Origin of the sequence: Hymenobacter sp., assembly GCF_036387835.1 — a bacterium.
GTDB lineage: Bacteria > Bacteroidota > Bacteroidia > Cytophagales > Hymenobacteraceae > Hymenobacter.
Genome location: NZ_DASVSY010000073.1, coordinates 57,672 through 110,914, shown reverse-complemented (window position 1 = coordinate 110,914; position 53,243 = coordinate 57,672). Strand labels below are relative to the sequence as shown.

Below are 53,243 nucleotides of genomic sequence, written 5' to 3'. Positions count from 1 at the left end.
CCCGCCACTTCGTGTTTCGGGCGGTTCTTTGTTAGCGGTCGATGGAGATTTTAGAGACTAGCCAAGTGCATCGATAGGCTTCTCAACCAGTCATCTTTCATAGACTTAGCAAGCGTCTAACTGCTCTGTTTTGTTGCGCCTAAAGGCTTCTTAGTTGGCTCTCTTTGCTTCTTACTGGAGCAGTACTTGTTACGCATGAAGGCCCTCTTCTGAACATGGTAGTCGGTAAAGTGTCCGACGAGGCAACAACAAATATGTTTCACGTGGAACATTTTTGTTACCGCGGACCATACACCTTCAAGAGTAACTCATTGTAAGCTTCAAGGAGCGAGATATACTTGGTTTGAAGGGTCATGAGCTGCTTAATACAATCTGGCTCAGGCTGCTGTAACGATACATTTTTCTGTGTTACACCCTGTAACGGTGTAACAGATACAGAGGATGATACAAAGGGTAAAGCCGTTTGCTGTAACGTTGTAAAGTCCTTTGAAAAATCGTGGCCGATAATGTCACCGACGCGAGTTACAAATGCGTAATCAAGTGTCTCTTCTTTGAATTTACGATATATCGTCGGACGGGTAATACCCAACTCGTCTACTATACGGGTAATGGAAATACCGCTGTTTTTGATGAATTCCTGCAGTATTTGACCCTGATGCGGCATAGTTTGAGCTGATGTAAAACGTAAGTGTAAATATGACACTTATGTCCAGAACAACAAAACAAGTTATGTAAATAGTGACATGATACGTAACGCGCAATATTGTATACTGGTTACACACGTTACGCATGTTACAGGGATACAGTTTGTAATGTGTAACAGCTTTACGTATCATTGACTGGAACGTTGCAGTGTAACAATCACCTTGAGAATGCCTTTTAAGGCAAACTGAGCATGTTTTTAAAGAATGTTACGCTTTCTGGTCATCAAGCACAGGTTGTTCCGCGTAGCCCGCACAACCCCATAAAGCCAGAATGCGTGGTTTCTGAAATAACAGCTTGCGCCGCACGCAGCAGAGGACTTGCTACACAGCAAGCAGAGGCGCTTTGTTACGCTTGGCTAGAGCTTGACAATAGCCCAAGAAGCCGATCGGGATAATCGGTGGTGAGGCCCGTAACCCCGAGCTGCAACAGGCGGTGCATGTGCGCTACTTCGTTGACTGTCCAGGGCACTAGCGCTACGTTTAGCTGGCGGGTTTGTACTACCAATTCTTCGGTTACTAGCCCGTGGTATGGACCATATACGGCGGGTACAAATCCTAGCTCGGCTATGTGCTGTTGGAACGGAACTATGTCTTCTACCAACAGGCATAAAGGCAGGCTCGGCAGGTGGCGGTAAGTCTGCTGCAGAATGCGCTTATCAAACGACAGCAAGGTAGCCCGCGACGTAAGGCCAAGCTGCGTTAACTGCGCCAACACAACCTCCATGAATACCTCCGGAACAGGGTGCCAGATACCATCGCCAGCAGGGGTGCTTTTGACCTCAATACTGAAGCGCAGTAAGCTCCGTCCTAACTGCTCCGATAACGCATCGACCTGCTCCGCTACTTCACGGAGCAGCGGCTTGTAGGCCGGCACAGACTGCTGCTCCGGGTAAGACGGATGGCGAAGCTGGCCACAGTCGTAGCGCCTGATATGGTCGTAGGAAAGCTGGTAGAGATTATGGTGGTGCTCGTCGGCGGGTGCTATGCGCTGGCCTTGCGGATCAAGACAAATCAAGGAATTCATCCAAGGCTCGTGCGACACTACCACTTGCCCATCAGCCGACAGTACTACATCGAGTTCTAGCACATCAACGCCTAATGCTACGGCGTGCAGAAAGGCCGGCAAGGTGTTTTCGGGCCGTAAGCCGCGGCAGCCCCGATGCCCATGCACTTCAGGGCGTGTAGCAAAAGGGGCTGATGAGGTACCGCGCATGCGTTGTCATACGTAGCAGAACCTTATATGGTAGATCAGGCGCTGGTGCAGAGCCATCAGGGATAAGGTCGCGAAGCAGGAAACCGGTATTTTAGAGGCTCGGAGTTCTACCTTATCACTGCTTTTAAATGAAACGAATCATTCTATTGCTCTTATTAGTGCTGGTGGTTGTAGGAGGCTACTTCTATTATCAGAGCCTTAAGGCCGGGCCCAAATACGCGCTGGTGCAGGTGGCCAACGCGGCCCGCACGCACGACATGGCCACCTTCGAGCGCTATGTTGATGTAAACAGCGTCACGGGCAGCCTCGTAGATCAGGTAGCTAATCAAAGCTCGTCGCTCGGACTGCTGAATCCCGGAGGCATAGCCTTTAAAAGTGCGCTGCGGTTGCTGAAGCCACAGCTGACGCAGGTGGTTCGCAAGGAAGTGCAGCAGTTCGTGGAGACGGGGTCGTTGCAGGGAGGTGCCGACGCTCTGGCTTCGAAGGGCATGATGAATATCTCACTAGCCGGCTTGGCCGGTAAAGTAGCCAGCCCCGACAGCAAGTTCAAGGATGTGAAATACGTGAAGGAGGAAGGCGAGCAAGCCCTAGTAGGTATTGAGTTCACCCAACCCAAATACGACACAACTATGGTAGTGGAGTTGAAGATGCTCAACCGTGGTGACCATTGGCAGGTAACGGAAATCACCAACACCGGCGACCTGCTGAAGCACGTGGCCCGTCTGGAAAAGCAGCGGCTGCTGAAGTAGCAAGCAAGTAGCAGACCAAGGTTGGAAGCTAGCAGTCATGAAGGCTTCAACAAGAAAACGCCCCTCACCGCTGATGCAGTGAGGGGCGTTAAACTTATTATCAGGAAGCTGGCTGAGCTACACAACTCCTGTATTGGAGTTGCCACGGCCGGCTATCAAATAATATAGAATCAGGCCTAATATTGGGAGGAACCAAATGATGGCAACCCAAAGGATTTTCTTGCCGGTGGTCCAAGGCTGTTTGAATACATCAATCAAGGCCAGTACGTCAAGAGCCAGGATGATGAAGCCGAAAATACTGAGGCCCCCGCTGCTGCTGTAGCGGCTGCAGGCGGTGGTAGTAAGCGTGAGCGCCAACATGGGCGCCATGACGGCAAGCCGATTCAGGTGAGGTGCTAGTTTGTTCATGGGAGTCGGGAGTATGTTAGTTTGCGGTTTTCTACGCACAACTTCCGGAATAGATATAAAGCGCCCACTATAAACTATTTAACTTGCTGTATTACAGTAAGTTACCTAAATAAAGACGCACTTGCTGTATGAATGCAAGCCCTGACTGCGGTATGAGTATCAGCCCAAGGATAACCCCGAACAAGGCCCCGTAAAAGTGAGCATCGTGGTTGATGTTGTCGCCGCGGCGACGGCCCTGGTAGTAGGAATATGCTAGGTATAGGAAGCCGAACACGAAAGGTTGAATAGGAATAGGCAGCGGGAAAATAATGATGCCCCCTCCGCCTGCCGCCACCGGATGGAACAGGATACTGGCAAACAGCACCGACGACACCCCACCCGACGCGCCGAGGCTACGGTAAGCAGGGTCGTGGCGGTGCCGAAAATAGGTGGGAATATCTGACAGGATGATACCGCCAATGTAAAGCAGCAGGAAGCAGGCAATGCCCGTATTCAAGCCATAGGCGCTAGCAAATTCCGCCAGTACGGCCGGGCTAAACGAGTAGAAGGCAAACAGGTTGAAGCCTAAATGCACGAAATCGGCGTGGAGGAAGCCGGAGGTTAGGAACCGGTACCACTCGCCGCGTTGCGACACGAGATAGGGACTGAAAATCCACTTTGCCATCAGTTCCCGATTAGACCAAGCGTACATGGAGATACCAGCCGTCAGGGCTATCAGGATAAGGGCAGGATTGATGAAGGGCATTAGGTAGAGAGAATAAGGTGTATTGGGTGTAGCGCAGAAGCCACAGGAAATCTGTTCCGCGACGAGCAAAGCGAGTTCCTACGCGTTAGGACCACGAGGTGCGGTTCAGCATACTCGCGGTGCTCGTCGCGGAACGGATTTCCTGTGGCTTCCGCGTTACTGCTCCCGGTCCATGAGTTGTAAGGCAAGTTGCAGGAGCGGCTCTTTGCGCGTTGCGGAGGCTTGTACGCGCTTTAAATGCTGCAAGGCATCCTGGAAGTAATCGTTGATGAGAACTTCGGTCTGAGGGCGAATTTCGAGCTCATCGTAGAGGGTCCTGACGGCGTGTACCTTTACTTCGGCACTAAGTACGGGCTGACCGATGTGCCGCGCCAGTACCGCCTGCTGCCGAGCATCGGCCTGCGCTTGGGCTGTGAGCAGCAAAAAGGTCTTCTTATCGGAGACAATATCGCCGCCGACCCGCTTGCCGAAGGTGGCAGCATCGCCATAGACGTCGAGCAGGTCGTCGCGGAGCTGGAAGGCCAGGCCGATACCGACGCCGAACTGGCGCAGGTGGTCGGCATCGACGACGCTGGCGCCGCCGAGGAGGGCGCCTAGCTCCAGCGCGAAGCCGAGAAGCACGGCCGTTTTCAACCGAATCATATCCAGGTATTGCGCGATGCTGACTTCGGTTTCGGTTTCGAAGTTCATGTCCCACTGCTGACCCTCGCAGACCTCGGCAGCCGTCTCACTGAAGCGGCGGAGGACGGTGGGGAGCAGGTGGGCGGGCACGTCGAAGAACAGCTCGTAGGCGCGCACCAACATCACGTCGCCGCTCAGGATGGCCACGTTGGCGTTCCACTTTTCGTGCACCGTGGGCTGGCCGCGGCGTAGCGGGGCCTGGTCCATGATGTCGTCGTGGAGCAGCGTGAAGTTGTGGAATACCTCTACGCCTAGCGCAGGCTTGAGCACCGGGTCGAGGTCGTCGGTGAAGACGTGGGCACCGAGCAGCGCAAGCAGCGGCCGGATGCGCTTACCGCCGAGGGCCATGATGTAGCGGATAGGCTCGTAGAGCGCCGTGGGCTGGTCGCCGTAGTGCAGACTATCGAGGCCAGTGGTGAGCTTGTTGCTGAAGAAAGAAAGGTCCACGGAAAAGCGGGTACGGTTCAGTTGGAAAGGTACGGAGGAATCAGCAGGCCGTTTGCTGTGCCCCCTCATGACGGTAGAGTAGCCTCGTGATACTTTAGCAACTAACGTAATCGTTGGGATGCAAGCTGCTTTCTAACTGCCTTTCTATGCTAACAGGAATACGTTGGTGGACGACCGGATGCTCTGTCCTCTATTGTCGGGAGTTGTCTCGGCTCAAACTTCCTACAACCGGTGGGATGCAAGGCCGCCCGCCCCAACAGCTAAACCGGCTCTGCGCACAACTTCTGCGCCAACTAAAAAGGATACCGCTACTAGTGTAGTGATAACCACATCGGAAGGCAAAACGATGACAGTAGCCTGTAGGCCAGTCTTTGCTGGCGGACAATCAGCATTTCTTGCTTACGTGAGCAAAAGGTTGAAAAAGCCGAAAGGCCCCCGGCAACGCGGCACCGTACAGGTCACCTTTACTGTGCTTACATCTGGCGCAGTTAGCGGAGTTCATGTGAAGCCCGGCAATGGCCTTAGTCCAGCCTACGATGCAGCCTTGGTTGAGGTCATCAGCAATATGCCTCCGCTGTTTCATCCCGGCGGCTGCAATGGCAACAGCAAGGCAATGGAAGTAACCGAGAGTTACGTGTTCGATTGAAATTGTAAGGCTCTAATTCTCGCCACCAAAAAGCCCTGGCCGTCTCTATAGACAACCAGGGCTTTTGATACTTACTCCAATCTTTTAGGCAGCACAGTGCTTACCGCCGGCGCTTTCCTTTGTCGCCACCGGGGCGGCCGCCGCTGCGCTCGGGGCGGTAGCCGCGGGGGCGGCTGCTGTTTTCGCGGCGCTCCTGTTGCTCGCGCTGCTTCACCGAATCGGGGCGGTTATCAACCAGCTCGAAGTCGATGGTGCGGTCGAGCAGATTGGCGGCTTTCACCACCACTTGCAGCTCGTCGCCGAACTGAATGATGCGCTTGCTGCCCCGGCCTACAATGCGGTAGTTGTCTTTGTCGAGCTCGAACGTGTCGCCGGGAATTTCGCTCAGGCGCACCATGCCTTCGCACTTGTTCTCCTCGATTTCCACGTACATGCCGCGCTCGGTGAGGCCCGATACCACGCCGGTGAAGGTCTCGCCGATAACCTTCGACATGAATTCCACTTGCTTGTACTTGATGCTGGCCCGCTCGGCGGAAGCGGCTAGTTTCTCGCGCTCCGACGAGTGCTTGCACTCTTCTTCCACGGGGGCTACCTCCACGTTCTTGCCCCCTTCGAGGTAGTGCTCGAGTAGGCGGTGCGCCATCATGTCGGGGTAACGACGGATGGGCGACGTGAAGTGCGAATAGTGCTCGAAAGCCAACCCGAAGTGACCGAGCGGCTCAGTGGTGTAAATGGCCTTGCTCATGGTGCGCACCGCCAGCGTCTGGATGACGTTTTGCTCGGGGCGGCCCATCACTTCCGTCGAAAGGTCGTTGAGCTCGGTGCTGAGCTTCTTGGGGTTGCTCAGGTCGAGGTCGTGGCCGAATTTCTTGGCGAAGAGAGCGAAGGTTTGCAGGCGGTCCGGGTCGGGGGCTTCGTGCACGCGGTACACCATGGTAAAGCGCGGCTTGCGGTTTTTGAGCTTGAACACAAACTCGGCCACCTTGCGGTTGGCCAGCAGCATGAACTCCTCGATCATCTTGTGGGCGTCTTTGCGCTCCTTCACGTACACGCCGAGCGGCTTACCGTTCTCATCGAGCTTGAACTTCACCTCCTGCGTTTCGAAGCTAATGGCGCCCTGCTTGAAGCGTTGCGCGCATAGCTTCTTGGCAATGCTGTTCATGAGCTGGATTTCGGTGGTGTAGTCTGCCTCAAGGCCTTCAATCCGCTCCTGCGCTTCTTCGTAGGCGAAGCGTCGGTCGGAGTGGATGATGGTCTTGCCGAACCACGAATCATAGAGCTTGCCATTCTCGTCGAGCTCGAACACGGCCGAGAAAGTGAGCTTGTCTTCGTTGGGCCGCAGCGAGCAGAGGCCGTTCGATAGGCGCTCGGGCAGCATCGGTATCACGCGGTCAACTAAGTATACCGACGTGGCGCGGTGCTTGGCTTCGCGCTCCAGCTCAGTGCCGGGCTTCACGTAGTGCGTTACGTCGGCAATGTGCACGCCAATTTCCCAATGGCCGTTTTCCAGCTTCTCGATGCTTAGGGCATCGTCGAAATCCTTGGCATCGGCGGGGTCGATGGTGAAGGTGGTGATGTTGCGGAAGTCACGACGACGGCTGATTTCGTCTTCACTGATTTGGTCGGATATGGCCTCCGATTCCACTTCCACTTCGTGCGGAAACTCGAACGGCAAACCAAACTCGGCCATAATGGCGTTGATTTCGGCTTCGTTGCCGCCGGCCTGTCCGAAGCTGCGCACTATCTCACCTACCGGCGAGCGGCCCGCGTCATTTTCCGGAAACTCGGTGATGCGCACCAGCACTTTTTCGCCGTGGTTGGCACCGTGCAAATTCTCGAACGGCACAAACACATCGAAGTACATCTTGCGGTTGTCGGGCTTCACGAAGCCAATACCGCCTTGCAGTTGCAGCCGGCCCACCACCTCGGGCCGTACCCGGTTAACTACCTCTACCACGTCGCCGACGGGGCGGCCGTCGCGGGAGCCGCGCAGGCGCAGGCGCACTGTGTCGCCGTGCATGGCAAACTTCAGCCGGTCGGTGAATACGCGCACGTCGCTTTCACTTTCCTCACTAATCACGAAAGCAAACTTGTCGGTAGCCAGGGCCACGGTACCCGTGATGGTATCACCACCACTGTCTTGCCGGCGGCGGGTTTCAGGACGCAGCTCATCGGAGGGGAAGTCGAAGCCGGCCTCGCGGCGCCGGTGCACTACCGGGTCGTTGCCGAACTCGGCCTGCACCGAGCGAGTGGGCTTGGCGGGCACCGGCGTGTTGTCGTCTTTGCGGCGTTTTTTGCTGCTGGCAGGCACCGTGGCACGCGAGGCGGCCTCCGGGTCGGTTAGGCGGTATTCGTCGTTGGAAACGAGCGTAAGCAGGCCTGCGCCTTTCAGCTCCCGTAAGTGGGCAAATACCACTTCACGCTGCTCTTTGGTGGTGACGCCGAGGCGGCGGGAAAGTTGGCGGTAAGCCACCACATCCGTAGGCCGGTCGAGGAAAATGCGGTAGACCTGGTCTTTGGTTACCGTGGTGGGGGCGACAGATTCGTCGCGGGGGGCCTTCGCGCGAGGGGCGCGGGGGGCGGCAGATTCTTCTTTTCTTTTCATCAGAAAATAAAGGCCGCCGGGGGTTGTCGTTTTCTCAGGCGGCGGGGTTGATAGAAAGGAAAACCGGCTTTGTGAGCGGTTTTCCAGGGTGAATGTAATAGGCCCGATACGAGCGGTGCCGGCCGTTTGGCCAGGCTTCAAGCAGATAATACGAAATATATCCGCGAATATCTATTTCTAGCAGCAAATGCTGGATTACGGATTTGCTACGGCCAACTGCTTTAACACCGTTTCGCTGAAATCAGTTACATCCCACTCTTTTAAATCGGAGAGGCAAGCTGACAATTGTAGCTGGCTGTCATGCAGAGCCGCAGCCGAAGCATCTCGCATGCTTCATTGGACGGTGTAGAGACGCGACACTTCGCGTCTCGTCGTTGCTGAGGTTGTTCACTCCGGCTTGTTCTTGAGCAGTCGTTCAACGACGAGACGCGAAGTGTCGCGTCTCTACACCGTTCAACGTTCACAACCTCAACACGCGAGATGCTTCCTTCGTCAGCATGGCAGTTGCCACTCCAACGTCAGCAATGCCTCACCAAGCGGGAGCTTGGTGTTACAGCCTACTAGCCACGGCGGCGCGGATGTCGGCGGGCTCGTCTTTGGGGATGGCGGCCAGGAGCTGTTGGGTGTATTCGTGCTGCGGGTTGGCGTAGAGTTCGGCGGCCGGGCCGCTTTCTACGATTTGCCCCTGGCGCATCACTAGCAAGCGGTCCGACATGAAGCGGGCCACGGACAGGTCGTGAGTGATGAAGAGGTAGGTGATGTTGAACTCGCGCTTGAGGTCGTTGAGCAGGTTGAGCACTTGGGCCTGCACCGATACGTCGAGGGCAGAAACCGATTCGTCGCAGATGATGCACTTAGGTTGCAGGGCCAGGGCGCGGGCTATGCAAATGCGCTGGCGCTGGCCGCCGCTGAACTCGTGCGGGTAGCGCTGGTACTGTGCTTCGGTGAGGCCTACGGTACGCAGCAGCTCCAGTACGCGGGCCTTTTGCTGGTCTTTGGTGCCGCCTACGTTGTGTACGCGCATAGGCTCCAGAATGGCTTCGCCCACGGTCATCATCGGGTTGAGGGCAGCGTACGGGTCCTGGAACACCATCTGAAACTCCCGGCGGCGGCGGCGCAACTCCCCGGCCGGCAGTTTGGCCAAATCCACTCCCTCAAACAAGATGCTGCCCGACGTCGGCTCCACCAACCGGAGCAGGGCCCGGCCGAGCGTGGTCTTGCCACAGCCCGACTCTCCTACCAGCCCCACCGTCTCGCCTGGATAGATGTCGAAGCTCACCCCGTCCACGGCCCGCACCACTTCCGGTTTGCGGTTAAAGAAGCCCTTACGAATAGGGAAATGCACGTTCAGCTTTTCCACTTGCAGCAGCGGCGCTGTGCTGCTCGCCACTGTGGCGCCACGACTCTTTTCAGTGGTGGTAACACTATCGTTGAACGAGGCCGGATGGAATGGCACACCAGCAGAATCATTTTCAACATCAGCAACGATAGTGATACCGCTTGCGCCGTCTGTAACTGGCAATGGCTGGCCCGACTCTAGGGTTGGCGCCGATTCAACTCCTAAAATACTATTGCTAAGGTGTGGAACATCGGAATGTTCCACGGGGAACGTTTTGGTGGTGTCAGTTCCGTTTTTAGAGGGCTCCGCTATCAATTCACTGGTTTCACTAACAGAGAGTTGCGTAGACGCTTCTCCAGTAGCAATAAAGCCTCCATCGGCTGTCTCACGCATGAAATCGGCTACTACTGGCAGTTTTTTTCGGCCTACTGATAATTTTGGCCGACAGGCAAGCAAGCCTTTCGTGTAGGGGTGTTGGGGATTGGTGAAAATGTCGAGGACGGGGCCCTGCTCCACCACCCGGCCTCGGTACATGACCAGGATGCGGTCGGCTATTTCAGCTACTACGCCGAGGTCGTGGGTGATGAAGAGGACGGCCGTGTTGTGTTGGCGGCGAAGCTGGTCGATGAGCTGGAGCATGCGGGCCTGCACCGTTACGTCGAGGGCAGTGGTGGGCTCGTCGGCAATGAGGATGGCGGGGTTGCAGGCCATGGCCATGGCTATCATCACGCGCTGCTTCTGGCCGCCGCTGATTTCGTGCGGGTAGGACTTGAAGATCTTCTCGGGCCGCGGCAGCTGCGCCATCGTGAACAGCTCCACAGTGCGGGCTTCGGCCTGCTTGGCGTCTAGTTTGGTGTGCAGGCGCAGGGCTTCCACCACCTGGCTGCCGCAGGTGTAGACCGGGTTCAAGGAGGTCATGGGCTCCTGAAAAATCATGCTGATGTCGTTGCCGCGCACCTGTTGCAGTTGCTCTTCATCGAGCTTCAGCAAGTCTACTTCGCCAAGTGCCTCGGAGTGGAAGCGGGCCTGCCCCGTCGTGATGCGGCCCGGCGGCAGCGGAATCAGCCCCATCAAGGCCAATGACGTCACCGACTTTCCCGAACCCGATTCGCCCACAATGGCCAGCGTTTCGCCGCGGTGCAGGTCGAATGATATGTCCGACACAGCCCGCGTGTTGCCGCGGTGGCTGGCGAAGTCGATGGTGAGGTTGCGGACGGAGAGAATGGGTTCGGACATATGTAATGCAAAGGCCCACTTAATAAATCAGTAAGCAGTACCGGTAAAGATAAGGCAAGCAACAGCACGATGTAGAGACGCGACACTTCGCGTCTCGGCGTTGCTGATGTTGTTTATTCGAACTGACCAAACGGTGCGGACGCCGAGACGCGAACCGAAGGTCGGCAAAGCCAAGTGTCGCGTCTCTACATCGTGCTACCCCAATAAAAATCGGCCGGTTGGAAGAGTTCCAACCGGCCGTTTAAGGAGTTAAGTGGTCATTATTACGAGGCAGCCGTAGCTTCCGCGTCGTGGCGGGCTTGGGCGGCTTCCGGGTCGTCGGCAGCTAGGGGTTTGGTTTCCTCGTACTGGTGGCCGTAGAAGCGGGTTTGGTTGAGCAGGATGAGGGCTACGCCAATGAAGATAGAAGAGTCGGCGATGTTGAAGATAGGAAAGTCAGGGATGATTTTGCCGCCTACCAAGGGCCAGGAAATCGGGAAAAAGCCATCCGGGAAATCAACAAACAGCATGTCTATCACCTGGCCGTGCAGCCAGGGTGTGGGCACGCCAAAAGGTGCGTTGTTGTAGATGATGCCGTAGAAAATCGAATCAATCAGGTTGCCGATGGCGCCGCCCAAAATCAGGGCAATACACACAAGCAGGCCGCTTGGAGCTCGGTGCTTCCACAGCCGGTAGATGTAGTAGCTGATGCCGGTTACGGCCACTATCCGGAAGATGGTGAGCACAATCTTGCCGTACGGCGGCGGCAACTCAAACCCGAAGGCCATGCCCGGATTGAGCGTGTAATGCAGCTTAAACCAGTCGCCGAAAATGGGGACTTCACCGGGCATGCCGGGCTGCATATAGGTGTGCACGGCCCACTTCGAGAGCTGATCAACAAAAATGATTAGCAGCGCCACCAAGTAGTATTTCCAGTATTTCATAAGGTACGGGTGAGAAGCAAGAGGTTAGAAGTGGGTTGAAAGACTGACAGAAAAGCAGTGTTCTAACCTCCCTCCCATCCTAGCACAAAGTGACACAGAATTTTGGACTTCGCTGCCCCAAGCCGGGTCCTATCTTCTGTGCCGTTGGTATATATTTCGAGGGGCTGTTTGTGCCGTTTTAAGCCTGTCTTTATGAATCTTGTGCTTTGTTTTGCTCACGAAGCGTTTCATTGGGTTTGACGCGTGGAATATCTCCCACGGCTGTTCTATCAGGACTAACAAGCGGAAAATCGCTCAACTGGCTGTTCTTAATCACAGTTAGTCGAACGAAGACTTTATAATCATCAAACTCCAGTTCCTGACCGTTCATCATATTATCCATGAAATCTAGGCTCAGCGCCTGAATTTCGCCCTGGATATAATCACCGAACGACTGCACGGCAGCTTCCAGGCCCGCCTGACCAGAGGCCAGCGTGACGCGGATTTTGTCTTGCACTTCCAGGCCGCTGTCTTTGCGTAGGTTCTGGAGACGGTTTACTAGCTCGCGGGCTACTCCTTCGTGGCGCAGCTCGTCGGTCAGGGTCACGTCGAGGGCTACGGTGAGCGGGCCATCGGTGGCTACCAACCAGCCGGGGATGTCCTCGGAGCGGATTTCCACGTCGTCGGGAGCCAGCGTGATGGGTTGGCCATCGACTTCCACGGCTAGCTGGCCGGTCTTTTCGAGGGTGCTGATTTCCTCGGCGGTCATCTGCTGGATGCGGGCACCCACGGCTTTCAACCGGGCGCCGTATTGCTGACCAAGGCGCTTGAAGTTGGGCTTCACCGACTTCACCAACACGCCGCTGGTATCGTCGAGGAACTCCACGTGCTTCACGTTCACCTCGGCGCAAATCAGGTCTTCCACCTTGGCTACCTGCTCGCGCGTCGAATCATTCAGTACCGGCACCAAGATGCGCTGCAATGGCTGGCGCACCTTCAGCACCGACTTCTTGCGGAGGGAGTGGGTGAGCGAAGAAATGCGCTGCGCCAATTCCATCCGCTCCTCCAGCGCCTTATCGATACGCGTCTCATCAGCCTGCACAAGCAGCGTGAGGTGCACCGATTCGGGTGCCAGCGGCGTGTTCTTGGCTACGGCTTCTTCGCGCATGCCGTCGGTCATGTTCTTGTAGAGCCACTCCGCGAAGAAGGGCGCAATCGGAGCCATGAGCTGCGAAACCACTACTAAACACTCCTGGAGCGTCTCGTAAGCAGCGCGCTTGTCGGTGGTCAGTTCGCCTTTCCAGAAGCGACGGCGCGAGAGGCGCACGTGCCAGTTGGAGAGCTGGTCGGTCACGAAATCCTGGATGGCGCGGGCGGCCTTGGTGGGGTCGTACCCATCATAATAGCCGCGCACTTCCAGGATAAGCGACTGAAGCTTGCTCAGAATCCAGCGGTCCAGCTCGCTTAGCTCGGCGTGCGGCACCCGGTCGAATTCGCGCGCCTGGAAGTTGTCGAGGTTGGCGTAGAGGGCGTAGAACGAGTAGGTGTTGAAGAGCGTGCCGAAGAAGCGGCGCTGCACCTCCGTAATGCCGGCGAGGTCGAACTTAAGGTTGTCCCAGGGCTGCGCGTTGGCAATCATGTACCAGCGCGTGGCATCCGGACCGAACTGCTGGATGGTAGCAAACGGGTCCACGGCGTTGCCGAGGCGCTTGCTCATCTTGTTGCCGTTCTTGTCGAGCACGAGGCCGTTGGCCATCACGTTCTTGAAGGCCACTGAGTCTTCCAGCATCACGCCTAGCGCGTGCAGCGTGAAGAACCAGCCCCGGGTCTGGTCCACCCCTTCGGCAATGAAATCAGCGGGGAAATTCTTCTCGAACTTCTCTTTGTTTTCGAGCGGATAGTGCCACTGTGCATAGGGCATAGCGCCGGAATCAAACCACACGTCGATGAGGTCAGGCTCCCGATACATGGGCTGGCCGCTGGGCGATACTAGGAAGATATCGTCCACGTAAGGGCGGTGCAGGTCGATTTTTGCCTCACCCCCTAGCCCCCTCTCCTTCAGAGAGGAGGAACTAGTTTTAGAACTAGAGCTAGAATCTAGCTCCTCCTTCTCTGAAGGAGAAGGGGGTTGGGGGGATGAGGCATACGGGTTGTGGGTCATCACCTCGGCGGCTACGGCCTTGTCGATTTCCTGGCGCAGCTCCGCAATGCTGCCAATGCAGATTTCCTCGGTGCCATCCTGCGTGCGCCAGATGGGCAGCGGCGTACCCCAATAACGGGAACGGCTCAGGTTCCAGTCTACCAGGTTTTCCAGCCAGTTGCCGAAGCGGCCGGTCCCGGTGCTAGCAGGCTGCCAGTTGATGGTTTTGTTGAGTTCGATGAGCCGGTCTTTCACCGCTGTAGTCTTGATAAACCACGAGTCGAGCGGGTAGTAAAGCACGGGCTTGTCGGTGCGCCAGCAGTGCGGGTAGGTGTGCTCGTACTTCTCCACTTTGAAGGCTGTGCCGTCGCCTTTCATGCGGATGGCAATGCTTTCGTCGAGGGTTTTGTAGTCGGAGCCGGTTTCGTCGTGCCCGTCGTAGTTCTTCACCCAACGGCCACCGAACTCACCCATTTGCGGCACGTAACGGCCCGTCCGGTCCACGATGGGCGTTGGCTTGCCCTCCGCATCCATCACAATCAGCGCGGGAATGTCGTTGAGCTGCGCGACCTTGAAGTCGTCGGCACCGAATGTGGGTGAGATATGCACGATACCCGTACCGTCCTCGGTGGTCACGAAGTCGCCGGCAATGACACGGAACGCCCGCTCATCGCCTTCGAAAGACGGGAAGCCAGCACCCGTACCGAACAGTCGCTCGTAGTGGATGCCGACCAGGTCGGAGCCTTTAAAGCTGCCTTCGGTGCGCCACGGCAGCACCTTGTCACCCGCTTTGAAGTCTTTTAGCGAAGCATCTTTGCCTTTCTCCGAGAAGTAGCGGCCCACCAACGCCTCCGCCAGCACCACGCGAATAGGCGCGAAGGTGTAGGGATTGAAGGTGCGCACCAGCACGTACGGAATGTTCTTGCCCACTGCCAAACCGGTGTTGCCAGGCAAGGTCCAAGGTGTGGTCGTCCAAGCCAGGATAAACGTTTCGGAGGCGTCGTCGGCACCTGCAAACAGCTTCTCCGACTTTTCGTCGCGCTTCACCTTGAACTGCGCCACGATGGTCGTGTCTTTCACGTCGCGGTAGGTGCCGGGCTGGTTCAGCTCGTGCGAGGACAGGCCCGTGCCGGCCGCCGGCGAGTACGGCTGAATGGTGTAGCCTTTGTAGAGCAAACCCTTGTTGTAGAGCTTTTTGAGCAGCGCCCAGCAACTCTCGATGTACTCGGGCTCGAAGGTGATGTACGGGTCGTCGAGGTCCACCCAATAACCCATCTTCTCGGTGAGGTCGTCCCACTGCGCCTTGAAGCGCATCACGGTTTCGCGGCAGCGCTGGTTATATTCCTCGATGCTGATTTTCTTGCCGATATCCTCTTTCGTGATACCTAGCTCCTTCTCGACTTGCAGCTCGATGGGCAGGCCGTGGGTGTCCCAGCCGCCTTTGCGGTTTACCTGTTTGCCGAGCAGGGTCTGGTAGCGGCAGAAGATGTCCTTCACCGTCCGGGCCATGACGTGGTGGATACCAGGGGCGCCGTTGGCCGACGGCGGGCCTTCGTAAAACACGAACGTCGGCTGCCCTTCGCGGGAACTCACGCTCTTCTCAAAAATGCCGTTCTGCTTCCACCAAGCCAGGATATCGGTACCAACTTGGCCGTAGTTGAGCGGCTGCTTGTATTCGGGGTAGTTCATTTCTTTGGTAGGTCTTGTCTTCTAGCCTTAGTCGCCTCACCCCCTAGTTCCCTTCGCCGCTTGATGCGCGGAATGAAAAGAGAGGGGGAACTAGAGCTAGAAGCTAATGGGCTAGTAATAGAGCTATGATTTTAAATTTTTAAGCTAGCCCCCTCTCTTTTCATTCCGCGCATCAAGCGGCGAAGGGGGTGAGGCGACTAGGCTACCGGGTTGCGGGGCTGCACCTGCATCCGGTTCAGGTTCAACTCGAAATCATCATCTTCCTCGTGGTATTCGTCGTCGTAGTGGCGAATAGAAGACTGGTCGATGGTTTCGTCTTTGCCGTGTTCGAAGGTAACAAGCAAGGCAGGCAACAGGATCAGGTTAGAGAAGTTGGTAATCAGCAGAGAAGCCGACATCAACAAGCCCAAGGCCTTGGTGCCGCCAAACTCCGAGAAGGCAAACACCGAAAAGCCCAGAAACAATACAATGCTGGTGTAAATCATGCTGGTACCCGCCTCGCTGAGCGTGGTGCTGATAGCGGCCTGCACCCGCTGCCCGTTAATGGCCATTTCCTGCCGGAACTTGGCTAACAGGTGGATGCTGTTGTCGCCATCGATACCTAGCGCTATACTGAAAATGAGGGCTGTACTTGGCTTGAGCGGGATACCGAAGTAGCCCATAATGCCTCCCGTGAGCAGCAGCGTGAAGAAGTTGGGCAACAACGTGAAAAACACTGCCCGTATGCTCCGAAACAGCAGCAGCACCACCAAGCCCACCAGCCCAAAGGCAATCAGCAGGCTTTCCTTGAGCATGCCAATCAGGTATTCGTTGCCTTTGGTGAACAGGATAGTAGTGCCCGTCAGCTTCACATCCATACCCGTACCGTTGAAAATCTGCTTGATTTCCGGCTGGATTTTCCTGGCCAACAGGGTGTCGAGGTTGCGGGAACCGATGTCGGCAATCTTGAGGGAAATACGGGCCCGCTGACCCGTGGAATCGGTGAACGAACGGAGCAGCTTCTGCATCATCTGGCCGCTGCCGCCGCCGTTGGCCGACTGTGAGCGGGCCAGGTAGCTGAGCACATAGTTCTTCTCGGAATTATCGGGCAAGCGGTAATACTCGGGGTTGCCGTTGTAGAACGCCTGCGTACTGGCCTTGAGGAACGTGACGATGCTGACGGGTGTGGTCAACTCGGGTTGGGTGCGCAGGAACTTCTCGAGCCGGTCAATCTTCTCCAGATTTTTCAGCTTCAGAATGCCCTTTTTCTTGCCCGTGTCCACCACCATTTCCAGCGGCATTACGCCGTTGAAGTGCTGCTCGAAGAACTTCAAATCGGAGTTTACCGATGAATCCTTGGGCAAATCATCGACCATATACGACACCGAACGCACCTTGCTTACCCCAAAGGAGGCCAGCACTAGCAACACGGCGGCGGCGATGTACACCGTCTGGCGGCGCTCCAGCACCAGATAGTTAAAGAACTCCAGCAACTTGGTCAGCGGCTTGGCTTCGAGGTGTTGGAGCTGCTTGGGCGTGGGCGGCGGCAGGTAGGTGAACACAATCGGCATCATGATAAACGACACCGCAAACGCCACGAAAATATTGATGGTGGCCACCATACCGAACTGGTAGAGAATGGCAATGTTGGTGAAGCAGAACACCACAAAACCGATGGCCGTGGTGGTGTTGTTCATCAGGGTGACGAGGCCAATTTTGCGCACCACCCGCGCCATGGCCAACACCTGGTTGCCGGATTTGCGGTAGTCGTAGTGGTAGCGGGAAAGCAGGTACGTGCAGTTCGGGATGCCGATAACAATGATAATGCTTGGAATCAGACCCGTAAGCAAGTTGATTTTGTAGCCGAGCAGCACCATACTGCCCACGCACCACACCACTACCACCAGCACAATCAGCAGCGGAAACACCACCGCCGACCACGTCCGGAAGAACATGAACAGCGTAATGGCCATCATCACCACCGTGAGGCCCACGAAGAGCTTCATTTCACTGGCTACTTTGGTGGTCATGGTGGTGCGCACGTAGGGCAGGCCCGCGTAGTGCATCTTGATGCTAGTCTTCTGCTGGAACCGCTCGGCGTGGCCAAGGATTTCCCGCATCACCCCTTCCCGTTTCGAGGAGTTCAGGAACTTCGGGTCGAGGGTAAGGGCCAGCAGCGTGGCGCCGGTGGTGGGGCTGATGAGCTGGCCTTTGTAGAATTCCTGCGCATTCACGACCCGCATCAACGAGTCGAGTTCCACCTGGCTTTGCGGGGCTCGGCGGAAGATAGGCAGCGCCCGGAAGGTGCCGGTGGCGGTGTCTTTTTCCAGGTAAGGCAGGCGCGTTACGCTCAGCACGCCGCTCACGCCTTCCACCTTGCCGAGCGTGTCGGTGAGGGCGCGCAGCTCGTTGAAGTTGCCAAGCTTGTACACGCTGCTATCCTGCATGCCGAGCACGAACACGTTGCCGTCTTCGCCGAAGGTGCGCTTGAATTGCTGGAAATACACCATGTCCGGGTCGTCGGGGCTGACTACCTGGGCAAAGTCGTAGGTCATTTCCACTTTGCGTGCTTGCCAGCCCATGAACACCGTCAGGGCGGCCAGCAGCAGGATCAGGATCCGCCGGTTCTTGATGACGAACAGGGCTAGTTTACTCCACATAGGCTGCTAAAATGCAGCAAAGGTACGTAACCATCGGCAGCTTACCGGACTCTATGCTCTGTAAGCGGACCGCCACATTACGCTTGAGGTCAGGGAGTTTCCTGCACCGGAGAGTTTTTTTTCAGGCAAAGACAACTTTCTATGAAACACAAAGTTTAATAGGCAGTTCGTCAGTGTCTTGCAAATTCAATTCATTGCATTATGCCGATACATAAGTTTTGTTGCTCTAGATGACCCTCTTCCATTCTCCTGAAGCGTCTCTCACTTATCACTCCGCTTCCGATACGCTTTACCTCAGTTACAGCGCTACGCGTCTGTCTCGTTCGTTTCGTGACGCCTACCAGCAGGCCTTGAAAAAAATGCTGGAAAACAACGTAACGAGACTGTTGCTGGACCTGAAGCGTAACGCGCCCCCAACCGACGAGACCGAGCACATTTTGCAGCCTCTAGCCGAGGTTCTTCTCGTTCACCCCGACCGTTCGTTGTTCATTGCGGCGGTAGTATCCGAGAAGCAGTACCAATACCAAATCGGCAATATCCTGGCGGCTAGTTCGGCCACCCTTCCTCCTGCTCAGGTTGAGTTCAACTACTTCACCTCGCGCCGCGAAGCTAGCGACTGGCTTAGCAGCAACTAAGTAAGAAGAGCAACCGAGATAAACAACCGGCATCCTAAATTGAAATTCTGCTTTTAAAGCAGGATTTTGGTACAAGTAACTGTTGTTACACCCGGCAGCGCGTGGTTGCTTGGCAACCGCCTTCCCAAAAGAAGCAAAGTTCCTTTCCCTCGGGTTAGCCAAGGCGGGGCGTAACAGCAGGTAGTAAAAGACCCCGGAATGTTCCATCCGTATCTTAATTTCAAAAGCCCTCCTAGCCATGTGGCCGGAAGGGCTTTTTTGGTGTTCTACCGTCTTACAACCGATAAAGCCGCTTTGGCCAGCGGCAGAAGCTCATCACACGATTTCCAAGAAGACGAAGGAATATCTAGGTAAGAACAAGCCAGTTTTTCGGGGCTTTTTGGTTGCTGCATACCCGTCGGGTTGATGCGTCGCCTTAGCTTATCAGGTCTTTACGCGGCTTCCAGCCATCAACTGATTTGTCGGTTTAGCACCGCGGTAGCATTTACGCAGTCAGTAGCCAGCATAAATAAACCACTTTGCCGTAACCCTCTTCCTCATATCAGCATAAATATCTGATAATGACTGCACTAACTACACTGTTAAGCTTAGCCCTAGCAAGGATCCTACAAGTAAAAAAGCAACACTGTATAGAACGTCATATTTTCAGGATACAAAAAAATCTTTGATATTTCGGATATACACACCTACAGTCCTTGCTAATTAAAGGTAAATCCGTGCTGGTGTTGATTGAAGCTTCATGTAAATTTTTCGTTCATTTCTACTGGACAACCTTTAACCAAAAGCCTGAACAATGGAGCAGCATAAACAAAACTTGACTTGGCCGGGTAAGCTCCGCGTTAAGTATGCACTGATTTACACCGCGTGGTTTGGAATAATGTTGTGGGCAATGCCAAAGGCTGCCCATTTTCTTGATATTCCGTTTTGGCGGAGATGGTCAACCTACATATTTGAACACGGGTTAAGCAACGTGTATCAAGTCGAGGATAATAACTACAATCCTCTTTTTCATTACTTTCTTTATGTCTTTGGGTTATTAGCCGGTAGTACCGTGGGTATTGCCAACAAGATTTACTGGATAAAGGCCTTTCCACTGGTTTTCGATTTCGTTGGTGCGCTGGCGGCAGTATCCTTTGTGAAAGGCACGCAAAGACGGTTTGCTTTGTCTTTCTGGCTGTTACTCAATATTGGCTACCTGTACAACTCCTGGGTTTGGGGACAGGTCGACAGCATCTATACATGCTTTGTTTTCTTTGCCGCGGCATTCGCCCTGCGCGGTAAGCCGATTGGTAGCCTAGTATTTTATGTGCTGGCGATAAACGCGAAAACGCAGGCCATTATCTTCCTGCCGCCTCTGCTTTTGCTGTGGATACCGTTGTGGCTTCAATCAGGTAAAAAGTTTCCATTGGCGGTGCTTTCTGCCGCCGCCGTGCAGTTTCTAATTTTAATACCGTTCATTTGGTTTGGAGACGAAAACTATGTGCGGCACATCATCGACATCAACTTTAATGCCGTGGGCTTTTATAAAGTTATATCCATGGGCGCCTATAATTTCTGGCACTTGGTAACCCAGCATTTCGGCATTACTATTCAGAGCGACGATTTAATCGTGGCAGGCCTTACCTACAGAAACTGGGGCTTGATTTTATTCTGTTTATCGTCGTTTATAGTGTTGCTGCCGCTGTTTGTAATCACCGTTCGAAACCTGTTGGCGCCCGACCAAGCCGTGCCCGTCGAGCGTAGCCTGGTATTCATAACCTTTGCTCTGATTCCTATTTGCTTCTGCTACTTCAACACCGAGATGCACAGCCGCTATTGGCATGCGGCCCTCTTATTTTTGGCAGCTTATAGCTTTGTCACCAACCGCTATTTCGTGTTTGTGCTTTGCTCGGTGGCGTACCTACTCAATCTGGAATCTGTGCTCAAATTCTTGCAGGAGAACTACCATCTCTATATCGAGCACAATCCGCTACTCAATCACCGGGCTATATCCATTTTATTCACGCTGGTGCTGCTAATGGGGTTGGTAGAGTTGTATAGATTGGTAGATGTAAGATTGCACGTACGTGAAGGAATCAATAACCTGTTTAGCTCGCGCAAGGCAACTAGCCCGAACGCATAACCTGGGTCTTTCTCTACCTCAGCAAGCTAAATATGGCGACTGGCGCACATTACGGAGCAAACCATACCTCTTAGCCTGAACGGACTGTCGGTTGAGATAATTACGCCAACGCCCCGCGCTGTTGTTACGGCGCGGGGCGTCATTGCCTGGTACGGACTGGTGCAGCGGTGCTACAGCTTCTCGAAGATGCGCGAGAAGCTAACGGCCTCCCCGATATAGGCACGCAGTTCCGAAATGGGCATGCGGGTCTGCTCGCGCGAGTCGCGGTGACGAACGGTGACGGTATTGTCTTCTAGCGTCTGGTGGTCGACGGCAATGCAGAAGGGCGTTCCGATGAGGTCCTGGCGGGTGTAGCGCTTACCAATGGCATCCTTCTCTTCCATCACCAGACGGAAATCGTGGCGCAGAGCGTTAAAGATTTCTGATGCTTTTTCGGGTAGCCCGTCTTTGCGCACCAGCGGGAAGATGGCTGCTTTGATAGGAGCCACTGCCGGGTGCAGCTTCAGCAGCTTACGGGTTTTGGTTTGCTGCGCCTCACCCTCGCCTTCCGTCACGGTTTCTTCCACGAAAGCCTGGCAAAGCGTGGCCAGAAACAGACGGTCGGCCCCGACTGAGGTTTCTACCACAAAGGGCACATAATTGCCGTAGGGCTTGCCGGTTTCGGGGTTAATGTCGTTGTCGAAATACTGCTGCTTCTTCCGGCTTAGCGCCTGGTGTTGTGTCAGATCATAATCAGTACGAGAGTGGATGCCCTCAATTTCCTTGAAGCCGAAAGGGAACTGATATTCAATATCAACGGCTGCATTAGCATAGAAAGCCAACTTGTCGTGGTCATGGAACCGTAGCTTTTCAGCGGGCAGACCCATGGCTTCGTGCCAGCGTCGGCGCGTTTCTTTCCAGTGCTGATACCAATCCATTTCGGTGCCAGGCCGGATAAAAAATTGCATCTCCATCTGCTCGAACTCCCGCATGCGGAAGATGAACTGCCGGGCCACAATCTCGTTGCGGAAGGCCTTACCAATTTGCGCGATACCAAATGGGATGTTCATCCGCGCCGACTTTTGCACGTTCAGGAAGTTGACGAAAATGCCTTGGGCTGTTTCGGGGCGCAGGTAGATCAAGCTCGAATCGCCGGCCACAGCACCCACTTGCGTGGAGAACATGAGGTTGAACTGGCGCACATCGGTCCAGTTACTGGTCTTGGAAACCGGACAGATTATTTTCTCGTCGATGATGATCTGCTTTACCCCTGCGAGGTCTTCGGCGGTTAGCAAACGGCCCATTTCGGCCAGCAGAGCGTCGGCGCGCGGCTTATCGCCGTTGTTTTCGTACTCGGCGGCTTTCTCTTCGAGCAGCACGTCGGCGCGGTAGCGCTTCTTGCTGTCGAGGTTGTCAATCATGGGGTCCGAGAAGCCGTCGATGTGGCCGGAGGCCTTCCAGGTGAGCGGGTGCATGAAGATGGCCGCGTCGATGCCCACCACGTTTTGGTTGAGTTGGGTCATGGCCCGCCACCACAGCTGCTTGAGGTTATTTTTCAGCTCCACACCGTTGGGGCCGTAATCGTACACCGCGGCTAAGCCGTCGTAGATTTCACTGGACGGAAATACGAAGCCATATTCTTTCGCGTGCGACACGATGTCGGCCAAGGTATTCTCAGCCGTTTCGGCGGCTTTCTGCGGGGCGTTGCTCATGGATCATGATTTAGTACGCGGTGAGGTAGTGAGTAGCCTTCAGCAAGGCTTAAGGGCGCAATTGGTAATTGAGGCAGCCAGTTACAAACGGCTACACACTCGACTCCTTACGTCACCACGTCACTAAATCACCTGATAAGTGAAAGCAAAAGTAATATAAGCTTGGTAGGCTACGAAGCTTACGTTGGACGAAAACCATCAAATAGCAGCTGCCTCTGCTTGGTAAGTAGCTGCCAGTCTCCTGCCGGCTCTGGTCAACCTCCGCTGTTGGCCTGCGTTTAGCGCCTCGTAGATGAAGCGGTTTTCCTGCTGCCGGTAACAATTTCATAATCTTGCTGCGCCTTAGGGCAATCCTACCTTTGATTGTTGAAATCTGAATTCCCACCAAAATTCCTTTTATGCTTGGCTTAGAGCCTCATGTGCTGGTTCTGCTGATTGTTTGCTTGCTATCAGCTTGCGCGTTTGAATTTGTTAATGGCTTCCACGATACGGCCAACGCCGTAGCCACTGTTATTTACACCAACGCGCTGCGGCCGTGGGTGGCCGTTGTGTGGTCGGCTTTCTGGAATTTCATCGGCGTACTTACGGGCGGTATTGGCGTGGCCATGGGTATTGTCTACCTGCTGCCCGTCGAAAGCCTGGTCGACCAGAATGTGTATCACGGTATTGCCATGGTAGGCGCGCTTATCCTGGCGGCTATTATCTGGAACGTGGGCACTTGGTACTACGGGTTGCCGTCGTCCTCGTCGCACGCCCTGATTGGTAGTATCCTGGGGGTGGGCATTGCCTTCACTTTGCTGCCCGGCACCCGCAGCGCGGCCGTCAACTGGAGCAAAGCCGGTGAAACCGGCCTGGCCCTGCTCGTTGGACCGCTATTTGGCTTTTCGCTTACTATCGTCCTGATGTTTTTGCTGAAGCGGTTTGTTAGCAACAAAGTCATCTTCAAGGAGCCACACAAGCGCAAACCCCCACCGCTCTGGATCCGGCTGATTCTGGTAACTACCTGCACCCTGGTAAGCTACTTCCACGGCTCGAACGACGGGCAAAAAGGTGTGGGCCTGGTTATGCTGATTCTGATTGGCATCGTGCCCACCTTTTTCGCCCTCGACCACACCAAGAACCCGCTCGACATGCGCGCCTCCTTAACGAAGGTGGAGCAGGTGATGCGGAAAGTAAACCCGGCCGACCTAAGCGCCGACGACCGCACGGCCGTCAGCAACATTCGCACCCACACAAATGCGTTAGATTCCATCTTTGCTGGTAAAACGGAAGTGGCTCAGCTGCCCGAAGCTTCCCGTTTTCAAATTCGCAAAGCCATCCTTCTCCTTGGCAACCAAGCCAAGAAACTGCAAGGAAGTGAGAAAGTGAGTTTAAGCACCGCCGACCGCTCCACGCTCGACAGCTCGTTGAAAAACATGCGCACCTTCACCGATTATGCTCCCACTTGGGTGCTCATTATCGTGTCGGTTTCGCTAGGCCTAGGCACCATGATTGGCTGGCAGCGCATCGTGAAAACCATCGGGGAGCGAATTGGTAAAGAACACCTGACGTATGCCCAAGGTGCTTCCTCGGAACTGATTGCCGCCAGCATGATCGGCCTTTCCACGGCTTACGATTTGCCTTCGTCTACTACGCACGTGCTGTCGTCGGCCATTGCCGGATCCATGGTGGCCAACCGCGGCATCAAGAACCTGAACCCTCAAATGGTGCGCAATATCGCCCTGGCTTGGGTGCTTACTTTGCCCGTTACCATGGCATTATCCGGCGGCTTGTTTTTGCTTTTCCGAGCAATATTAGGGTAAACAACTCGCTGTTAACTAGGGTAAGATGCTACAATAACCTCAGTGTTAGCTTCTGCAATAAATACAAAAAGCCGCTCTTCGTAAGAGCGGCTTTTTTATTTGCTGTTTTCTCGATTTGAGACACTAATTGTGAATAAGCGGGCTATTCACAGATATAGGTAGAGCTAAATACTTGATAACTTAGGCAGTTATCCACTTATCCACAGTCGAAAACTGTCTTTTTGTGGATAAGTGGATGCTATGCGGGCCATTGCACGTCTAAGTCCTCTGAGATGAAGACGCCGAAGTTGACGAACTGAAGCTCGTCTTCATCGAAGTAAAGGTCAATCATTTCCTTTTCGTAGGAGACGCGCATTTCGCCGGTTTCCATCTTTTCAACCTCGCTGGCTTCATAGCCGTGCTGACGCATTAGCTCCTGAATTTCATCGGGCGATTTGCCATGAATCGCTTCACCAAAGAGGCGCATTCCTGGGTGGTCGGTTTCGATGCAGCTCAGGCGATAGTCGTCTTCCCGGTCGAAATACAGGGAGTAGCCTTCTTCGAGATAATTCCAAGCTTGGTGCTCGAACTCATCTTCTTCTTCTGATTCTTCAATTTCTTCGGGCTCGCCCATTAAGGCGCGCACTTCATCCATGGTAGCCCCGAAGCGGAGTGGGCCCATTCCGGTACCAAGAATGATTTCGTTTTCTTCAGTGCTAGCCGATTGTTGATTCGGAGTCATGGCGGTTGTGGTGGAAAGAGAGTGGAAGGAGTGGTAAAGGTAGCCAAACGGGTTTCACTTCCCGTAGCGGGTTTTGAATTCGGCCATCTGGCGTTGGTAGTCGGGATGCAGCTTGGCTTGGTCCCATTTCAGCTTGAAAATAGCCGCGGCTTCCGCTTTTTCGGTGTCTTCAGGGGAGCGAGGTAGCTCGGCGCGGCCATGGGCGCCACTCTGGCCTTTCTTGTCGTCTGGCACCGGGCCGTCGTACTTCTTGCCGCCGCGGTGGTTGGCATAGCGTCGGGCCCGGGTGAAACCCATTTGCAGGAATTTACGGGCCATGTCGGCGCCCACGAAGTCTTCGGCTTTCAAATAGGCCTCAAACAGCTTGTAAATAGTGTCGGCCGACTCCTGTGCCACCGCGGGGGTTCGGAAGCGCCAGTGAGGCAGAATCTCCCCTTTATACGGCTGCACGAGCAGCACCCCCTGCTCACCTTTGCCCACGCGGTAAAGCTCGGGATGCGCCCGAAAGTCCACCGTGCGAAAATCAAGGTCGTAATCGAAGGGCATAGGGACCGAAGCAGCTGTCGGTAGTATACGCGCCGTTTGCCGAATTAGATAGAAGCCGTCAGCCACTCTTTGCTTGTGCTGAATTCACGGCGGCCGTGCCTTTCACACGCAGACCCTCTTTTTTTTAGGTCCGCCAGGTTGTCCACACAGTTAATAACTTTTTAAAAGTCTTTTATTAAATAAATCTTCTTTATCCCTGTCGTTAGGGCTGTGCATAAGTGGACAATAGGAACGAGTAATCCACACCGCGGATAACTTGTGCATAGACTCGGCTTTATGCACCGTCTATCAACAGGGTGTGTGCATATCATTTATTTGATTGATAATAAGTTAACTGAGTTTTTAACAATCCACATGGGTTATCCACTAATCCACAATTCACAATTATTCGGGATGTGGACAGTGCCTTTTTGGTAGTAGAGTTATCCACCCTTGTCCACACTGGTGAGGTGGGAAAACGCAGCTGTTAGCGGCACGAGAAGCGCAAAAAAACTTATCCTATTTTTCTGCACGCGTTATCCCCACATTTCCCCCGTGTTATCCACAGATTACGAGTGGTAAGCAACCGCAAGTGGATAACCCTGTGGATTTGCTGTGGAAAAGCACCCAAATAGGGGCTCAGTAACTGGAAACCGACTTCGCTTTTGTGGAAAGAGTTGAATCGGACACTAAAAAGGTTGATTTCCGACAGTTTCATCAACAGCCAGAAAGCGGGAACCATAGCCTGATAAACCGTTAAACGCTGTTTTAAGCCAGCAGAAGCGGTTTTAAGTTACTTTAGGTTACTCATGAGGTGTGCTAAAAGGCACTTCTGAGGGACAAAAGGTGAACTTGTGAAGCGTGAAGTTGTGGGCAAAGGAGGCAGGTCCCTTCCATCATCTCACAGCTTCACGCTTCACAAGTTCACCTTTGCCCCTTGGGGTCACACAAAACGCTAAGCTCCTCTTCAAGGCTCATTAAACGATTCCTAATAAGGTAGTCGTTTAAAAGAGGCTCGAAGAGGAGCTTGGCGTCGAGAGTTGTTCTGGTTAAAAAACCAGTTGAATGGCTTCTATTTCGAAGTTAGCCCGTACTTGCTCGGGCTTGGGCTGCAGGTAGACGGGTTCGGCGGGTATCAGTAGCTTCGGGTCGCCGCCTCGCCAGCGGCCGTCAGCGTCGGCATCAATGAGCACCCGGAAGGTGTAGATGGCCGGCGGCAGGCGGTCGAAGCGGAAAGTGCCTTTAGGTGAATCCAGCGAAGCTACCACTTTGCCTTGCGGGTCGAGGAGCTGCACTTCGTAGCGCTTGTACTTGGTTTGGATGGTGCCGGCGAGGCTACCGTAGGTAGCTTGATCGGTAACGCGCAGGCGCAAAGGCTTGGCTCCGAGAGGCTGGCCCGTGATGGTACTCAGGTTGAGCGTATCGAGGCGCAAGGTAATGGTGCTCTTGGCTTTGGTGTCGAGCAGCACCGTCAGTTTGGTGCGGTCGGGGCTGAGGGTGCCGTTGGCGGGTAGCGTGAGGCGGCGGCGGGCAGTTGTGGAGTCTTCCTGCAAGACTGCAAACGGCTTGCCGGCTGCTACTCGTATGGGCTCCGTAAACACGAACTGCACCTGCCCCTGCCGGTACACTTCCCGCGGCGAGCCTTCCACGGTGTACACCGGAGGCCGCCTGGTAGGTGCGGTTCCGGGAAACCTTACGTTCACCGTGTCGCGCGACACATTGCCGACGCTGTCGGTAGCGGCCAGCAGGTAGCGGCCCTCCCCTAGCGCCGGGGTTCGGTACAGGGTGACGTTGCGGCCTGATTCGGCTAGTTGAACGGCTTCGTTGAGCTGCGGCGTGGGCGCGGCGCCAACCGGGGCAAGAACCGCCGTGCGAAGTCCTTCCCCGTAGCTGATCTGAAACTGCGAAAACGTGCCCTGCCGACTGCCAATGACCGGTCGTCGGCCATCGGGCCGAACTAAAACCAGCTCCACCGAATCGGGCTTGGGGCCGATGGTCAGGAAGTCGGGCAGGTAGGCTATTTTCTCGCCTTCGTCGTAGCGGGTATTGGTATTTTTATCGGCAACGGCATAGATGCGGTAGCGGCCCGCTTTCAGGTTGCGCAAACTGAAACCCCCGTTCTTATCAGCGCGGGCCAGGTAGTACGGGCGGCTCCGACGCACACCAACCGTATCCGATTCCGGGTACAGCAGCACCGAAGCCGCATCGGCCGGTTTGTTGGTCAGCAAGTCCCGGACATTACCCTGCACGGCCCCCGAATCGAGCACGGCGCCGGTGCTGAAGCTCACCGACACGTTGGTGGCCGGGTTGCTTTCGGTGATGTCGCTAACGGCGTTGCCGAAGTTGAACGAGTAGGTGGTGTTCGGTTCGAGGGGCTTGTCGAAGAGCAGGGAAATGGAGTTCCGGTCTTCGCGCAGCTTGTACGGGTTGTCTTCGCGCAGAGCGGGCGAAATAATCAGGTTTTTGGTGAGTTCCTTGAGTTGTACCGACTCCGAGAATACTAGTCGCACCACCTGCCCCTTGTAGTTGCGGGTACCGTTGGGAGGCGTCGTGGTTTCCAGCGTGGGCGGAACAATATCTTTCTCACCTCCTGTGGGCGAGCTAATAGACGCACAACCAACCAGGCCGGCACCGGCCGCCAACAACAGAAAAAGATTAGCGCGAACGGACATTATACAGCAAGAGCGTGGAAATAGTCAGCAAGGCAATGGCCAGTACTGTCAACAAAGTGGTTTTGCGGGTTGGTTTATCTTCGTCGTCCGACACGGCTGCTGTATCAGGTACCAGCGCTGGCCGGCGCGTAGTATCAGCGGCAGCCGGGCGGCGCGTAGTATCGGGCGATACATGAGTAGCAACGTGCGAAACTACCTGAAGCGTATGCGGCACCCCATCCCCGTCTTTTTGAGAAAGGTGAATTTGCGAAGCGTGCACTTGTGAAGAGCGAAGTGAGAAGGTATAAGGTGAAGCAGGGTTCTTACTCACAACTTCACCTTTCACAAGTTCACCTCTTCCGAGGGGCAGGGTACCCAACACGCAAACAACTGGCACACCCATAGCAATCAGCGTTTGGCGGCTACGTAAATCAGGCTGGAGTACTGGCCTTCGTGTTGGGCCGCGTACTGGTTGGAAGCATAGCCGGCCTTCAGTACCGACAACAGGCCGCCGTTCCGTTCGGCCCGGTGCTTTTCGCTGAGCATGCTCACGTAGTAGGCATCCAGCACAAGCGGCAACGTTTTTATCACCGTCAGCTTGTGCTTTTTGAGCAGCTGCGTCATGGTTTTTAAGTTGAAGTGGTAGAGGTGCCGCGGCACGTCGTAGGCAGCCCAATCCTGGCGGTAGTGCTGCGCATCGAGGCTGTCCACGTTAGGCACCGCAATCAGTAGCACACCATCGGGCTTCAGCAAGCTGATAAGCTGCTGCAGGGTTTCGTTCAGCGCGTGTACGTGTTCGAGTACGTGCCAGAGCGTGATGGCATCGAAGCTGCCGCTTTGAAATGAAGTCAGGGTTTCGGTGCCGATAGGCTGGCCGGCCCGCTCCGAGGCTTCCTCGCGGGCGCGGGCGTTGGGCTCCCACCCGGCTATCTGCCAGCCATTGCTTTTGGCAGCGGCCAGAAAATGCCCGGTGCCGCAGCCATAATCAAGCAGTCGGCCCTTGCGTGGCGCCAGCTTGTTGAGCAAAGCCACCTTGCGGCGCATGGTGAAAAACCGCGCTACTTTATACGCTTGGTTGATAACGCCCGCCGCGCCGCTGTTGTGCGACACGTAGTCGTCAGATTCGTAGTAGCGGCCAATGTGGGCCGCGTCGGGCCGGGGATTGGTGAACTGAAAACTGCACGCTTCACACTGCTGAATGGCAAAGCTTTCCTTGCTAACCGACTTGTCTTCCACTACCAGCTTGTTGCGAAACTCCGTCTTGCCGCAAACCGGGCACTTCTCCAAACGCTCGTAAATCACAGGTTCTCGCTGATTATTTTGATTTCGCTGATTGCGACGACCGACCTGCGTAGGAAAGTTAGCCGCAAGACGAAAGTACGAAACCAAACCGGCCGCAGAATCTGAAACAATCGGCGGCCGGTTGGTGAAGCTACCAATTGACGGCATTCTTGAGCGAAGCGGGGAATAACGCTAGTTGCAAGTTAGTTGAGCGGTCAGTTCCTACCGTTCATATTCGTCGGGCGGCGGGTCGCCCACTGAGGGGGCATTCACCGTAAACAACACCACTGGAAAGAACGCTGCCGCGCATGAGCCAATGGCCAGCACACCCAACCCCAGCCAAGCTACCGTCCGTCCCACCCGCCGCTGAAACGCATTAAGCAGCCCCAATACTAGCGCCAACAGCCCTATGCTCGCCAACAGCAACCACAAGCCTGTAGGCAGCCAATACCAAGAGATGGTCCGAAAGTATTCCTGACCATTAAAAAAATCCATACCAGCCGACCCGCGAGGGCCACGTCTAACCCCAGCGTCAGGACATATAACCAGCCCAACGGCCAGCGTTGCTGGTACGATGCAAGCGTTGCCACTGCTCTACCGGCCCAAGTACACCATGAGCACGGAAATATCGGCGGGTGAAACGCCGCTGATGCGGGCGGCCTGGCCGATGGTCTCGGGCTGCACGCGCAACAGTTTCTCGCGGGCTTCGTGCGACAAGGCCGGCATGGCTTTGTAGTCGAGGCGGCCGTTGATGACGAAGTTTTCCAGCTCGGCCGCGCGGATGGCCTGCTGGTTTTCCTTCTCGATGTAGGTTTCGTACTTCACCAGAATTACCGCCTGCTCTAGGGCCTCGGGGCCGTAGGGCGCTAGCGCCAGCGTGAGGCCGGGCAGTACGTTCGTCAGGGTAGCCAGCTCGATGTTGGGGCGGCGCAGCAGGTTGATGGCGCGGGTTTTCTCGGTGATGGTAGCCGAACCTAGCTCCGCCAGCAGCCCGTTGATTTCGGCGGGCTCGATGGCGAAGCTCTTCAGCGTTTCTACCACTTCGGCGGTTTGGCGCTCTTTCTCGCGCACCAGCTCCATCCGCTCTTCCGAGGCCAGCCCGAGGGCGTAGCCTAACGGTGTCAGGCGTAGGTCGGCGTTGTCTTGGCGCAGCAGAATGCGGTGCTCGGCGCGGCTCGTGAACATGCGGTAAGGCTCGTCGGTACCTTTGTTTACCAGGTCGTCGATGAGCACGCCGATGTAGGCTTCGCTCCGCTTCAGGATGAAGGGCTCCTTGCCGTGCACCCGGTTGTGGGCGTTGATGCCCGCCATCAGGCCTTGGCAAGCCGCTTCCTCGTAGCCCGTGGTGCCGTTGATCTGGCCCGCGAAGTAGAGGTTGCGTATCTGCTTGGTTTCCAGCGTGAGGTTGAGCTGTGTTGGCGGAAAGAAGTCGTACTCGATGGCGTAGCCAGGACGGAACATCTTGGCGTTTTCGAAGCCCGCAATTTTGCGCAGGGCGCGGTATTGCACGTCCTCGGGCAAGCTGCTCGAAAAGCCATTTACGTATACTTCCACCGTGCTCCACCCTTCCGGCTCCACAAAAATCTGGTGCCGGTCCTTGTCGGCGAAGCGGTTGATTTTATCTTCTACCGACGGGCAATAGCGCGGCCCCAAGCCCTTGATGCGGCCCTGGAACATCGGCGACTTTTCGAAGCCCTCACGCAGGATTTCGTGCACCTCCGTGTTGGTGTAGGTGATGTAGCACGGGCGCTGCTTAGCCAGCGGCGGCGTGGGCAGGTAGCTGAATTTGCTTGGTACTTCGTCGCCGGGCTGCTCCTCCATTTTCGAGTAGTCGAGGCTGCGGCCGTCTACGCGGGGCGGGGTACCGGTTTTCATGCGGCCCGCCTCGAAGCCTAGCTCCTTAAGTTGCTCGGTGATGCCGGTGCTCCCTTTTTCGGCGGCCCGGCCACCGCCAAAGCTTTTCTCACCGATATGGATCAGGCCGTTGAGGAAGGTGCCATTGGTAAGCACCACGGCTTTGGCGTGAAAATCGATGCCAAGCTGCGTTTTTACGCCCACTACGGTATCATTTTCCACCAGCAAGCCCATTACAGCTTCCTGCCAGAAGTCCACGTTTAGCGTTTGCTCCAGCGTCAGGCGCCACTCTTCGGCAAAGCGCATCCTATCGGATTGGGCGCGGGGGCTCCACATGGCCGGGCCTTTCGAGCGGTTCAGCATCCGAAACTGAATCATCGTTTTGTCGGTGATAATGCCCGACTGGCCGCCGAGGGCGTCCACTTCGCGCACAATCTGCCCTTTGGCCACGCCGCCCATCGCCGGGTTGCACGACATCTGCGCGATGGTGTTCATGTTCATCGTCACGAGCAGGACTTTAGAGCCCAAATTGGCGGCCGCCGCCGCGGCTTCGCACCCCGCGTGGCCCGCTCCTACTACAATAACGTCGTATTCTTCTTGCTGAAACATGGTAGTGGCGCCAAGTTTTAGCTTGGCAAGGCATAAGTGTGTTGGGAATAACACCAGTTGCTGCGTAGGTCGTTCAACGTCCGCAACGACTTCCCAAGCCGGAGCTTGGGTTTACAATGCGAAACGCCCGCAGGTGGCGGGCGTTTTCCTCGAGATAATAGAAAAGTTCAGACGCAACCCGCTCAGAACGTGCGCAAAGATAGGCACTCCGCGGCGCTTTTTTACGGCGTGGGTTTTACTCGTTTATATCTTCGTCGAAGTACTCTTCCTGCCAATCAGCTAGTAAATTAACTGCATGGGCGGCCACGGCCTCCCACGAAAACGGTAGCCACTGGTTATTGCGGCAGTCGAATACCTCGGTAGCGGCCAGGCAGGGAAACAGCTTGTAGTCGAATTTCGGGTAGTTGTGGACGAGGTAGCCGGGATAGTAGTAGGTCTTTTGCTGGCGGAGGGCATGGTTGATTTTGAGCAGCATCAGGTACTTGCCTAGGCTATGCCGGCGGTAGCCAGGATCGTAGAAGTTCATGATACCGGCCAGGCTGCGCGTCCCGCTATCGAAGATGCCGGCCGCAATCAGCTGCTCCCCGTCCCGGACTTCAATCACCTCGGTGTTGAAGACATTGTGCTTCGCGCCAGCCAGCAGAAATTCCTCTACCGTGGAGGGCGCGTCGAAGGTGATGGAGCGGCGGTACACGGCGTAAAGAGCTTCCAACTCGTCGGTGAGCTGAAAGGGCCTGATTTGCACCGAAAACCGCTCGTTGAGGCGCAGCAGCCGACGCTGTTCCGGACCGTAGTGCACCGCGGCCAGCACCAGCCGCAACCAGTGCACTGTGTAGAGGCCACCGGCTATGGGCAAAAACTGGCAGGTGAACAGGTCCTGATGCATCCGGTAATACCCCTGGCTTAGATAGAAATCCAGCGCTTCGCCCCGGATGACGGGCATTTGAAAAGGTGTGGCGGACATAGGATAATTACTTTGGGCTTACAGGCTGTAGCGCGGAAACCACAGGAAGTCTGTTCCGCGACGAGCACCGCGAGTATCCGGTACCGCACCAACGCGTAGGAACTCGCGCTGCTCGTCGCGGAACGGATTTCCTGTGGTTTCCGCGCTACAGCTTAATTATACAAAAAACGCCCGCGTTTCGGCGGGCGTTTTTCCTTGTATCAGCTTTTGAAATTGAACTCAGCTTTTCAAAATGCACGCAAAGACAAGCAGTAATCTTCTTTGGCGCGCATGGCCGTTTGGCTGATCAAGTCTTTGTCGGCGTAGCCTAGCAGGTGCAGCACGCCGTGAATCATAACGCGGTGCAGTTCATCGATAAACGGAACGCCTAGCTGCTGCGCGTTTTCACGCACCCGGTCCACCGAAATAAAAATGTCGCCTTCAATGATGTCGGCATCATCGGCATTGTCGAACGTGATGACGTCGGTGTAGGTGTCGTGGTCGAGGTACTCCACGTTCACGCGGTGCAGGTATTCGTCGGAGCAGAAGATATAGGTGAGCTGCACCAGCTCGTATTCGTGCACATCTATCACCCGCTCGATCCACGCGCCTAAGGCCTCGGCATCGGCCAGCTCAAAGGGCACGTCTTCCACCAAAAACTCAATGCCGTGCGACTCGTGCGAATCTTGAGGTAGGCCGCTGTTCATTTCGTGTTCGGTGCCGGGCGGGTGCTGGATCATGCCTGATAGTTGCTGGAAGTCGTGTCCTCTTCCGCGTCGGCGGCTTCAGAGGGGGTGGAGAGCATAAACGTGAGCTGCACGTTGCGGCCTTCCTTAGTGAACTCCACTTCGTCGGCGAGGTGGCGAATCAGGAAGATGCCGCGCCCACCGGGGTTCTCAAGGTTCTCGGGGGCCGTGGGGTCGATCAGGTTGGTGTAGTCGAAGCCCTGGCCTTCATCTTCCACCTCGAACTTTATGCGGTCGGTATCCACGTACAGCGACAGGTACACGTTCTTGTCCTTGTCGAACTTGTTGCCGTGGCGGATGGCGTTGTTCACGGCTTCCGTCACCGCCACCATGATATTACCATAAATATCGTCTTCGATATGAAAGGTATCCTTCGAGTTATCGATGAAACTTTCTACGACACGAATGTTCTCGACCAGCGAGGGAATCTGAATTTTAACCTGCTTCATAGGGAATGGTAAGGAACGGCGGGGCGCAAACTTAGCAACGCTATTTCATTTTCTGGAAATACTCGCTGACTTCCCGTTGATAATAAGGCGTGAGAGTAGTAGGAACAGTACGAAGAAGCTCGGTTTGGCGGTCTTTCTGGCGTTTATACTGCTCGAAGGCAGGAGGAAATACGGGCGGAAGCGTCCGGGCGGTTTGCGCCTCCCGCTTATCATCCTGGTCCCGTTCCCGCGCCGATTTCTCGGCTTCGAGCAAGCGAGTCAGAATTTGACGCTGGCGCATGACCGTCTGCTCCGTTAGCCGTTTGTTTACGAGGTCGGTTTCCGTTTGTTCCATCATTTTTTTCAATTCGCCGGTCCCGCCGCCTCCTTGCTCGCCTTTGCCGTCTTTTCCGCCGGGTTTACCGCCTTTTTGTTGTTTTTCCAGCTCCTGCAGCGCCTGCCGAAGCATCTGCTGCTGCGCGGCTAGCTTGGCCAAGTCTTCGCTGAGGGCGCGCCCTTGCTTGCCGCTCTGCTGCAGCTGCTGGATTTGCTGGTTGAGCTGCTCCTGCATCTTGCCCATGCGGCCCGACTGCCCGTCGCCCGACTTCTGCCCCTTTTTCTTTTTGCCGGGTTTACCTTCGCCGGACTGCGGCTGGCCCATGCTCTCGCGCTGCTCTTGCTGCATCTGCTGCAATGCCGAGTTAAGCATCAGGGCCAGGTTGTTCATGCTGGTCATGGCTAGCTGCTGCTGGCTGGTAGCCATACCCACGTTGCGCTGCCGGATCTGGTTGAGCGCCCCGTCCATGTGGTCGTTCATCATGTTCACCTGGCCCGTCACGAAGCTGCGAATCTGGAAGGTTCTTTTGGCAAGCGAGTAAAGCGAGTCTTCCACTATCTGCGCGTCGTCGCGGAGCTTGCGCTGCTGTTGGCCGAGCTGCACGAAGCGCGGGTCGGACTGGTCGACTTTGCGGAAGTCCTTCATCAGGGTTTCCTCGTCGAAGCTGAGCTTGAGCAGGTTTTCGAGGATGTCGCGCAGGTCGTCGATGTTTTCCTGCTGCTGGTCCTGCTCTTCCTCGCTCATCTGATTCTGCATCTTCTGAGCCATTTGCTTCATGCTTTTGGCGGCTTGCTGCTGGCTCTGGCTGGCTTTCTTGTTCTGGTTTTTCGAGAGCTGCTGCTCGCTTTCCTCCATCTGCTCATCCACCTGCTGCTGCTCCTGCTTCATCTCGTCGGCTTCGTTTTCGTTGCCGAGCTGGTCGTCCATCTTCTTCAGGTCCTGCAGGTCTTTTTTCAGCTCGTCGAACTGCTGCTGGTTTTGCTGCTGCTCTTTTTGCAGCTCTTCCTGCTTCTGCTGTTGCTGCTGCTTGCTCTCTTTGTTGTCGGCGTTTTCCTTGTCGTTTTTCTGCGTTTCCTCGGCCAGCTTTTCCTGCTCTTTGGCCAGCTCCTGCAGCTTATCCAAGGTTTCTTCCTGCTTCTGTTCGAACTGTAGCTGCTTGAACATTTCGAGGGCCCGCTCCAGCTCTTTCTGCAAGGTGTTTTCCTTGTTTTCGAGCTGTTGCAGCAGCTTCTGCATGTCAGGCTGGGTCATGTCCTGCTGCTTTTCCAGCAGCTTTTGCAGCTCTTCATACAGCTTCTTGGTTTCGGGGTCGAGCAGGCTATCCATCAGCTTTTGCAGCTCCTTGGCTTTCTCGGCCAGCTCCTGGCTTTTAGGGTCTAGCTCGTCTTGCTTCTGAGTCAGCTCATCGAACATCTTTTTCATGTCCGCCATCTGCTGATCCATCTGCTGCTTTTGCTCGAGCATGTCCTGGAGCTGCTTCTTGTCCTGGAAGTTCAGTTCACGCTTGGTCTTAAGCTTGTCCTGGCTTTTGGCTAGTTCGCGCTCCAATTTCTTGCTTTGCTCTGCCGATTTGCTCAACTGGCTCTGCACCGACTCCGACTGCGAGTTCAACTGCTCGCGCAACTCCTGGCGGCTCGGCAAGCGGAACTCCGCCGCCCGCGTCTTCGCCGATTTAGGTCCGTGCACACCGTCGTTGTCCCACACCTGCACAAAGTATTCGAGCCGGTCGCCGGGCTGCATTTTAAGCGGGCGCAAATCCCACTGATAGGCATAGGTTTGGGCCGTGCCGCCCGTTAGCGGCAGCGCCCGCGCTTGGAATGGGGCATTAGGCCGGCCCTTGCTCGTGATGCGGTAGTGCAGCTGCAAGCGCGAAAGGCCGTAGTCGTCGCGCACCGAGCCGCCGAGCGCGAGGTAGCGCAGCGAAGTGGTATCAGAGAAGCTTTCGAAGCTGATTTCCGGAATCTGGTCGGGAATGGCGGTGAGCTGGTACTCGATAGGGTCGCGGTTGAGGCTGGCCGGATTTTGCAGGCGCACCGCGTAGTTTTGGGTGCGCATTACTTTGCGCGAGGCCGTAAAATCTTCGCCGGCTTCCTGGGCCGTTACGGTTTCGTCGGGGCTTTTAAAGAGCAGTTGCAACTGCTCAGTGGCCTGGGTGGCGAACTGCCAGCGGACGGTGCTGCCTTCGGGCACCGTGAGGTTGCCGGTGTTGCGGACGGTTTCGGCGGGTTTGCCGATGTAGGCGGGATACGTCACTTGCACCGAAAAGTCGCGCAGGTTGGGACGTTGGCGCAGGGTCAGGTCGTAGTCGTTGGACACTACGCTGGCGGCGCTGAGCTGGAACTGCACATCGCGCTGCAACTGCTGAAACTGGTAGCTGAAGTGGTTGCCACGCTCTTTGGTTAGACGCCGCTCCCGGCCGCCATACACAATGCTGATTTCGTTGGGCAGCACTGCTCCTTCCACGCGCACATCCAGCTTGTAGTCTTCGCCCTGGAAAGCGGTGAGGTCTTTGTTTTCTACCACAAACGCAAACGGCGCCGGGGGCGCGTATTTCTGACGGTAGTTGAGCAGTCGCTCGGTGCCCTGCACAAACAAGGCCGGATACACCAGCAGCACCAGCATAATTACGGCCGCCGGAATAGCCACATATTTCCAGAGGGGCCGGGTTTGCTTTTGAATATCAATGCCTTCTTCGAACCTGAAACCGGCCAGCTGCCCGGCGCGCTGCTCCAAGCTAGCAGCAATCAAGGCGTTACCCTGCGCTTTGTCTTGCAACTGCAGCGCGTTCAGGAGCTTGTCTTGGATATCTGGAAATAGTTCGCCCACGCGCAACGCGGCTTGCTCGTCGGAGAGCAGGCGGCGCAGGTTGGTGAGGGCGGCCAGCGGCTGCCAGATCCAGCGCATAAAGGCGTAGATAGCCAGTCCTAAAAAGCCGAACAACAAGCCCCCGCGCACCCAAGTAGGCAGGTAGAGGAAGTATTCGAGCGTGTTTAGAACCAGAAACAAACTAAGCAGCAAGGCCCCCGCCACTAGCGCACCACGCACCAGCAGAGACAGATAGAACTTGCGCTTGAAGGCTTCGAGGCGGGCCAGCACTTCCCGCAGAGCCGTGGAGGTAGAAGTTGATTCTTGCGACACAGGCATAAGATATCCAAAGGCCATTAACAGCCCGGGAAAGATACAGAATAAGCGTACGGGCTGCACGCCCCCGCCGGTAGAACCGGGTTTGCCCCCGGCCGGTTCCGACAAGTGCAGAACATGCTTCAGCTAGCGGAGTTCAAGAACTGAATCAAGCTAGCTACTAAGTACTTAAAAGCTGTTTGCATTAGCCAAAGAGTGATCAGAACGGTGCCGAGACGCCTCTTTGCGTCTCGGCACCCGCACCAACCCGCCGATTTTGTTCAACGACGAGACGCAAAGAGGCGTCTCTACACCGTTCGATGACTTCCAACACGTAAGCAAACAGCCTCTTAGTAACCCTCAATACGAGTAATATGAATTTTAGAAGGGTCCTCTTACTTTATCCAACGCTCCTTCACTGAAGCATCGGATTATTTATTCAGGTTACCAAAGCATCCTGCCATACTGAGGCATATCGAAGCATCCAGCGTTGCCAACACAATTAAAATGTCATGCTGAGCGCAGTGCAACGAAGCCGGAGCATCTCGCGTGCTGAGGTTGTGGTACTAACTCAACGGTTCGAGCGAGATGCTTCGACTACGCTCAGCATGACGTGACGGTTAGCTTGGTAATGTCAGCATTCGAGATGCTTCGGCAGGCTCAGCATGGCAGGTAACGTAGATGCTCTTATCAATTTGATATAGGATCAAGGCAAACAGAGAAGCCGTTGGTGAAGTGTATGGCTGGTACACAAAAGCAAAAAGCCCGGCTCGTTTCCGAACCGGGCTTTTTGTTAGATAAGCGGCTGTCAGCAATTACTTGCCTTTGCCGGCAGTACCATCTTCGTTGGTTTTCTGCTTGCGCTTCTCCTTTTTGCCTTTAGCGTCCTTGGTTACCATCTTCATCTTCTCGGCGGTGGCAGCGTCAGGAGCCGGCGTAGCAGACGTGGCGGGCGCGGCGGTGGCAGTAGCCGGGGCGGCTACGCGGTTGCCTTCCAGGTCCAGCTCTACCACTTCGTAGCCTAGCTCGCTCAGGCCGGGAAAAGCCTTGGCCCGGTCACCGACCACCACAATGTACATGTTGTCGGCGGGCAAGTACTTTTGGGCGCTGGCTTGCAGGTCTTCGCGCTTCAGGTTTTTCAGGATTTCGCTTTGCTGGCGCACGTAGTCGTTGGGCAGGTCGTACTCGAGCAGGCGACCGAGGAAGGCGGCTTTCTGCTGACCGGTTTCGTAGCGCAGCGCATCCTGCTGGCCTACTGAGGCTTGCAGGAACTGCAATTCCTCGTCGGTGGCGCCGTTGCGGTAGTTTTTGATTTCGTTCATAAACTCCTTCACCGAAGGCGCCGTGGCATCGGCCCGCACGCCGGCCTGCGCCGTAAACGGCCCCACGTAGCGGGAACTCTGGAAGCCGGAGCGGGCGCCGTAGGTGTAGCCTTTGTCTTCGCGCAGGTTCAGGTTGATGCGCGAGTTGAAGGCGCCACCCAAAATGTAGTTGGCCAGGTAAGCCCGGTAGTACTCGCCGGTAGCGTCGTAGGGCAAATTAGTAAGGTAGCCCACCCGGATTTCCGACTGCGCGGCGGCATCTTTGTTCACGAAGTAGATGCGCGTTTTGTCGGGCTGCGGGGCAGGGGTACCGGCGGGTAGCGTGACGTTCTTGCGGGGCCAGGTTTTCAGGAAGGTCAGGCGCGGCACCACCGTTTTCTGGTCTATGTCGCCTACCAGCGTGAGGTAGCTCACGTTGGGCGCGTAGTTTTCAGCATAGAATTTCTTAACGTCGTCGAGCGTGAGGCTCTGCACCGTAGTAGCGGTACCCGACACCGGAATGCTCATGATTTCGGTAGGGCCATAGAGCAGGCGGGCGTAGGTTTTGTTGGCAATGACCACGGGCTGCGTGTTCTGGTTGGCAATGCCTTCCAGGGTCTGCTTTTTCACCCGGTCGAAATCAGCCGGATCGAAGCGCGGGTGTTGCAGCACTTCTTCCAGCAAGGCCAGCGTGGCGGGCAGGTTTTTGGTGAGGCTGCTTACCACTACCTGCGTATTGTCGTCGCCGCCGTACACCCGGATAGTGCTGCCGAGGCGGTCGAGGGCGGCGGTGAATTGCTCACCGGTGTACTTCTGGGTGCCTTCATTCAGCATGGCAGCCGTGAGGGAGGCTATGCCGGCTTTGCCGGGCATGGCCTGCTCCAGCCGGTGGCCGCCGCGCAAGGTCAGCAGCATGGTTACGGTCGGAATTTCGGTGTTGCGGTTGCCCATCACCCGCAAGCCGTTCTCGAAGTCTTCGCGCCATACGGCGGGCACTTGCACCACGGGGTTGGCGCCGCTGCCGGGCTGCTTGCTCCGGTCGAAGCTGTCGGTAGCCTTGGCATATTTCAGGCCGCTGTACTCGTCTTTCGGGGCCTTGTAGCCTTCTTTGCTGGCCGTGTAGTTGTTGGCTTTGGCCACCAGCTTCCCGGCGCCTTTCGGTACCACGCTCAGTATCACGGCGTGCTTGCCTTTGATATACTGGTTGTACACGCGCTGCACGTCGGCCTTGGTGAGGGCCCGCACCCGTTGCAGCTCCACGGGCAGGCGGTTGGGGTTGTTGGTATAGGTCTGGAACGCCGCCAGCTGGCTTACTTTGCCGCTCACGCTGCTCAGGCCGTTGATCAGGTCGGTTTCGCGGCTGGCTTTGAAGCGGGCAACGTCATCGTCGGTAACGCCGGTTTTCTCGAACTCGGCCAGGGTGCGGCGCACCAGCACTTCCATGCTGTCGAGGCCTTTGCCCGGCAAGCTCAGGCTGGTGATGGTGAACTCGCCGGCCAGCTCCGAGCTGGGGTGGTAGGCCTGGGCCTGCACCGCTTTCTGGGGTTTCACCAGGTTTTTGTAGAGCAACGACGTTTTGCCGCCCCCAATTATTTCGGCCAGCGCGTCAATGGCTACTTCATCGGGGTGATACTGCGGCACGGTTGGAAACACCATTTGCAGCATCGGGAAGCGCACGTTGTCTTCGTAGCTAACGTACCGGTCGGCAGTCAGCACGGGCTCGGGCAGCTTCATGTTCTGCACGGCCGGACCCGCCTTAATCGGGCCGAAGTACTTCTCTACCATCTTCACTACTTCGGCCGGCTTCACATCGCCGCCCACCGTCAGGGTGGCATTGTTGGGGCCGTACCAGCGCAGGAAAAAGTTTTTCAGATCGTTTACGTCCGAGCGGTCCAGGTCTTCGAGGTAGCCAATGGTGAGCCAGCTGTACGGGTGGCCGTACGGATAAAGCGTTTTCGAGATGTTCTCGCTGGCCAGGCCGTAGGGACGGTTGTCGTAGTTCTGGCCCCGCTCGTTTTTCACGGTGGAGCGCTGTACCTCGAACTTCTGTTGCGTTACGGCATCCAGTAAGAAGCCCATGCGGTCGGCTTCCAGCCACAGCGCCGTTTCCAGCTGGTTGTTGGGCACCGTCTCGAAGTAGTTGGTCCGGTCGCGGTTGGTGGAGCCGTTGAGCGTGCCACCGGCCGCCGACACCAGCTTGAAGTGCTGCTCGTCGCCGACGTGGTCGGAGCCCTGGAACATCATGTGCTCGAAGAAGTGGGCAAACCCCGACTTGCCAATCTGTTCCCGCGCCGAGCCGACGTGGTAAGTCACGTCGACGTGGGTGAGCGGGTCGGAATGGTCTTCGTGGATCAGCAGCGTGAGGCCATTGGGCAGCACGTACTTTTCGTACGGAATTACCACTTCCGAGCCTTTGCGGGTTACTTTCTCAACAAGGCGAGTGCCGCCGGTGGTGGCTGAGGCCGGCTTGGCGGCTGGTTTTTGCTGAGCCGAGGCAGGCGGCAGCGCTAAGGCCAGTCCTAGCCCCAACAGCCAAATAGGTTTCAAGGTCATATGGTATTACTAAAGGAAAAAGGAAAACTATGCTGTGAAGATAAGCAGTCGACAGACGTAGGCAAGACGGCAAAAGACGCACGGGGCAGGTTCAATTAACAGCACCTGTTTTAATCGAAACAGCACTTTTCAATTAAATAGATGCCACGCTGAAGGTCGCCGTGATTTTTAGTAGAAGAGGAATATCAGAAAAGTAGTTTTTCATCATAATTACATAAAGGCAGCATAGCTTGACTAATACAATTGGCACTTATATTTACCGGCTTTTGCTGCTCTCATGCTCGTCACTAACCTCGAATACCTGCTCCTTTCTCACCGCCCCGATTTAGGCCAGGTGTTTATGCGTTGGACCCGTCCGGCCACTTCGGAGGAGCACCGGGCAGGGTATCTAGCGGCATTAGAACTAGCTCGGCGCGAGAAAGTTGGCCGCTGGTTGGTTGATCTGCGCAGCCGGGGTTTAGCTGACATCGTCGACCTGCGGTGGGTGGTTACGTCTTTCCGCGAGCAGCTAACCGACGCCCTGCCCGGCATCCGGCCCTGCCTCGCCTACCTTGTGCTGCCCTACCACGCCGAAACGCTAAGCCAGCGTCTGGCTCAGGAAATGGCCACCGATTCGGTGTACACCAGCATGGCCATGCGCGTGTTTACGGAAGAGCAAGCCGCGCAGGAGTGGCTGCAAAGCCGCTAGAAGCTAATCTAAGTAGTTAATCAGAGGCTGTAGCGCGAAGCCTGCGCTTCGCGCCTCGTGGAACGATAGTCGTTGTTGCGGTGCAGAGGTCAGCAACGACACGCGAAGCGCAGGCTTCGTCGTTCCGCCTGTTCAAGGACTGATTCCGAGTAAAGCTTTTTGCGACATTTTCGACACCTTAGGGTGCGGGCAAATTTTATATAGGCTTCTGAGCTGTCTTCAATAATGTAAAGCTTAGTTTATTTACTTTATTCTGTTAAAATTTATTGATAATTTAAAATATTTACTAATGCCATGAAAAAATATTACAATTTTATTATAATGATTTGTAAAGTTTTAATTTTATTCCTTTGTGTTGAGTGTAAGGTATATAGACAAGAGCAATATAAAGTCACAGGCTTTCAAACTTTTGGTTCTAATAATGAACTTCTAATCTCAGCTTATTTTAAACACTTTAGTTATTTATACAAAAATAATTTAAAATATCCATCAATAAATCTATTTCTTAAAAATGATAGTTTAGAAAATCTTATAACCTATGATATAAGTAAAAATGGAGAAAATATATTCTTTGTGCAGAATGAAACACAATCAAATAGAATGTTTTGTGTTATAAAATCACGAGAATCTAATGAATTAAGGAGCACAACATTAGTTAGAGTAAATCAAATAATAATCTCTATTGCATTTTCTCAGAGAGAGAACAAGATTTATTTTATCGCTGCCAATGATTACGGAAAATCATCTCCTGTAACTTCTGCTAGACCTAGATTAATGGAGCTGTATTCTTTTGCTATAGATACTAAAATCACACGTAAAGAAGCCAATTTCACTGCCTACAACATATCGGGCGGAATTACTCTAGATAATGAAGAAAGAAAATTATATATGTGCATCCATTTCATTGATGAACAATTTATGAAAAGTGGTCCTTATGAATTTGATATTGAAAAAAGCAGATTAACCTCTCTTGTTCCTGTAAATTACAAAGCTGAAGTAAAACGGAATTTCGTTAGAAAAATAAAAAAAGGGCCTGCTACTGATCCATTCTTTCTAAAGCCAATTCCTTCGGTAAACAGTAATTACACTTATTTGGTTGGAGATACAGAAGTATACAAGCTTAGCCGTTCTTTGGATACAATGGCCTTGGTTTATAATTCTACTACTAAGGAAAAGCTCCAGTATCGAATTATAGGAGTTAGAAAATTAATCAAAGAAGAAGGCATAGTTCTATTCGAGACTAACTACAAGAATGATAGATTTATACTCTTGCGTGGAGATAATAATTGGACTGAATTTCCTATAAATTATGATGCATTAAAGTATAAGCTTCGTGATAAATAAAGTAAGTATTTTCTTTATATAAAGAGATGTTTGCTTTAATAACAAGGTGATTGTTGCGCCATCGCCGAAATAAGTAAATATTCATGAGCACGCAGAATTTTGATTGGGGTCTGAAGTTTCTGCTTGTGCCACCGATTGGTAGCAGAAGCTTTGCAAATACAAATGAAAGGCTTACCAGTGAACTTGCCTACGGAACAGATAGCGCACTGACAGCCGGTTTGATTTTACAAACTGCTGCTTCTAGCCATTCCAAAATTTTACCTGCATGGGGAGGATACTGGAACGTCGCCGTAAATACGATGAAATTCAGGTGTAGATAATATCTTGGGAGGACTTTCATAGCAGAGACAGAGAGATGAGTTGCACCTCAATTTCCCCGCTTTCATGAGAGTCTTTTCTGTTTATTCTTCTTGTTTAAATAGCTTCTTCACCTATTCTGTCGTATGCGCATTTCTGTTTCCTGTTTGCTGGTACTCGCGGCGTTGGCCGGTTGCCAGAGCAAGTCCACTTCGTCGTCGGAAGCTGGTGGTTCTGCTGCCGCTCCTACTGATACCGCCATTGTGTCGCCGCCCGATGGGATTACGGCAACCTACATCGGGGAGCAAATCAAGGTGTTGGCTTCCAATGAGTTTCAGGGCCGCAAGCCGTTCACGGTGGGCGAGGAGAAAACCGTGGCCTACCTCACCGACCAGTTTCGAAAGCTTGGTCTGAAACCCGGCCCCGATGGCACCTACTTTCAAAACGTGCCCTTGGTGGAGATTACCGGCCAACCCGCTCCTACCATGCAGATAAGCGGTGGCAAAGGTGGCCCTATCACGCTCAATTACAAGACCGATTACGTGGCCTTTACGCAGCAGGAAAAGCCTGCCGTAGCGCTGCAGAATTCTGAAATGGTGTTTGCCGGTTACGGTGTAGTAGCGCCCGAATACAAGTGGAACGACTACGCGGGCCTCAACGTGAAAGGCAAAACGGTGGTCGTGCTGGTCAATGACCCCGGCAATGCCGGCAACGACACCACGCTTTTCAAGGGCAAGGCCATGACCTACTACGGCCGCTGGACCTACAAATACGAGGAAGCCGCCCGCCAGGGCGCCGCCGGCTTGCTCATCGTGCACGACACCGAGCCGGCCGCCTACCCCTGGTCGGTGGTGCAAAGCAGCTACTCCGGCGCCAAGCTCCGCCCGCAGCGCGCCGACAAAGGCGCCAGCAAGTGCGTGATTGAAGGCTGGATGACGCTGGATGCCGCCAAGAAGATGTTTACGGCCGCCGGGCAGTCGTACGAGGAAGCCTATGCCGCGGCCAATAAACCGGGCTTCAGGGCCCGTCCGCTTGGCAGCCTGACTATGAGCACCAGCGTGAAAAACAAGCTGCGCCGCACGGCTTCCAAAAACGTGCTGGCCGTGCTGCCCGGCGCCAACCGCGCCGACGAGTACATCATCTATACCGCCCATTGGGACCACCTCGGCATCGGGGGCGCCATCAACGGCGACTCTATCCACAACGGCGCCGTGGACAATGCCAGTGGCTGCGCCGCGCTGCTTAGTATTGCCAAAGCCTACACGCAACTGCCCAAAGCGCCCGGTCGGAGCATCGTGTTTCTGGCTGTAACTGGTGAGGAACAGGGCCTGTTAGGTTCCGCCTACTATGCCGCCCACCCCGTATTCCCGCTCAAGAAAACCGTGGCCGACTTGAACATGGACGCCCTGGCCGCCTTCGGTCCCATGCGCGACCTGACGGTTATCGGCTACGGCCAGTCGGAATTGGACGACTACGCCCGCGACGCCGCCAAAGAGCAGAATCGCTACATCCTGCCCGACCAGCACCCCGAAAAAGGCAGCTTCTACCGCTCCGACCACTTCAGCTTTGCCTTCGTGGGGGTGCCTGCCCTCGATGCCAAAGGTGCCTTCGACAGCCGCGCCCGGGGCAAGGACTACGCCGCCCAACAGATGCAAACCTACACCGCCAAAAACTACCACCAGCCCTCCGACGAGTACGACCCCAAGTGGGACTTGCGCGGCATGGAGCAGGACGCGCGCCTGCTCTTCCGCATCGGCCAGCGCCTAGCCGACGAAAGCACCTTCCCCAAGTGGAAACCCGGCTCGGAGTTCAAGGCGACGCGGGAGAAAAGCTTGGCGGGGAGGTAGCCTCACCCCCCGGCCCCGCTCCACGGGAGAGGGGGCCGGGGGGTGAGGCTACCCTTCTGCCCACTGGTAGCGGCGCTGTTTCCATTGGATATAGCCGGGCCAGAGCGTATAGCCAATTACGGCCAGCGACATGAAGCAGAGGTAAGGCTCGTAGAGCAGCAGCAGCCCCAACGATTCGCGGCGGCCTACTTGCCGGAGCGTAATGGCCAGGAACAGCGTCTGACACATAACTTTAGTGGTATATAGCCCGAGAATCATCAGGGGCGACAGCACGCCCGGCCAAAACAGGAGGGGGTAGAAGGCACCATAGAAGGCGAATAGCATGGACAGTTGGCCCGGCAGGCGGACGGCACCTTTCATCCAGCGCTTACGCTGCCAGAGCAAGTGGCGCATGGTAGGCTGCGGCACCGTTACGCCGAGCACGCGCGGGTCGCAGAGGTTGCGGAAACCCCACCCTTGCGCTACAATGCGCGAGAAGAGTTGCAGATCCTCGGTGATGCTGAAGGCCAGCGCCTCATAGCCCCCAATAGATTCGTAGGCTTTCCGCGTTACGAGCATGTTGTTGCCAACGGAGGTAACGGGCACGCCAGCATCGGAAAGCAGCCGGATGAGGTTGAGACCGAACAGCCAGTCGAGGCCCTGAAGACGGCCGAATACGTTGCTGTTGGCGGTGGTAATGCCCGTCACGACGCCTACATTATCGGTTTCGGTGGCGGCCAGCATAGTTTGCACCCAATCGGGGGCGAGAGCCATGTCGGCGTCGGTGAGCAAGAAGTAGTTGGTGGTAGCGGCGCGGCAGAGGTGGGCTAGGGCGTTGCTTTTGCCACGGGCCGTGCCGAGGCGGTGCCGCACACTGAGCAGCCGAAACTGTGGCTTGTCTTCAATGAAGTGCGCGACGATGGCCGCCGTATTGTCGGTGGAAGCATCGTCGGCAATCAGGATTTCGAGTAACTCGGCGGGGTAGTTGAGGTGAGTCAGGGAAGTGAGGCACCGTTCGATGGTAGCTTCTTCGTTGCGGGCCGCAATCAGTATGCTTACGCGGGGGCGGGCTTGGGTGCTAACCGGGGCGGGACGGGCCAGCGCGAGCATAACCAAAAACAAAACAAACAGTCCGAAGAACAGACCAAAGAAGATCAGTAAAAGCAGCATAGGTAGCCAGGAATAAGAAAGGCTGCACCGTCCGTGTGAGAGGAGAAGGCGCAGCCCTAGTTTCCCTGACTTTTACGGCAACTAAGTGAATTGGCTCTGTGGGTTAAATGCTGATTTTATGTACCTGCTTATCCGTATAAACACGCAGTAATAAGCTCTGACCAACAAGCCACAGAGCAACAAAAAGCCCCGGCCGCAGAAGCGGCCAGGGCTGATAAAAGGAGGAGGCGCCCAAGCCTGTAACGCGAAGCTCCGGCTTCTGCGCACGAGCGAAGCGAGTAGGCGGCGCCGCGCCACTCGCACTAACGCGAGCTACTCGCTTCGCTCGTGCGCAGAAGCCGGAGCTTCGCGTTACAGGCTTGGGTTGGGGATGGCGCCGGGGTCGTAGCTCGGGTTGATGGGCTGGTCGTCGGTGAAGGGCAGTGCCACTTTCTCGTTGTCGTCGACGCGCAGGGTGAGCAGGCCGCCCATTACCATTAGCACTCCGCCCAACACCACCACGTTCAGCGGGTCGAGGCTCGGGAACTGCTTCATAACAGCTGGCAAACCCAACGAAGCGCATACCTGCGGCAGCACAATAAAGGCGTTGAATACGCCCATGAAGTGCCCCATTTTGTGCGCCGGAATCGAGCCCGCCAGCATAGCGTACGGCACCGACAAGATGGAAGTCCAGGCGATGCCCACGCCTATCATCGACACGAGCAGCATCCAGGGCTCAGTGATGAATGCTACCGACATGAGGCCCAAGCCACCCGCCGTTAGGCACAGCATATGGGTAATACGGCGGCTAAACTTGCGGGCAACCCAAGGCAACATCAAGCTAAATACGGCCGAAATGCCACTGTACACGGCAAAGGCCTCGCCCACAAAGTTGGCACCCTCATTGAAGGCCGCCGACTTGGAATCAGTGGTGCCGTAGAGGTGCTTGGTAACGGCCAGCGTGGTAAAGATCCACATGCAGAACAGTCCGAACCACGTGAAAAACTGCACCAAGGCCAGCTGCTTCATCACCTTCGGCATGTGCAAAGCACCCGAGAAGGTTTCCTTCACCCCCTGCATGAACGTAACCGAGCTTTTCTCCCGCTCGAAAGCTTCCATGTCTTCGGGTGGGTACTCCGTGGAGGTGAACACCGTATAGAGCACGCACAGGAAAAACGCGGCGGCTCCAATGTAGTAAGCATACTTCACTGAGTTGGGCACAATGCCGTCCGGGGCCTCGTTGGCTACTCCAAATTTGGTGAGCAGCGTAGGCAGCAACGACGCTACGACGGCCCCAATGCCAATAAAGAACGACTGCATAGCAAAGCCGCTGGTATACTGCTCGTTCGGTAGCTTGTCGCCGACAAATGCCCGGAATGGCTCCATGCTGACGTTGATGCTGGCATCCATAATCCAGAGCATGCCGCCCGCAATCCACAGCGTGGGTGAGTTGGGCATAATCAGCATGGCTATCGAGGCCAGAATGGCGCCTACCAAAAAGAACGGCCGCCGCCGCCCCCACCGCGGGCTCCACGTGCGGTCCGACATATAGCCGATGATGGGCTGAACCAGCAACCCCGTCAGCGGAGCCGCCACCCACAGAATAGGAATGTCGTCGGGGTTGGCGCCGAGGTTGGAAAAGATGCGGCTGGTATTGGCATTCTGGAGGGCAAACCCGAACTGGATACCCATGAAGCCGAAGCTCATGTTCCAGATTTGCCAGAAGCTCAAACGAGGTTTTGTGCGGGTGCTGCTAGGAGCCGCCGCTACGCCGGTTGCCATAGGAGGTGGGAATTTTTGGTGAGAATGCGGTGAAGGGAACGATAAGTTAACAAAAGAACGTCATGCCCTATCTGGCGTGCTGACGTTGTCAAACTAATCCCATCATGCTCCGACTGCGGCACCGCACTCTGGCTTGAGGCGCCACATGCTCAGCATGACGTTCTTTTGTAAGCTCTCTACTTGCCTTTCTCCTTGATTTCGAACACGTAGGCGCTCAGGGGCGGCAAGGTGAGCGTGAGGTATTCGGTGGGCGGCGTGTTGTTGAGCAGGTCGGTGTAGGTGCAGAACTGGTCGGGGTTGAGGCCCATGCGCTGGCGCACTTCCCGCGGGATTTGGATGGTCGGCTTCGTGGTTTTGTCGCGGCTGAAGTTGACTACGATGAGCAGGCGCTGGTTGTCGGTGTAGCGCAGGTAGCTGTACACATGCTTCTGGTCATAGTTCTGGCCGAGGTTGTTGGCGTCTTGCAGCTCGTAGAACCGACCTTTGCGGATGGCCTCGCTCGAACTGCTCAGGTTGAGCAAGCGCACGTAGAAGTCGCGGAGTTGCTTCTGGCTTTCCGAGAGCTTACCGCCGTCAAACTTGCCGCCGTTCATCCATTTCTGGTGTTCTGGCACGCCCCAATAATCGAAAATGGTGGTGCGGCCGTCCTCGCTGGAGAAGCCTTCCGACTTCAGCGCCGGCTCGGCCACCTCCTGCCCCGAGTACAGCATCACCGGACCCGAACCCAGCGTAGCCGTGACTACCATGGCCGGAATAGCGGTGCGCGGGTCGGTGGCAAAGTTCTTGGAGGCAATGCGTTGCTCGTCGTGGTTTTCCAGGAAGCGCAGCATCCGCGACGAGTAGCCGCGGCTTTCTTCGCGCCATACTTTCGTGATTTCCTCGGTGTTGCCGCCCTCCGTCATCAGGCGGCGCAGGGCGTCGTAAAGGCCTACTTTGTCGTAGAGGAAGTCGAATTTGCCTTTCTCGAAGTAGGTCTGGTATTCCTTGGGGTTGTAGGCTTCGGCAATGAACACAATGTCGGGCTTCACCTTTTTTACCTCCGGAATCACCCACGCCCAAAACTCGACGGGTACCATTTCGGCCATGTCGCAGCGGAAACCATCCACGTCTTTCTTGGCCCAAAACAGCAGGATGTCGCGCATCTTCTTCCAGGTGTCCGGGACGGGCTCGAAGTAGGTTTTGCGGTTGTTTTGGTAATCGACGCCGTAGTTAAGCTTCACCGTCTCGTACCAGTCGTTCACGCTCGGCGTGGCCGAAAACACGTCGTTGCCGGTGGCTTTGGCAGGCGTTTCCGCAAACTTGCCGTCCTCACGCGGACCGAGAGCGGCACCGAGTGGGTTGCCTTCTTTGGGTACTACCAGGCTCTGGCCGGGCAGGTAGTAGAAGTTGTTGTTGGGCGCGAAGGCCTTGGTTTTGTCGTCTTGGGCACCGAGGTCGATGACGCCGGCTGGCTTGGCATCCGACTTATAGCTGCGCGCTACGTGGTTCGGGATGAAGTCCATGAGCACCTTCAGGCCGTTGGCGTGGGTGCGTTTGATGAGGGCTTCGTACTCCGTCATGCGGGTTTTCACGTTCACGGCCAGGTCGGGGGCCACGTCGTAGTAGTCCTTGATGGCGTAGGGCGAGCCGGCACGGCCTTTCACGATGTCGGCATCGTCGGGGCTGGGGCCGCCTTGCTTGGTGTAGTCGGTCATGGTGGCGTGCTCAATCACGCCGGTATACCACACGTGCGAGACACCCATCTTCTTGATTTCCTGAAGCGCCTTGTCGGTGATGTCGTTGAACTTGCCGGTGCCGTTTTCCTGCACGGTACCGTATTGTTTGTTGACAGCGGTTTTGTTGCCGAACAGGCGAGTCATCAACTGATAAATGACCAGCTTATTGTCTTGGGGCACCTCATCGGTGGTGTTGGAATCCGCAAGGAAGGCAGTATCGGACACGGGCTGAGCTATACGCGAAAGTGGAAAAGTAAAAGCGGCCAACGCAAGCATTGCCGGCAAGACAAGTTTCTTCATACGGAGTGGGGGGCAGAAGTTTGCGTGGCTGAGGGCATTTGTGCTGGAGTTGCTGGCCCACAGACGGCGCAGAGGGTTATGCAGAAGGCCTACACGATTCCAGCAACTAGGCAGCTAGCAGTGAGCTTCGGCGCCTTCTGCCACTAAGAATCGTGAAACCACTATAAATAAAGCACTATTTCTTTAACTCCACCACCCAAGCCGTCCGCCCCGGAATCTTCACCGTTTTCAAATCCGCAATTGCCGCCCCTGTGGTCACTTCCACGCCGGAAGAAAACCCGTTCAGCCGTTCCGCAAACCGCGCCATGTCCACGGTTTTCTCGTCTTTGTTGGAATTCATCATCACCATCACCGTGCCCGCATCCGAGTAGCGGAAATAGGTGTATACGCCCTGGTCGGGGATGAACTGCATGAGCTTGCCGGCGTGCAAAAACTCGTGCGTGCGGCGGTAGTTGGCCAGCTTGCTTACATAGTCGAACGCCTCGGCCTCCTGGCCGGAGCGGGACGTGAACAGGTTCTTTTTGTCGCCGGGAAAGCCGCCGGGAAAATCCTCGCGCACTTTGCCATCGGGGTTCGAGAAGTTCTTCATCAGCACCTCGGTACCGTAGTAGAGCTGCGGGATGCCGCGGGTGGTGAGCAGCCACGCCAGCCCCATCTTGTACTTAGCGAAATCCTCGCCTATCACCGAATAGAAGCGGCTCATGTCGTGGTTGTCGAGGAAAACCACGTTGCGCATAGGGTTTTCGTAGAGCCAGTCGTCGTGCAGCGTGTAGTAGAGCTTGGCAATGCCTTCCGTCCAGCCGGCGTCCTTGGTTAGGGCCTCGTTGATAGCGTATTGCAGCTGAAAGTCCGTGACGCCGGGCAGGTTGCTCTTGAACCCGTCAGTAGATGGCAGGATGTTGCGGGCGAAGTAGGCCTGCTGCGCCGTGCCCTGCACCCACGTTTCCCCAAACATGCCGAGCTGCGGATACTCATCGAGCACTGCCTTGCCCCACTGCATCAGGAAGTTGCGGTCGGAGTAGGAATAGGTGTCGATGCGGTAGGCGTCGATGCCGGTGTTTTCCACCCACCACAGGTTGTTCTGGATGACGTAGGTAGCCACCAGCGGATTGCTCTGGTTGAGGTCGGGCATGGTGGTATCGAACCAGCCTTCGCCGAACAGCTTTCGGTCATATTGAGAGCCGTGTGGGTCGTTGAAGGCCGCGTCGCGGAAGGAGCTGCGCGTGAAGGTGGGCCACTGGTGAAACCAGTCTTTGGCGGGCTGGTCGCGGAACAAGTAGCTCTGGGAGCCCATGTGGTTGAGCACCACGTCTTGCACCACTTTCAGGCCGTTCTGGTGGGCGTTGCGCACAAAGGTTCGGTACTCCTCGTTGGTGCCGTAGCGGCGGTCCACGTTGTAGTAGTCGGTGAGGGCGTAGCCGTGGTAGCTGGCCTTGGGCTGGTCGTTTTCTACGATGGGCGTGAGCCAGAGGGCCGTTGCGCCGAGCGTTTTGAAGTAGTCGAAGTGGTTGGCTACGCCCTTCAGGTCGCCGCCGTGGCGACTGTACATCGAGTCGCGGGCCGCGGCGGGCGCCCGCATGCCTTTGATGTAGTCGTTCTTGGGGTCGCCGTTCGAGAACCGGTCCGGCATCAGGAAGTAGATGAAATCCTGCGTGGTCAGGCCCTGCACCTGGCTTTTGTCGCCGGGCGTGGATCTAGCTTTCAGCTCGTAATTGTAGCTGAAGTTCTTAGCGCCTTTGAATTCCAACTTCAGCTTGCCGGGTTTGGCGGTGGAACTGATGGTGAGGTTGACTATCAGATAGTTGAGGCTTTCCAGCTTCTGCGTGCCGTCCAGCGTCACGCCTTCGTAGCGCAAGCTGGCGGTGCTGTTGGCTATGCCAGGACCGTGGACCAGCAGCTGAAGCTTCGGGTTCTTCATGCCTACCCACCAAAAAGTCGGGTCGATGCGGGTGATGCCGGCCGGCTTTTCGGCAGGAGCAGTTGGTGGACTGGCTAGATGGGCGCTGGCTTGAACTTGCGCAACAGGAGTAGCCAGCAGACTAGCCACCAGCGCCGGCAACAGGAAGTGGTACGATTTCATGGGAATTTGGGACTTGAATGGGGGCGGTAAGGTAACAAGCCCCTCAGTAGAACCCTAGTATCCTTGCAGGCGTCGTTTACCGCAGGGTTTCGCAAAGCAAAAGCGCAGAGGAACGCAGAGCTCTGGCGTCAGCAACCACCCAAACAAAAGAAGCCCTGCAAGCGGCAGGACTTCCTCGGAATCAGAACACAAGAAACGAGCAACGCTCTATTGCAGCTTAGCCAGCCAGAGTGAGGCGTTGAGGTGCAGGCGCGGGTGGCTTACGTTTTCGCCCCAACCGTCGTACACGGTGTTGCCGGGCGAGCCGGTGCCGTCGTCGGCGGGCGAGGAGTCGCCGATGATTACCACGCGGCCCGAGCCGAAGGTGCTGCTGGCGGCCATAGCCAAGTTGTTGCCCTGCGTGGCCGAGCTGCGCCAGATCAGGCCCTGCACCGTGCTGTTGGCGGTGGGGTTGAGCGTCATGGTGGCGCCGTTGTGGAACGAGAGCTGCGACACGGCGCCCTGCGAGCCGTTCAGAATTGGGTTGGTGCCGGTGCGCACGTTGCTGCTGTTTTCCACGATGTTGTCGAGGTTCACCGAGAAGCCGAAGGGGTTGGCTTG

The 53,243-nt window shown here is 55.6% G+C and carries 36 protein-coding genes (1 of these 36 only partly in view); 8 read left to right on the top strand and 28 right to left on the bottom strand.

Annotated elements, in window-relative coordinates; genetic code table 11:
• Positions 1 to 277 precede the first annotated feature (277 nt).
• Both VF639_RS14225 and VF639_RS14220 read right to left on the bottom strand, forming a co-directional pair.
• A complete protein-coding gene (locus VF639_RS14225) occupies positions 278 to 664 on the bottom strand; it encodes a helix-turn-helix domain-containing protein (protein ID WP_331146584.1) in 387 nt (128 codons plus the stop codon).
• Between the two features lie 386 nt (positions 665 to 1,050).
• On the bottom strand, positions 1,051 to 1,917 hold the full coding sequence (locus VF639_RS14220) for a glycerophosphodiester phosphodiesterase family protein (RefSeq protein ID WP_331146583.1): 867 nt from the start codon (positions 1,915 to 1,917) through the stop codon (positions 1,051 to 1,053).
• Between the two features lie 128 nt (positions 1,918 to 2,045).
• Between VF639_RS14220 and VF639_RS14215 the strand changes: the two genes are divergently transcribed.
• Entirely contained in the window at positions 2,046 to 2,666 is a 621-nt protein-coding gene (locus tag VF639_RS14215) for a DUF2939 domain-containing protein (RefSeq protein ID WP_331146582.1), read from the top strand.
• 117 nt (positions 2,667 to 2,783) lie between these two features.
• Here VF639_RS14215 and VF639_RS14210 read toward each other — a convergent pair whose 3' ends face one another.
• From VF639_RS14210 to VF639_RS14200, 3 genes are all read right to left on the bottom strand, one after another.
• Positions 2,784 to 3,074, bottom strand: a complete 291-nt coding sequence (locus VF639_RS14210) for a PLD nuclease N-terminal domain-containing protein (protein WP_331146581.1) — start codon at positions 3,072 to 3,074, stop codon at positions 2,784 to 2,786.
• 91 nt (positions 3,075 to 3,165) lie between these two features.
• Positions 3,166 to 3,819, bottom strand: a complete 654-nt coding sequence (locus tag VF639_RS14205) for a rhomboid family intramembrane serine protease (RefSeq protein ID WP_331146580.1) — start codon at positions 3,817 to 3,819, stop codon at positions 3,166 to 3,168.
• Positions 3,820 to 3,975: 156 nt separating this feature from the next.
• Positions 3,976 to 4,947 (bottom strand): polyprenyl synthetase family protein, encoded by a 972-nt coding sequence (locus VF639_RS14200; protein ID WP_331146579.1) that lies wholly within the window; start codon positions 4,945 to 4,947, stop codon positions 3,976 to 3,978.
• Between the two features lie 403 nt (positions 4,948 to 5,350).
• Between VF639_RS14200 and VF639_RS14195 the strand changes: the two genes are divergently transcribed.
• Positions 5,351 to 5,593 (top strand): energy transducer TonB family protein, encoded by a 243-nt coding sequence (locus VF639_RS14195; protein ID WP_331146578.1) that lies wholly within the window; start codon positions 5,351 to 5,353, stop codon positions 5,591 to 5,593.
• 100 nt (positions 5,594 to 5,693) lie between these two features.
• Here the strand turns inward: VF639_RS14195 and rnr are convergent, their stop codons facing one another.
• From rnr to VF639_RS14170, 5 genes are all read right to left on the bottom strand, one after another.
• Positions 5,694 to 8,198, bottom strand: a complete 2,505-nt coding sequence (gene rnr / locus VF639_RS14190) for a ribonuclease R (RefSeq protein ID WP_331146577.1) — start codon at positions 8,196 to 8,198, stop codon at positions 5,694 to 5,696.
• A gap of 550 nt (positions 8,199 to 8,748) precedes the next feature.
• On the bottom strand, positions 8,749 to 10,773 hold the full coding sequence (locus VF639_RS14185) for an ABC transporter ATP-binding protein (protein WP_331146576.1): 2,025 nt from the start codon (positions 10,771 to 10,773) through the stop codon (positions 8,749 to 8,751).
• A 263-nt stretch (positions 10,774 to 11,036) separates the two neighbouring features.
• Complete coding sequence (locus VF639_RS14180) at positions 11,037 to 11,696, bottom strand: lipoprotein signal peptidase (RefSeq protein WP_331146575.1); 660 nt, start codon at positions 11,694 to 11,696, stop codon at positions 11,037 to 11,039.
• Positions 11,697 to 11,886: 190 nt separating this feature from the next.
• The gene (gene ileS / locus VF639_RS14175) at positions 11,887 to 15,504 is read right to left on the bottom strand and encodes an isoleucine--tRNA ligase (protein ID WP_331146574.1); all 3,618 of its coding nucleotides are present in this window, start codon (positions 15,502 to 15,504) and stop codon (positions 11,887 to 11,889) included.
• 197 nt (positions 15,505 to 15,701) lie between these two features.
• Positions 15,702 to 18,143 (bottom strand): efflux RND transporter permease subunit, encoded by a 2,442-nt coding sequence (locus VF639_RS14170; RefSeq protein ID WP_331146573.1) that lies wholly within the window; start codon positions 18,141 to 18,143, stop codon positions 15,702 to 15,704.
• Positions 18,144 to 18,373: 230 nt separating this feature from the next.
• On the opposite strand from VF639_RS14170, the gene VF639_RS14165 reads away from it, so the two are divergent.
• Together VF639_RS14165 and VF639_RS14160 are read left to right on the top strand one after the other, a co-directional pair.
• On the top strand, positions 18,374 to 18,778 hold the full coding sequence (locus VF639_RS14165; protein WP_331146572.1) for a hypothetical protein: 405 nt from the start codon (positions 18,374 to 18,376) through the stop codon (positions 18,776 to 18,778).
• 793 nt (positions 18,779 to 19,571) lie between these two features.
• On the top strand, positions 19,572 to 20,900 hold the full coding sequence (locus VF639_RS14160) for a hypothetical protein (protein ID WP_331146571.1): 1,329 nt from the start codon (positions 19,572 to 19,574) through the stop codon (positions 20,898 to 20,900).
• A 170-nt stretch (positions 20,901 to 21,070) separates the two neighbouring features.
• On the opposite strand, the gene VF639_RS14155 is transcribed toward VF639_RS14160, so the two are convergent.
• Entirely contained in the window at positions 21,071 to 22,591 is a 1,521-nt protein-coding gene (locus VF639_RS14155) for a glycine--tRNA ligase (RefSeq protein ID WP_331146570.1), read from the bottom strand.
• Between the two features lie 398 nt (positions 22,592 to 22,989).
• Here VF639_RS14155 and VF639_RS14150 point away from each other — a divergent pair, with 398 nt between their 5' ends.
• Complete coding sequence (locus VF639_RS14150) at positions 22,990 to 24,393, top strand: inorganic phosphate transporter (RefSeq protein WP_331146569.1); 1,404 nt, start codon at positions 22,990 to 22,992, stop codon at positions 24,391 to 24,393.
• 238 nt (positions 24,394 to 24,631) lie between these two features.
• Here VF639_RS14150 and VF639_RS14145 read toward each other — a convergent pair whose 3' ends face one another.
• The 12 genes from VF639_RS14145 to VF639_RS14090 form a co-directional block, all read right to left on the bottom strand.
• Positions 24,632 to 25,114, bottom strand: a complete 483-nt coding sequence (locus tag VF639_RS14145) for a hypothetical protein (protein WP_331146568.1) — start codon at positions 25,112 to 25,114, stop codon at positions 24,632 to 24,634.
• 54 nt (positions 25,115 to 25,168) lie between these two features.
• Positions 25,169 to 25,660 carry a DUF4385 domain-containing protein gene (locus tag VF639_RS14140; protein ID WP_331146567.1) on the bottom strand — a complete coding sequence of 164 codons (492 nt, stop codon included), beginning with the start codon at positions 25,658 to 25,660 and terminating at the stop codon, positions 25,169 to 25,171.
• A 1,028-nt stretch (positions 25,661 to 26,688) separates the two neighbouring features.
• Positions 26,689 to 28,311 carry an Ig-like domain-containing domain gene (locus tag VF639_RS14135; protein ID WP_331146566.1) on the bottom strand — a complete coding sequence of 541 codons (1,623 nt, stop codon included), beginning with the start codon at positions 28,309 to 28,311 and terminating at the stop codon, positions 26,689 to 26,691.
• Positions 28,295 to 28,570: a hypothetical protein gene (locus VF639_RS14130; protein WP_331146565.1), complete on the bottom strand. Its 276-nt coding sequence runs from the start codon at positions 28,568 to 28,570 to the stop codon at positions 28,295 to 28,297. The genes VF639_RS14135 and VF639_RS14130 overlap by 17 nt, the downstream gene beginning before the upstream one ends.
• Before the next feature lie 128 nt (positions 28,571 to 28,698).
• Complete coding sequence (locus tag VF639_RS14125) at positions 28,699 to 29,592, bottom strand: class I SAM-dependent methyltransferase (protein WP_331146564.1); 894 nt, start codon at positions 29,590 to 29,592, stop codon at positions 28,699 to 28,701.
• A 201-nt stretch (positions 29,593 to 29,793) separates the two neighbouring features.
• Positions 29,794 to 30,066 (bottom strand): hypothetical protein, encoded by a 273-nt coding sequence (locus tag VF639_RS14120; protein ID WP_331146563.1) that lies wholly within the window; start codon positions 30,064 to 30,066, stop codon positions 29,794 to 29,796.
• Positions 30,067 to 30,165: 99 nt separating this feature from the next.
• Entirely contained in the window at positions 30,166 to 32,034 is a 1,869-nt protein-coding gene (mnmG, locus tag VF639_RS14115) for a tRNA uridine-5-carboxymethylaminomethyl(34) synthesis enzyme MnmG (protein WP_331146562.1), read from the bottom strand.
• A 235-nt stretch (positions 32,035 to 32,269) separates the two neighbouring features.
• On the bottom strand, positions 32,270 to 32,998 hold the full coding sequence (locus tag VF639_RS14110; RefSeq protein ID WP_331146561.1) for a GNAT family N-acetyltransferase: 729 nt from the start codon (positions 32,996 to 32,998) through the stop codon (positions 32,270 to 32,272).
• A gap of 227 nt (positions 32,999 to 33,225) precedes the next feature.
• A complete protein-coding gene (ybeY, locus tag VF639_RS14105; RefSeq protein WP_331146560.1) occupies positions 33,226 to 33,717 on the bottom strand; it encodes an rRNA maturation RNase YbeY in 492 nt (163 codons plus the stop codon).
• Positions 33,714 to 34,172 (bottom strand): ATP-binding protein, encoded by a 459-nt coding sequence (locus VF639_RS14100; protein ID WP_331146559.1) that lies wholly within the window; start codon positions 34,170 to 34,172, stop codon positions 33,714 to 33,716. Before VF639_RS14100 ends, ybeY begins: the two co-directional genes overlap by 4 nt.
• A gap of 40 nt (positions 34,173 to 34,212) precedes the next feature.
• Positions 34,213 to 37,632: a DUF4175 family protein gene (locus VF639_RS14095; RefSeq protein ID WP_331146558.1), complete on the bottom strand. Its 3,420-nt coding sequence runs from the start codon at positions 37,630 to 37,632 to the stop codon at positions 34,213 to 34,215.
• 791 nt (positions 37,633 to 38,423) lie between these two features.
• The gene (locus VF639_RS14090) at positions 38,424 to 41,462 is read right to left on the bottom strand and encodes a M16 family metallopeptidase (protein WP_331146557.1); all 3,039 of its coding nucleotides are present in this window, start codon (positions 41,460 to 41,462) and stop codon (positions 38,424 to 38,426) included.
• Positions 41,463 to 41,739: 277 nt separating this feature from the next.
• Here VF639_RS14090 and VF639_RS14085 point away from each other — a divergent pair, with 277 nt between their 5' ends.
• From VF639_RS14085 to VF639_RS14075, 3 genes are all read left to right on the top strand, one after another.
• A complete protein-coding gene (locus VF639_RS14085; RefSeq protein ID WP_331146556.1) occupies positions 41,740 to 42,150 on the top strand; it encodes a hypothetical protein in 411 nt (136 codons plus the stop codon).
• Between the two features lie 294 nt (positions 42,151 to 42,444).
• Positions 42,445 to 43,494, top strand: coding sequence for a hypothetical protein (locus VF639_RS14080; RefSeq protein WP_331146555.1), 1,050 nt, complete (start codon positions 42,445 to 42,447; stop codon positions 43,492 to 43,494).
• A gap of 443 nt (positions 43,495 to 43,937) precedes the next feature.
• Positions 43,938 to 45,638, top strand: coding sequence for a M28 family metallopeptidase (locus VF639_RS14075; protein ID WP_331146554.1), 1,701 nt, complete (start codon positions 43,938 to 43,940; stop codon positions 45,636 to 45,638).
• A 48-nt stretch (positions 45,639 to 45,686) separates the two neighbouring features.
• Here the strand turns inward: VF639_RS14075 and VF639_RS14070 are convergent, their stop codons facing one another.
• The 5 genes from VF639_RS14070 to VF639_RS14050 form a co-directional block, all read right to left on the bottom strand.
• Positions 45,687 to 46,787, bottom strand: coding sequence for a glycosyltransferase (locus VF639_RS14070; protein ID WP_331146553.1), 1,101 nt, complete (start codon positions 46,785 to 46,787; stop codon positions 45,687 to 45,689).
• 351 nt (positions 46,788 to 47,138) lie between these two features.
• Positions 47,139 to 48,548, bottom strand: a complete 1,410-nt coding sequence (locus VF639_RS14065) for an MFS transporter (protein WP_331146552.1) — start codon at positions 48,546 to 48,548, stop codon at positions 47,139 to 47,141.
• 176 nt (positions 48,549 to 48,724) lie between these two features.
• Positions 48,725 to 50,563 (bottom strand): alpha-amylase family glycosyl hydrolase, encoded by a 1,839-nt coding sequence (locus VF639_RS14060; protein WP_331146551.1) that lies wholly within the window; start codon positions 50,561 to 50,563, stop codon positions 48,725 to 48,727.
• Positions 50,564 to 50,738: 175 nt separating this feature from the next.
• Positions 50,739 to 52,643, bottom strand: a complete 1,905-nt coding sequence (locus VF639_RS14055) for a glycoside hydrolase family 13 protein (protein ID WP_331146550.1) — start codon at positions 52,641 to 52,643, stop codon at positions 50,739 to 50,741.
• A 207-nt stretch (positions 52,644 to 52,850) separates the two neighbouring features.
• A protein-coding gene (locus VF639_RS14050) for a hydrolase (RefSeq protein WP_331146549.1) crosses the window boundary here: on the bottom strand, positions 52,851 to 53,243 show its end. 1,047 nt of this gene lie beyond the right edge of the window; only the last 393 of its 1,440 coding nucleotides appear in the window; the start codon falls outside the window, past its right edge — the gene reads right to left on this strand; it ends in the stop codon at positions 52,851 to 52,853.

Bases quoted from the DNA above. Each gene is read 5' to 3' on its own strand.
- VF639_RS14150 (WP_331146569.1), top strand. From the start codon at position 22,990: ATGCTTGGCTTAGAGCCTCATGTGCTGGTTCTGCTGATTGTTTGCTTG.
- VF639_RS14080 (WP_331146555.1), top strand. From the start codon at position 42,445: ATGAAAAAATATTACAATTTTATTATAATGATTTGTAAAGTTTTAATT.
- VF639_RS14160 (WP_331146571.1), top strand. From the start codon at position 19,572: ATGGAGCAGCATAAACAAAACTTGACTTGGCCGGGTAAGCTCCGCGTT.
- VF639_RS14110 (WP_331146561.1), bottom strand. From the start codon at position 32,998: ATGTCCGCCACACCTTTTCAAATGCCCGTCATCCGGGGCGAAGCGCTG.
- VF639_RS14075 (WP_331146554.1), top strand. From the start codon at position 43,938: ATGCGCATTTCTGTTTCCTGTTTGCTGGTACTCGCGGCGTTGGCCGGT.
- ileS (WP_331146574.1), bottom strand. From the start codon at position 15,504: ATGAACTACCCCGAATACAAGCAGCCGCTCAACTACGGCCAAGTTGGT.
- VF639_RS14055 (WP_331146550.1), bottom strand. From the start codon at position 52,643: ATGAAATCGTACCACTTCCTGTTGCCGGCGCTGGTGGCTAGTCTGCTG.
- VF639_RS14210 (WP_331146581.1), bottom strand. From the start codon at position 3,074: ATGAACAAACTAGCACCTCACCTGAATCGGCTTGCCGTCATGGCGCCC.
- mnmG (WP_331146562.1), bottom strand. From the start codon at position 32,034: ATGTTTCAGCAAGAAGAATACGACGTTATTGTAGTAGGAGCGGGCCAC.
- VF639_RS14205 (WP_331146580.1), bottom strand. From the start codon at position 3,819: ATGCCCTTCATCAATCCTGCCCTTATCCTGATAGCCCTGACGGCTGGT.
- VF639_RS14225 (WP_331146584.1), bottom strand. From the start codon at position 664: ATGCCGCATCAGGGTCAAATACTGCAGGAATTCATCAAAAACAGCGGT.
- VF639_RS14100 (WP_331146559.1), bottom strand. From the start codon at position 34,172: ATGAAGCAGGTTAAAATTCAGATTCCCTCGCTGGTCGAGAACATTCGT.
- VF639_RS14185 (WP_331146576.1), bottom strand. From the start codon at position 10,773: ATGTCCGAACCCATTCTCTCCGTCCGCAACCTCACCATCGACTTCGCC.
- VF639_RS14120 (WP_331146563.1), bottom strand. From the start codon at position 30,066: ATGGATTTTTTTAATGGTCAGGAATACTTTCGGACCATCTCTTGGTAT.
- VF639_RS14165 (WP_331146572.1), top strand. From the start codon at position 18,374: ATGACCCTCTTCCATTCTCCTGAAGCGTCTCTCACTTATCACTCCGCT.
- VF639_RS14070 (WP_331146553.1), bottom strand. From the start codon at position 46,787: ATGCTGCTTTTACTGATCTTCTTTGGTCTGTTCTTCGGACTGTTTGTT.
- VF639_RS14180 (WP_331146575.1), bottom strand. From the start codon at position 11,696: ATGAAATACTGGAAATACTACTTGGTGGCGCTGCTAATCATTTTTGTT.
- VF639_RS14135 (WP_331146566.1), bottom strand. From the start codon at position 28,311: ATGTCCGTTCGCGCTAATCTTTTTCTGTTGTTGGCGGCCGGTGCCGGC.
- VF639_RS14220 (WP_331146583.1), bottom strand. From the start codon at position 1,917: ATGCGCGGTACCTCATCAGCCCCTTTTGCTACACGCCCTGAAGTGCAT.
- VF639_RS14140 (WP_331146567.1), bottom strand. From the start codon at position 25,660: ATGCCCTTCGATTACGACCTTGATTTTCGCACGGTGGACTTTCGGGCG.
- VF639_RS14065 (WP_331146552.1), bottom strand. From the start codon at position 48,548: ATGGCAACCGGCGTAGCGGCGGCTCCTAGCAGCACCCGCACAAAACCT.
- ybeY (WP_331146560.1), bottom strand. From the start codon at position 33,717: ATGATCCAGCACCCGCCCGGCACCGAACACGAAATGAACAGCGGCCTA.
- VF639_RS14095 (WP_331146558.1), bottom strand. From the start codon at position 37,632: ATGCCTGTGTCGCAAGAATCAACTTCTACCTCCACGGCTCTGCGGGAA.
- VF639_RS14155 (WP_331146570.1), bottom strand. From the start codon at position 22,591: ATGAGCAACGCCCCGCAGAAAGCCGCCGAAACGGCTGAGAATACCTTG.
- rnr (WP_331146577.1), bottom strand. From the start codon at position 8,198: ATGAAAAGAAAAGAAGAATCTGCCGCCCCCCGCGCCCCTCGCGCGAAG.
- VF639_RS14215 (WP_331146582.1), top strand. From the start codon at position 2,046: ATGAAACGAATCATTCTATTGCTCTTATTAGTGCTGGTGGTTGTAGGA.
- VF639_RS14170 (WP_331146573.1), bottom strand. From the start codon at position 18,143: ATGTGGAGTAAACTAGCCCTGTTCGTCATCAAGAACCGGCGGATCCTG.
- VF639_RS14060 (WP_331146551.1), bottom strand. From the start codon at position 50,563: ATGAAGAAACTTGTCTTGCCGGCAATGCTTGCGTTGGCCGCTTTTACT.
- VF639_RS14145 (WP_331146568.1), bottom strand. From the start codon at position 25,114: ATGACTCCGAATCAACAATCGGCTAGCACTGAAGAAAACGAAATCATT.
- VF639_RS14085 (WP_331146556.1), top strand. From the start codon at position 41,740: ATGCTCGTCACTAACCTCGAATACCTGCTCCTTTCTCACCGCCCCGAT.
- VF639_RS14090 (WP_331146557.1), bottom strand. From the start codon at position 41,462: ATGACCTTGAAACCTATTTGGCTGTTGGGGCTAGGACTGGCCTTAGCG.